Origin of the sequence: Bacillus sp. FSL R9-9497 (genome assembly GCF_038005805.1) — a bacterium.
GTDB lineage: Bacteria > Bacillota > Bacilli > Bacillales > Bacillaceae_G > Bacillus_A > Bacillus_A cereus.
Map to the genome: position 1 here is coordinate 3,312,574 of NZ_JBBOTY010000001.1, position 57,671 is coordinate 3,370,244.

A 57,671-nucleotide genomic window follows, 5' to 3' on the forward strand; every position below is an offset into this window, starting at 1 on the left:
TAAGGAAATACTAAATTACAACGTTACATACATATAGGAGGACAATATGAAACCTGAATTTTTAAAAGCTGTACATGATGCAATCGGAAATGTCGAACACATTCATATAGAAGAAAGCGGTGCTGACAGCTTACTTATTCATCATGATGATGCACAGCAGTTACAACAAGTCGCTAAAACGCTAGAAAATAATAATTTCCGCTCCGCTTTAAGAACAACTGGAAATGCTTCGTACATTGAAGTATTGAACAGATAATGAAAGTCCGGATGTATTCCGGGCTTTCTTTTTTATCGCGCTATTCACCGAGCAGTAAGACCCCCACTAATTAAAGTTTCACTTTATATCGAAATTTCAAACTCTTTCACATACACCGCTGTTCCAGCAATATCTATTTGTAACTTTTCGTTTTCTATCCCTTTCGTTACATAAACAGTTACACGACCATCTTTATTTATTTCCTGTCCTTGCTCAACGATTAAACCCAATTCATGTTCAAAATCTTTCTCTAAATACTCCGCATAATACGCCCCCATTACACCTGAAGCTGTTCCAGTCACTGGATCTTCTATCGTTCCAGCATAAGCCGATGAGAAATGACGTCCATGCATTTGTGCTAGTTCATCATAAGTTTCTAGACAAATTGGGTGAATAGAAGCGTTAGGTATTTCTTTTAATACTAATGGAAATGCAGCATTATTAGGTTTCATTCTCTCACATGCATTAAGATTTTTAATCGGTACAATTACAGTCCAATTACCAGTACTTCCATATACAATCGGTAAACTTACATCTAAATCATTTACTTCTAAACCGATACTTTGAGCTAATTCTTCTTTTGAACTAGAAAATCTTTAAAATTAGTTGTTGCTTGTCTCATCTTAATACAACTATAAAAAGAAAATTCAGTTATTTCAACTAAGAATTTCCGCATAAAAATTCACCTTTTCTCATTTCCATTAGAAAAATCTGTATTCTAAATTTAAATCTTATTATCTGAATACCCGCGGTCATTACAAAAAATAATTGCTACAAAAAAGTGCTCTTAGATATATTTAAGAACACTTTTTAGAAACACACCTCTTGTTATACCTATCATTGATTTTACAGCAACCATATTTTACAATTTGATAAATTTCTACTAATTCACTTTCCTGAGATTAAAATGTTTCTGCAATATCTATTACAATTTATTTAGAACACATACCTCATATCCAATTAACAGCAAAAAGAAAATTAAGCATAGTCTTCCATTTATACAGAAACCTTTTTTATATGACATCCTTTTTAATATATTTTTAATTTATAAGAGATGAGAAACGTTCTGTCATTTCTGTATTCTTACGAACGAATAACACATTGCATGAAAAATGATTCAAGAATAGACTAAAAAATGAATTTAGAGCTATTTCATAATAATACCTATTTATTTTATATAGCAAAATTTAAACTTTTACGTGAGAGTTTTATTAAACCTTACTCATACCATTTTAATTGTGACATATACATCTCATAATACAATCCTTTTTTCTTTATTAATTCATTATAGTTACCTTCTTCAACTATTTTCCCTTGAGCCATTACAATAATCCTATCTGCAAATTTCGTTGGACCTAGGCGGTGAGAAATTGTTATAGTTGTTTTATTTTGAGATAATTCATTAAACAGCTTAAAGACATTCAATTCAGTTACTGGATCTAACGCTGCAGTGGGCTCATCTAGAATTATTAAATCAGCATCCTTTAGAAATCCTCTTGCAATAGCAATTCTCTGCCATTCTCCTCCAGATAGTTCTTTTCCAGCGTCCATTTCCCTGGTTAAATATGTATTTAGGCCCTGTTTATAATTCCTTATTTTTTCATATAATCCTACCTTACTCAAAATATCATATAACACCTCTTCATTGTTAATTTTTGTCAAATCACCCAAACCGATATTTTCTCGTACACTGTATTTATATTTATAAAAATCTTGAAAAACAGCAGATACCTTTGCGGAATAATTAGTTTTATTTATTTCATCAATATTTTCTTCATTAATTTTAATTATTCCCTCATCAACTTCATATAATCCTAAAATACAATTTACTAGCGTAGTTTTTCCCGATCCGTTATAACCAACAATTGAAATTTTTTCTCCTTTGTTAATTTCAAGATTTATATTATCCAAAACTTTATCTTGAGTTCCTGGATAACAAAATGAAACATTTTTCAAATTTACTTTTCTAATATTCGTTAAATTACAACGCTTAATTTGCTTAGTTTCTTTTATTTCATATTCCAATATACTCATAAGGGCATTATTATATATTACTGTTTCAAAAATCGCTCCCATGTTGGCACCCATTAGTCCAAAGATGTTCTGAACCGATACTACAGCTGTCAATAATGCAACATAATCTCCAATAGACAACGTTTTTACATACATTTGCTTCACAAGTAATAATGCCACACCTAAACTAGCTACTTGTAATATAAATGAAGCAAACGATTTTGTTTTACATTCCCATAAAGCTAACTTCAAGTTTGACTTTTGAATATTTTTATATAATGTAGACCATTTCTCTATTAAAAAGACTCCTGAGTTATTTATTTTCATCTCTCTTATAGCATTTTTATTCACAAAAAGGCTATCTGTAAAATTCAATTCTCTATTTCTTACCGCTATTTTTTTATTCATCTTATAATCTTTAATCTTTAAAATAAAAATTATGATTATACCCGGTAATGTGGAAATAAATAAAGCTATAGGCAATAACCAATTAATAGCTAATAATATCCCTAAAATGCCTATTAACGAAATTATATTCTTAATTACACCTACAGCATTATTAACAACATGAATCCCATTCCCCTTTATAGACATTGTGGCTAGATTTATCGTGTCAAAAAAAACACTACTTTCATATTCTTTTAAAGGTATTTGTATTAATTTTGTTAAAATCATTTTTTTTAAAATAAAATTAACAGTTTGTGTAATTCTGGTGAATATATACGTTATAGTATTTTCCAACAACTCCGATGTAAATTTAATTATGAATAACGCTATCAATAAATATATTGCAATCGTATAATTTTCAGAACTTCCTTTCATACCACTAACAGTATCAATTATATTCTTATCTAAGAATATTAAAACTGGAGGAATAATAGCTGTGAAAATTGATAATATAAAATAAAAGATAAAACTTAAAGGATGCTCTATATATATTAATTTCAAAAAATATTTTTGTGTCTTTATAAAAGTTCAAACTGAATTATTTTTTTTCACTATACTCCCTCCTTCTCTATGGGTTTTCATACTATATACTGCATTAAATTGGATTTCCCTATATAATTTTTATCTTGTAGCTCACCTTCATTATTTACCTGTATTAAAAAAGGGAATGCATTTATCTCCAATTCATTCATAATAGTTTCTTCTTTCATAAACCTAATCTGATTTTTGTATTCATTTTTTTCAATAGACTCCAGATTATAATCCTCCTCTATTAAAATTAATCTTACATTGTTCAAATATTCTTTTTTGATAGCATCTAGTGCGTAAAATAATTTATTACATTCTTTGCAATTTAGGTCTAAGAAAATAAAAATATTTTTTGTTTCTTTTATATCATCATAAAGATTTTTTATCGCCTGATTATTTTTTTCATAGCTCAAATTCTTTATATTTTCTCCGATTCTAGGGCCTATTTTAAGTTTTTTTTTCGATTTCAATTTCATAATTACAGCTATATGCATTAGACATTGAACTACTAAAATAAGTAAGAGTGTAACTAAAATTTGTTCATTAACATCCATTGCTAATCCCTCCTTTTATAAGTTAGTAGTTCTAGTTAATAGTCAATATACTTTCTATTATTATACGAATTAAAATTAATGTTACTGTCAAAAAAATAGAAACAGTTACTATTAATACAACATGTACAACCTGGGTTCCCTGATCTAGTATTATAATCAAATTTATATTATTGAATATCACATTTACGAGTATACTTATTAAAAGTAACAAGGATTGAACCATACCTCCAAAACCTATTTTTGTTTCTATCATTTTCCCAAAGCAAAAACAAGGTTTTTGTCTTTTTTCTACAACTGCTTGAAAATTAATTAATACAAATATCAAAATTAAAATAATTGCCATAATGTTCACTATCATGCTTTCGCTTACAAATATTAATCCTCCCCCTATCAACAGTTCAATAAAAGGAAATGCTAAACTCATTGGCTTAGCAATTTTAGCAGGTATAACATCCATAGCAATAATTGATTCTGATGCCACTTTCAATCCAAACAACTTAAATAAGCCAGAAATGACCAATATAATTCCTACCGATATACAAAATATTAATGCTATAATCACAAATAGGTCCCCTCCTTCCATCAAATACATATCTTATATTTCTTTATATAAGTCTAATTTCTATACCATATGTCATTACTATGGCTACTAATATTAATATATTAATTGCTAAGTTTTTTATTGTTATTTCTTTTGGTGTATTTAGTCCGAAACATCCACAATTATTATTAAATTTTTTATTTATATTAATAATCAAAAAAATAATGTACAGTGTTTGAATAAATATCCCTATAGCTAACGATAAATCTGGATATATAGTTACAATTAGCACTATGGCTAATAATAATTCTAAACTGATTAAAAACGCAGCTATTATCTTTAATATTCTTTTATTTTTTATTATTTCGTAATCCTCCAAAGCTATATAATATAAAAAAGATTTATTTATTTTATTCATGCTACTTTTCAAAAATATCAAACCAATTGTAATGTAAGCTAATTTAATTAATATTGTATAAAGTATTTTCATATTCAATCTCGCTCAATTTGTTTTTTATTTTTTTTATAATTTCTTTATTAGTTTCTTCTCCTTGAAAATCACCAAAATTTATTACTTCTCTTACCACTGTTCCATTTTCCATATATAAGATAGTTGGAACTGTCTTAATCTTTAAAATCCCTATTAATTTCATATCAACATTTTTACTATATATATCATTTGACAAATTCACTATAGTACATTTTTCTTTTTTATTAATATAAGTTACTATATTTTTCAACAGATTAACTTCATTGATAATTCCATTCTTTTCAGTGCATATCACATATCCTTTATAATTTTTTACCTCCTTATGAAATTTAGATGCGCTTGTAATATTTTTAACAAACTTATCCTCTTTGATAATTTTGATATAAATACATACAAATAAAAAAACAAAAAAAAACCCTATAAAGTAAAGAATTACTACCATCTCCTCGCAATAAAAATTAGAGAATTATACTAAAATATTTATGTATAATTCTCTAAATGCGTTATTTATTATATTGTTTAATTTAATATATTAGCATTCATGATCCTGCGGACAACATACGGTGTCTTTACCACATGCCCATAGTATTTGTCCTTGTTGATATAACACCCTTCTTGTCGCCCAATAACCACCTGTTTTATCAAATCCAGGCATTTCTTTCCCCCAGCCACATTTACCCTTTATTACCTCTTCACTTTTTCCACAATCCACAATTGATGGTTTAACATATGTTTTCATTTATATACTCCCTCTCCAAATTTTTTATTAAATAACGCATTAGTTTCACACTAATTATAGAAATAACACGTTATTCTATAATTAGAATAATATATTATATGAAAGTAATGCGTTATTTATTTTTCACAAAAAATGTTGTAAAATTCAAAAAAATAACACTACCTACTATCCTCTATCTATTACCTGCATATGTTGGATTAACCATATTTCAATCATAAAGAGGACCCAAAAGCTTTCATGATTTTCCACACCATTTCTCCACTTATATAATTCTTCTTCCCAAAAATTTTGAGTTACCAACTTTAAACTTTCTACAATCATAGGATGCTGCATTACTTTAAAAATTACAGCCCATTTTTTTTGAATACTCTTGTATATATAAGCTAGATGAGTTGTCTTATTTTTCCTATTAACTATACTTTCTGGTAAATAATTCTCCATAGATTTTCTTAAAATATATTTTGTATTCATATTTGAGAATCTAAATTCTCCAGGTATTTTATAAATATACTCAATTAATCTCCTATCTAAAAATGGGTGTTTTATATCAACGCCTACAAACGCTCCTAATACTTTGTCCATATACAAATGTGCCTTAGCATTAGAGATTTGATAGTATAATTCTTTTTGATGGAAATATTTAATGCTTTTTAATTTTTTGCTCATATAATTATAATAATTACTATTCTTGGTTAATACATATTCTTTTGCAACATTAGGGAAGAACATATAATTTATAGAATTTTGAAATGCAGATGTATTTGTACATATAGAGTAATTAGTCATATAAGCAAAAGCTTTTCGGATTTCTCTTTTCTTCAAAAAATCACGCGTTACATGTAAAGAACCTGTCAATAAATGATCACCACCATATCCACTCAATATATTTGATGCTCCATTATGGACTGACTCCCTTAAAAGCGGATACATTAAACTAAAAGACGTGGCATTTACACTGGGTTCATATGGAAATACTTTAGTATTAGGAAAGTCCTCAAACACTAATTTATTATCACAATTTATATATTGTCCTTCTGATTTATACATGTTAAATAACTCTTCTATATATATTCTCTCGTCACATTCTTTTAGCTCATCAAACACGGCACTAACTGACGATATCTTAAATTGATTCTGTTTGGCCTCAATACTTTTGGAAAGTGCGTATAATGAAGTTGAATCCATCCCACCACTTAGCATGATTGAATTCCCCGTTTCTTTAACCAATCTGTCTTTTACAGATTTTGATAATAAATCTGTGAATTCTTCAAAATAATCTAATTGATTTTCATAAACTATAGTATCTTTTATATTTGACAAATCCCAGTACTGACGTATTTCAAAATCACCATTGCTTGTGTCTGAAATTAAATACCTTCCACTCGAAAGCCTGTTTACATCCCTATACGGAGTAATTATAGAATCTAATATTCCCTCTCTCTCAAGAAACTCCTTAAAATATCCAATATTCAAATTACTTAAATCGAAAAAGTTTTTCAGTAAAAATATATCACTAGCAAAAATATAACCCTCTTTGCGTCTTATCCAGAATAGTGTTTTTATGCCTATTTGATCTCTTACAGCATATACTTTCTTTTTACCCTGATCATATAATATAAATGAAAATTCACCTATTAAATCTTTTAAAACTTTAATTCCTTTCCTTTTATATAGATAAATAATTAATCGCTCGTTATCCATATTCATATCTAAATTGTATTTTTGGATAAGCTCTTTTTTATTATGCAACGAAATATCACCAATTATTATAATATTTTCAAATACAAACTCGTTTATTTTAATATTTTTATTACTGGCATAAACAAACTGGAAATCCTCTTTTTCCCCTTTAACCTCCATTGCTGTTTGTTTAAACTCGTTAAAAATTAAATTCTTAATACTTATTCGTTTTAAATCTATATTTTCTACAGATACAAAAGCCAAAAAATAATTCATTTTACTCACTTCCCCTTAAATCATGTGACCTTAATATAATTCTATATTTGTTCGTCTCTTCTTCAAAAAAGTTTTTATTTTTATATTGTAGCCAAGCATGAGCCTCAAAAGGGAATTTCCTTATTCCAACTACCATATCAACAGGAATTCCATATTTTCTTCTAATAATTTTATAGCCTAATAATGTTTTATGAATACAGTCAGATTTTCTCGGATACCATGCACATATGATATCTAACACATCAAAAAGTTCATTTATTTCATTTACTGTTTTTTCAAAGGATTCTTTATCATATGCTACCTTTTTGTTTGAAAAATATTTTTTTGTATACCATCCAAACATTTTGTTAAACCCCATGTAAGATAATTGCGCATCACAAATTACTAATAATAAAGATATCCTTATATATCGGTATAAATTTTTTATTTTTTTAAGCAATTTTTATTACCCCTACCTTTTTCAACTCAAAAATGAAGTTTAAAGTATCCTCTTCTACTTCTTGATATTCCGCATTGAATTCACTACAAACATATTCTATTACTTTCTTTACATCTTCACAATTAACCATTTTCTTCCAAATAACAGTCCCCATATAATCCAAAGCATAAAAATTATTCTTAACCATATTAATTAAAATCATTTCGTTATTCTCTTCATATACAAGCAAGTCTTTATTTAATAGAACTCTCAACATCCTTCTCCCCTTATACAGTACATGGTATATCACAGTATAAAATTCTCAAAAAACATTTTACATCGATGCTCCAAAATAGGAATACGAATGATATGGTATATAATAAGATTTTTTATAAAAAATACCATTTTACTCAGACTTTAAAAACAGAAACATCCAACATATGGTATATAATAACATATATTTATATAAAATACCAATTTTATTTATATTTTTAAATAATGTTAATATATATCATAAAATGTTTAATGACATATATTCATAGAAATACCAAGTTAATTATACGTTTCAAAACTTACACTAAATTTAAAAGTAACTATAACTACTATCAAATAATTCTAAATAAGCCAATTATGAATTATTCTTCACCAGATTTCTTATCAAGAAAATAAAGTTTAGAAGTAAATATTCGTTTTAAAAATTCCATAAGTCATTCCTTTAATTACTTTCTCAAAAACAACAAATGCATTCTATTTTTATACACTTAATCCAAATATACAAAAAAATATTCTAGTTAGAATTATAATAATTGTTTACATGAAAATGAAATGTTTTCTATATGCAATATTTCATTTTCATTTAAGAATAGGAAATTCACAGTTTAAAATTCTTTTTCTTCGCAAAACAACTCTTTTGCGAAAATTAACTATTTATTTACTCCTTTCCTTTCCATCACATTAATTAGACCTTGCTAATATACTCGCTAAAACATTATTTTTTTTCTAATGTACTAAATACTTCTTAAAATCATTATATTATTCATAAAAAAACCAGTCATGCTTTATACATAACTGGGTTCTCCATCGTTTCATAATTTTCTATTTCACAAGAACTACATCTCGTAATTCCCTCTTCAACACTTTTCCTAAAGCGTTTTTCGGTAACTCATCTATGAATACCACTTCTGGAATTTTGTAACTTGCTAACTTCTCCTTACAATACTGAATAATACTTTCTTCTGTTAATGTTGTTTCGCCATCCTTCACAATGTAAGCTCTTGGAACCTCTCCCCAAAAGTCATCTGGAACTCCAACTACTGCAACTTCTAAAACACCATGTATTTCATGAATAACATCTTCTACTTGATCTGGATATACGTTGTCACCACCGCGTATAATAACGTCTTTATATCTTCCCATAATATGCAGGAATCCATCATCATCTATCATGCCAGCATCGCCCATGTTAAACCAGTTATCTTTTACTACCTTCTTTGTCGCCTTTTCATTATTCCAATATCCTTTAAACATGTATGGACTTTTCACATGAATCTCTCCAACTTCATTTGTTGTTAGTTCATGTCCTGTTTCTGGGTGAACAATTTTCACCTCTACATTTTTCAAGGTCTTTCCTACAGAAGACATCTTTTCTTTTCCCATCATTGGATGCCATGAGGTTACAACCCAACCTTCTGTACTACCATAGCCTTGCACCATATATATGCCTTTTTCCATATATTTTTGAATGAGTGTTTCTGGCACTTTTGTACCACCGCTTTGTGCTACTTTAAAGGTTGAAATGTTACGTTCTTTTTTATTTAGTTCATCAAGCATGTAACTATAAACGGCTGGGAAAGCAAGCATCGTAGTAATTTTCTCTTCTTCAATCTTATCCCAAATAAGAGCAGGATTCGAATCAGCTAAGAAGATCATCGTAACGCCATGATAAATACAATTTAAAATAGAAAGCACGCCACTCATATGAAACAATGGATGCACAGATAAAAAGCGTTCACCTGCTGGAATTTCTCTTTGTCCCGCAATTTCAGCAAAATAATGATGTAAGTTTTTATGTCCAATTACACATGCTTTTGCCTGTCCAGTCGTTCCTGATGTAAACAAGTAAATGGCATCGTCTTCTTCATGAACTTCTACGTTCGGTTCTGTCGTTGGCTGTTTTTGCAACTCTAATTCAAATGAACCAAAGTCTTCTTTTGTCGTTTGAATTACATAAGGAATTTCTTTAACAGCATCAACCTTTAATAACACTTCATTAAATTCTTCATCAATAACTAACACTTTTAATTTCGCTTCTTTTACAATCGTTTCTAATTCATAAACAGTCAGCTGATGATTTAGCGGAATAAATACCGCTCCAATTTTTAAACTTGCCATCATAACGCTTGGAAATGGGTGATTATTTTTGCATAGTATTCCTATACGATCTCCTCTTTGCACACCATTATATAACAAATAATGTGCAAACTGATTTACTCGTTCATTATATTGCTGAAACGAATATCTTTTCTTCCCCCCTACAAGCGCTTCCAAATTTGGTGATTGCATTGCTCTCTTTTGTAATAATTGTCGCATCGTTCTCAAGTAAAACTCCCCTTTATATATGTTAGGTTTTTTATTTTACCAGATTAACTATTAATTTACTAAAGATTACACTTAGTGAATATAAGAAGAATATAAAATATCCATTTACTTTACAAGTAAATGGATATTTCCCATTATATATTAGAATACTTCTTGTTCATCACATATTGCACATACTCAGGTGCACTTTTATCAATCTCTTCATCACTTAGTTTATATTCTGCACCATATAAATAAAAGGAAGGTATAAATTCCATACCTGTGTATAAGCATGTAGCTTGGAATGGTTTCGTCAACTCATCCATTGTAATTCTACTATTTTCATAGTCTTTTTCTAATCCACCTATAGAAATAGCTACACCAAATTCTTTCCCCTTCACTTTATCTCCTTTAGATCCGTATGCAAATCCATATGTTAATACATCATCGAACCATTTTTTTAATAATGGTGGTGAGCTATACCAGTAAAGCGGAAATTGAAATATATATCTGTCATGTTCTACTAATAACTTTTGCTCTTCTTCAATATTAAACTCCCAATTCGGTGCCACTTTATACAATTCATGCACCGTAATTTCATCCGAATATTTCTCAAGTTCTTCAATCCATCTTTTATTAATTTTTGATTTTTCAATATCAGGATGTGCTACAATTACAAGTGTTTTCATCTTTTTTCATCCCCTTTATAAATTATTCAACCCTTTACGTATTAGTATGAATGAGTCACATATAATTGAAAAGTACGTACTTTAAAGTGCTATAGGAACCTTAAAGTACCTGTGGAGGTGTTATATGAATCAAAATGATAATTGCCCAATTGCAACAACACTCGATGTAATCGGTGGAAAATGGAAAGTTCATATTTTATGTATTTTGTCGGATGGAAAAATGCGAACAAATGAAATTAAACGAGAAATCCCAAACATTACACAAAAGGTTCTTACACAACAACTTCGGCAACTTGAAGCTGATGGGATTATCTATCGTACCGTATATCAAGAAGTTCCACCAAAGGTTGAGTACACACTAAGTGAATACGGAAAATCTTTAATGCAAATAATGGATAATCTGTTTGAATGGGGAAAAGATCATCAGATTAAAAGATTACATGACTAAAAAAGCACTATATACTTTGTTTCATCCTCTACGTTCATATTTTTTATTTCTATAAAGTTTATTTTCATCATTTTTTAGCTAACTTGTTTTCTTAGATTGATGGACGTGACCCCACATCCATCAATCTAAAAAGATACAATTAGAAAAATGAGATTTCTATAAAGTTTCGCATATAAACACTACTTCAGCCTCATTAAACGCTCGCTCTACTTTTTCTAATCTCAATTGTACGTAAGCTATAAAGAAGCACCCCTAAACCGAGAATTTTTTCATTATTAGACGCATTAGAACCTAAGGTAATAGTAGGTACATTTAAACCCATGAACCTTTCACTCCATTCTATAGGCATATAAAAAGATACTCCTTAAAAATAAAAAACGCTATTCTCTCTGTAAAATCATAGAAAAGAATAGCGCTTTTTATTTTGAAATAGAAATCATCATTTAAACTAAACATGCTAATATTGATTTTGTGCGATTGTCAGTTACCTCATAATAAATTTCTAATCCTTTCCGAGTACCTGTAACCATTTTAGCAGCTTTTAATTTAGATAAATGTTGACTAATTGTACTTTGAGGCATTTGTAAATCCCCATACATTGTTGTTACATTAGTAGGACCTTTTGCAAGCATTATTTTTACTAAAGATAGACGAACTGGATGCGCCAATACCTTTAACACCTCAGCGATTTCTTGAAACATTTCTTTTTTTTCTTTCATCTTATTTCTCCCCTTTTATATACATATTTATGTTATCCATATATATAATTCGAAGGTATATGCGTTTTTGTGTCCGTCATTGAAAAAAAATATAAAAAAACTTTAATCCGAAACTAAAGGATTAGCTTAACATAATGTCTCACCATTAATGATGAATAGGAATCTCATTATAGAAGCAGCAGTTTTTATACTACACCTCTACATTCAACTAACTAAAACCAATGAAAAAAAGAGCAGATAGTCTGCCCTTTTATGATGCCTCCTTATGTTCCGTGGAATGTTTAACACTCCCCAGTCTCTTTAGTTTATTCCACCCTACCGCTACTCCTCGAAGCGATGAGAATATAGATTTAATGACAACATAAGTCATAAATTGACGATAAATAAAACGTTGTAAAATTAACCATGCCAATGGTTTTGGGTTCTCTTCCTCTAATTTAAATGCGAACAGAGAAGCGAGAAGATCCATTAAAAAGAATACAAGATAAAATCCTAAAACTTTTAGCGGATTACTACTAAATATTCCTATAATCATTAATATATCTGCAAAAGGAGCAATGAATTGCAGCACATATTGGAATAACCACATATTAGGCAGTGCAATAAATCCTAATGTTTTATGCTTTGGATTACATAACGCTTTTCGATGTTTCCAAAGACATTGAAGTGTACCATATGACCAACGATACCGCTGTTTAATGAGACTTTTCACATCTTCAGGTGATTCCGTAAAAGCATGAGCTTTTTCTTCATATACAATTCTATGCCCTTGACGTAAAAATGTAATAGTAAGATCCGTATCTTCTGCTAACGTATCTTCGCTTAAATATCCAGATTCAACTACATTCTTTTTGCGCCACGCCCCAATAGCTCCTGGAACTACTGTAATACAATTTAACTCATCAAAAGCTCTACGTTCTAAATTAAACCCTGTAATGTACTCAACATGTTGCCAAGTAGTTAACAAATTCCGTCTATTCCCCACTTTGACATTACCTGAAACTGCAGCTACATTCTGATCTTCAAAGTGTCTAACCATTAGAGAAATGGCGTCTTGCGCAATAATAGTATCCGCATCTAAAGTGACAATTATTTCTCCTCGCGATTGTTGAAACCCTAGGTTCATTGCCGATGATTTCCCGCCGTTTTCTTTCTGAATGAAACGAACTTTAGGGTGTTTATAAAATGTTTCTTTCATTACTTTTGACGTACCATCTGTCGATCCGTCATCCACAACAATAACTTCAAATTCTCTATAATTACTATCCAAAATTGAGTGAATTGTCTTGGCTATCACCTTTTCTTCATTATATGCTGCTATGACAACACTAACAAAAGGTTGATAGGACGAATTAATATAGCGAGATAACGTTTTTCTTTTCTGCTTCCATGCAAAATAAATTAAGAATAAAAATCGAAAAATCCCTAATCCAATAGCAATATAAAAAATAGTTGTTAATATATGCTTAAAGTATCCTGCCCCTGAAAAGACAGCTTTATTGTAAAGTAAATATTGCTTCCCCTCAGAAGAAACAGGAGGCATAATTTCATCTCGTTCTTTATTCATTAAATCTGAAATTGTTACAAAACTATATCCATTTTTTTTAAGTTCTTTAATAATAATGGGAAGCGCTTCTACCGTATGGGCACGATTCCCTCCCGCATCATGGAGAAGAACAATATTTCCCTCTCCCTTATAAATGGGAGTAAGAGCACGCTTTACTAATTCATTCGTTGATGGTGTTGCCCAGTCTTCAGGATCAACTTTTTCCGCCACCATTGTATAGTTCATATTTTGTGCACGCAAAATAGGCAATATTTCATTTGATGAATCTGGGTTAGCATCGGCTTCATATGGCGGTCTAAATAAAACCGTAGAATGTCCAGTTATTTCCTGAATTAAACGTTGCGTCGTATTAAGTTCTAATTTTGTTCGTAGTAAAGACGTATCAGCGACGTTAGGATGCTTGAAAGTATGATTGCCAATTTCATGCCCTTCATCGTATATTCTTTTTACAATACTAGTATTTAGTTGCGCGTTTTCACCAAGTACAAAAAAAGCAGCTTTTATTTGATTCTCTTTTAATATATCTAAAATTTCTGGCGTATATTTCGGGTCTGGTCCATCATCAAATGTTAATACTACTTGTTTCTCATTTGGTTTTCCATATCGTTGCACTTCATATGCAGATGGTAAGGATTGATATACTTCATCTGTAATATAACCATCTTTGCCTACTTTAAAATCTCTCAATCCATTTTTTCTTTCATTCTCAATCTGTAAAATTTCACCTTGTCCAGAATAATTCACTTCATCTAAACTACTGATTTTATGTAATACATTAGGATTTTTTTGTACCTCAATAGGATTTTTTAAAACTTTCCATATTGTAGGATCTTCTGCTCCTAATCTCCATAGCGCAAACCCCTTTGCATTATTGTCCATTGCGATTTTCACTTGATTATAAAGAGTAACACCGTCTAAGAACCAAGCAGTATGTTCTTTCTCTCCTGTTTTATATCTAAAATACGGATTTCCACTCATCTTATCCCATTGAATTTTTATATTTGAATCATGAGCCATTGCCATAACTTCTGAGAAAGTCATAGACTTTGCAGCTTCTTTACTATTTACTTCCCAATCGTATCCATAGTTACCGAAAGCAACTATAAGTTTATCAGACGGAATATTCAGTTCTTTTAATGTATGTTGGAACCATTTATTTGAAGCAATTGGTCCTGGTTCCCCGGCTCCATAGTGCTCATCGTACATCATTACAATCATACGATCTATTATTTTTCCTAATGCACTATAATCAAAAGCCTTATCATTAGCTGGAACATCTTGTGTGACGAGCAAATCATGTTTATGAAAGGCCATAGTAAGTTCTTTCATAAAATTTGTTAAGTTTTCTTTATCACTTTCAGGTACGGACTCAAAGTCAATATTAATACCTGAAAACTGACTCTTTTTAACTTCGCTTACTAAATTATTAATAAATTTCGTCTTCACATCATTCGGCGAATTCAGTAACTTATGGATAAGCTCACTATCAGGGCCAGAAGCTTTTTCTGTATAGTTAGTAAGTAACGGCATAATCTTCACATGATTTTTTTTTGCTAGTTTTACAATCTCAGGTTTTATCTCACTTCTAATCGTTAAATCTTCTTTTAAATGATACCATTCTGGTACTAACGTGGTTAATGAATCGATATTTTCTTTTAAAGAAGCGGTACTATTTTCATCCCAGTTTACATAAAAACCATACACTTCTTTAGGATGTTTACTATCCTTCGGCGGATTCACCAAATTTTTATTATCCTTCGTTTCGGTATTTGGGTTAAATGCTTCCTCCTTTAACTCCTGATCACTAAGTTTTTGATTAATTGGTACAAGTTTCGTATCTTGTTGTACAGCGGTATTCATATTTGGAATTTCTGGTGTTGAAAAAATACTTTGAAAGAAAAAATAAAATACAACACTTACACTAACTATTGAGATACATATAAACCAAATAAAGGCTATGTTTCTCCTTCCTTTCGGATCATAAAAAACAGGTTTTTCTTTATCTTTCTCTTGTTGAATGTTTTTCTCCATTATATTTTTCACATACTCCTTCTTAATAAAACTATAGAATAATAAAGTGCAACTTTAATCAGTGGGGGTTTTGTTCATCCCCCACTAATCATCAGCCCTCACCAATCGGGCTGCCCAGCAAATAGCGGAATAAATCCTTTTAGCTTTGAAATGAATCTCTCACTTCAATATTCTATTGATTCTTCTTTTCATTCCCTTGCTGGTGGCCTCTATTTTCTTGTTGAGACCCCCTACCATTGTTCCCTTGCTCGTTTCCGTCATTTTCTTTCTGGGATCCTCTTCCATTGTTCCCTTGCTGATTCCCATTATTTCCTTGTTGAGGATTTCTTCCATTGTTCCCTTGCCCATTTCCATTATTCCCTTGTTGAGACCCTCTTCCATTGTTCCCTTGCCCATTTCCATTATTCCCTTGTTGAGACCCTCTTCCATTGTTCACTTGCTCATTTCCATTATTCCCTTGTTGAGACCCTCTTCCATTGTTCACTTGCTCATTTCCATTATTCCCTTGTTGAGATCCTCTTCCGTTGTTCACTTGCCCATTTCCATTATTCCCTTGTTGAGATCCTCTTCCGTTGTTCACTTGCTGATTCCCATTATTTCCTTGTTGAGCTTCTCTACTGTTATTCTCTTGTTGATTCTCTCTATTTTCTTGCTGAGATCCTCTTCCATTGTTTTCTTTTATTTGCTTGGATGGCTGTTCCTCTGTTTTCTTTTGTTCTTTCTGCTCTTGCTTTTCATATTTTTTTTCTTTTACAGGAGACAAATCCAGTGATGTATCATGAGATGACTCCGGCTGTGATTGCACCTCTTCTTCGTTTTCCACCGGATTAGACGGGGTGGCAGGAGGCGTAAGTGATTTGTTCTTCTCATTCTCTTGCTTTATATAGACACCTGTGCCAATTCCAGCTTTTCTAGCATTCTCTCTTACTTGCATTGTGCTACTTTGATATTCAACTGTAATATGTTTTAGCTCATATTCTTTCTTTAATTCTTTCATTTCCTTTTCCAAAAGTGGTTCTAGTGCCTTGTCCTTTGCAACTGCTGTTAGCATAACTTGCTTATCATTCGTTAAATACTTATCCTCTTGACTTTGCTTTATAATAGTACGTATTACTTCTTGCAATTGTTTATTTTCCCATTGCTTCAATTCTTTTAAAATACGCCTTCCATCATCATTACAAGCCTGCAAATCTATAACACGAAAATCCTTTGTTACGCTCACCTCTAAACTTGGATTTATATCAACTGAGACGTAAGCAAATACTTTTTCTTCTGGTTGGTTGTAGAAAAACAGCACTGCAAATAGAAAACAAGCAACAAGTATTGATGCAGGCTTTAAAAAGGAAGGGATCGAAAAATACGATACTTTTTGTTCTTGCTCATCAAATGAGATTTCCTCCCCGATTATGCAAGAATCCCCTTTTCTTTTACACGTAATAAACTCTCCATTTGGTGTTAAAACAACTACGCTATGCTTTTTTATATCCATCACAATTCCTTTATTCATCATGCTTTCCCCCCCTTTATATAATCAAGAATGTATGTATAGTTGTTTGCAAAGATAATACACATTGCAATGATATATTTTCTATGACGCTCCAATGTTTTGCGACTTACCCTAACACGCGGTTCAATATGTTTAAGTGGTAACTTTTTCTTTCGGAACAGCTCTTCCATCATTTCCTCTTCTTTTATAATAATTTTCACAATTTCTATTAAGTGCTCACGCGTATCACGATGCTTAGGAGATTCTTTAGCAAGCTCTGAGAATGTGATTTTAAACTCAGCTAGCACACTTTGAAAATGAAGAATTTCCTCCTTACGGTTACTATTTTCCATCTCTTTCATATACTCCGTAAGCGACACTTGCATTTCTAACATTTCCTCTTGCTCATCTTCTTTTAAAAAGACAAAGTTATGTTTAGACTCCTTACGTATATAGTCAATTACATCTCTTTTTATAAGAAGATCAGCAAACGCTAAAAAGGATTTTCCTTTTGTATAGGAATACTGTTCAATTGCTTCGTTAAACGCAAACAATCCAATGCTATATTCATCATCCTGTTCTGTAATATATCGGCGGCAGACAGATGAGATTGATTTTCTAATAAAAGGCTGATACTGTACGATAAATGCTTCTTTATCTTCTTCGTTGTTTTGTATGTTACATACGATATCTTCTATTTTCGGTTTTCTTAAGATCTTCATTACTAAACTCAACACTTGTAATCTCCCAGCCTCCTTCAAATAGCAAAATGGTCACTACACAAGTGACCATTTAACCAGATTTTCTTGGTACTTTTCTTCGGTCTTGTTTTCTTGCTGTTAGTTATATTTTTAGAGTCTAACGTTTTCTTAATGATTTTTCCTTTTCTCTCGGCACTAAAGTTAAGTTTGTATTTTTATCTACTTTCTTATTCTCTACCGTTCGTTTTGCTTATTCTTTTTCTATTTTATCTGCAATCCTTGAATAACTCTCCTCTATATAATTGGTAATTTCATCCTTTTACTTCGGATGCCCACTTAATCTAGTAATTTTATTAATACTTCTATATTCTTTCATAGTCATTTTTCTTCTATTTATTTTTTCCACTATACATATTCGGAGGAGTACAAAGTTTTATGGGGGTCAAAAAATATTTTTATAAAAAATACATATTTATTTCAAAAATAAAAACCATCAATTTGAAAAAGGGTAATCAAATTGATGGTTTTCTTATAGTATCTATTAAATTAAGTTGGATTCTCATCATATCTAAAAAAAGTACTAGCTATCCTCTGCCGCTTTTCTCCACTTTTATCTTTCTTGGTTATCATAATATGTCTTATCTGCGTATTTTCTATCATTTCCTTTTAGATAAGCTAAAATTACTTTTGGATTTTTAAATAAAGTCCAGTCTCCATATGTATCAAATCTTCTGCATGAAGTTATCATTCCATTTTTAATAGTACCGAATTTCTTATTATTTTTCTTTCCCCACTCTTTTAAACGTTTTGCGAAATCTGCATCTTCTGCCATAAGCATGTTTTCATTAAATCCATTGATTGCCATAAAGTCTTTTCTATAGCACCAAAAAATCCCTACAGATATAGCTCCGTACTTAAAAAGTAAAGGGATTATGATTAACATTGCGGAGAGAAATATTCCTAAAGATATTCTTTCAAACTTCCCATTCACCCCACCACCAATGTATTTACCTGAAGCTAAATATTTATCTACATTAGACAACATAGACTCTGTCATTATCGTATCAGCGTCTATAGTAACGATTATTTCTCCACTGGCTATTTTAGCCCCTGCATTTCGAATTTTAGATAAGTTTTTATCGTTATTTTTCAATATAATACAATTATAAGATTTTGCTATTTCCTCTGTTTTATCTGTGCAACGATTTAAAACAACTATAACTTCCGTTTGCTCTTTATATGCCTCTGATGCCTTTGCAATTGAATCTAAACATTTTCTAATGTACTTTTCTTCATTGTGTGCAGGAATTATAATAGAAAACTTCACATCTTTTTTCAAATTGACTCCTGAAGATTCCTTTGTCTCAGTCATAATATTCCCCCCTTATTTTATAAGGTAAATATCTGTTATACATAACGTATATTAAAATTCAATAAATTATATGATAGGAACTGCAGGTAAACTATTACTTGAGTATTAAAAAACAAAAACGTTATTCTTTCTAAATAAGCAAAATTACTAGAAAGAATAACGTTTTTTATTAGTTACATTAATATTTTATTCGTTGCTTTATTTCTTCAAAACGAGCATGTATAATTTTTCTGATATCTGGATGATTCTTATATAAAGTAACAGTATACATGATGGAAGATGCAAGAATAGTAGACCATATTAACCAATCTCCAGCATGAGAAAGAACTTTAATTATTTCACTCGTAAATTCTTCCTGTCCGTCATGAAATGTATAGCTGAGTAGTTACCTTATTTTTAAAAAAACATTCTGATTATTTCTTTTTCACTTCTTCTACAAATTCCCATGTCTCTCCGTTATCTTTTGATTGATAAAGTGCACTACTATCGCCATTGTAGTCTCCATCTGCCCCTTGTCCAACTAACATATTAAAAACCCCATCTTTCTCATATGGCATACTAGGTGAATCAAAAGGACTTATTGTGGACTGTGTATGATCTAATTTCACTTCATGCGGCGGATATTCTACCTTTTTGAAAGATACTCCCCCATCATCTGTACGATATAACTCTCCTTCATTACCAGAAGGCCTAATTGCTCCTAAAAACCCAAGTTTATCATTTATAAAAGTGATTCCTGATACACTACCAATCCCCCCATTAAATGGGTCTGGATTGATAACCTCCCATGTTTTCCCTTCATCACTAGTCTTGCTTAATGAATAAAAAGCGCTCCCTAATGCTTTATCTGTCATATTTAGTTTATAACCAATTTCTTTCGATAGGAAAAACTGTTCTTTTTCATTCTTTAAATCTTGTTGTTTCTTCTCTTTAAGCATATCTTCTTTTGGAGGCGTCTTTGATTTACTCCAACTTGCGTCACTTATTAAATTATATCTAGCAGGGACTAGCTCTTTCTCTTTTCCAGGGACAAATATAGATACAGTATATCCAATGATATCAGAAGATGCTTCTTTAAGACTCTGCCCCTTACCATCCTCAGTAATATTAATAATTCCCTCTGTATTGGATCCCCAATTTCTTTTCCCATAATAAATCAACCCATACTTACTTTCATTCCATTTTCTAACCGTTTGCTTAACTGGAATCGCCTTAACCGTTTTAATTAAAGGTTCTACTAATTTATCATCATTATAATCAGGCTTTGCGTATCCGTCTCGTATTATAGTAATATCTTCTGATTTCTTCTTATTATAAGAGATTAAATAAGTTTCTTCTTTCCCATCAACATTTTTCCCATAAACAAATGTATCAAACGCTGTGATTGTTCCATCTGAATGAAATGTAAGATCAAAATCAGTTGCCATATACAATTTCTTTGGCAAAGGATATTTTTTATTTATATCTTCAAAAATACCTTCTACTCCAGACTTATATATATTATTATGTTTAAGTTTAACTGACCTTTCATGTTTTAACTTTTCTATAAACCATGCCAATTTACCATTGTAATTTATTGCACTTTTATAAATCTGCATCCCATAAAATGATGTAATTGCAACAATAATGATAATAGAAATGGATCTCCATGCTATTGAATTTGTTAATTTTTTAGATTCATATTCTCTATTTTTTATCACCCGCATTGTAGTAAATGTAGTTATGGATATAAAAAGTACTATACATAATAACAAAATGTAAATATTATAATTCATTCTTCCGTACTTACAGTATAAGGCCAACTCATAGCAAAAGATCCCGTATACAATTATTAGTATTGGATTTGTTACTAATGACAGAAGTATCCTTTTTGTATTTTCTCTAAATATAGAAACCACTCCTAATTATATGAATTACTGATATTAAGTATACTTTATTGTAAAGTAACAAAAAAGCTATTTAATCTTGCCGCAAAAAATACAATAGACATATGAATATTATATTCATGTTAAGAAGGCCAACAATCCAAGATTGTTAGCCTCTACTTCCCATATTCGTATCTTTTATCACTTTACTTCCTTACAACTGGAATCCACATTTCACCAAACACTAAGCCGTTTCTTTTCCCCATCTCAACCGTCGTATTTGGTCCACCAACATAAGCAAATTCATTTGCATCTGGTAAAGCTTGACCGAAGGCGATGCCAGTCAACTTTTTACTTAACTCTTCAGCTGTTTTGTCTTCCCCTTTTACTACTAAGTATTCTCCCCTCGGAAACTGAATCACTCTAGATTCTTCTTCTATTTGTGCTTCTGTCATGACACCCGCATAATACATCATTTTGTTATTCACCGCTTCGCTCACAGAAAAAATGTATTCATTTGTCGCTAAAGCTTTTAAAGTGTCCAGCCTTCCATCCTCTTTAACAGCCGACCAAAAGTCTTCCTTTTCTTTATTTATTCCAGCAAAGTCTGTGTACTCACTCTTAATTTCAGTTCCAATACCTAACACAATAAAGCTATCTTTTTCTTCTATAGTATAATTTTTCATATACAAAACCTGCCTCTTTTTTTATTAATCAAACGATTTATCTTTTCATCTGATACGTTTATAATATCTTTAAACCATGTCAAAAAATGATACTGTTTAGGAGACCAAAATGAAAAAAGTTGAACGGATTAATACAATTATGCGATATATTAACAACCGCTCCCACTTTACAATTTCTGAAATCATACGAGAATTTAACATATCACGATCGACAGCTATTAGAGACATTAGAGAAATTGAAGCTATGGGAATGCCACTTGTCGCTGAAGTTGGGAGAACGGGTGGGTATTTTGTTATGCATAATTCTATACTGCCCGTTGTTCGCTTTACTGATAATGAAGTGAAAGCTCTTTTTATTGCCTTTATGGCTACGAGGAATCAACAACTTCCCTACCTAAAGAGTCGTCAATCTTTAGCCGAAAAACTACTAGGACTCATCTCAGAAACCCAGCAGGATGACCTTGTTCTTTTAAATCAACTCTTGCTGTTCCAAGGAACTAATCCTCATAATCCCGATCTACTTGAGCTTTCTGATCTCCCCCATCCTATGTTAGAAAAACTCATTCAAATCCTTCTTTTGGATAACCATTTATTGATTACCATTAAAGAAGATGAAAAAATTAAGTCTTATCCAATTTATCTATTACACCTTTATCAAGAAAAAAGCCATTGGATTATTGAAGGATTTGACTTAAAAGAAGAAAAGAAGTTAATGTTTCCTGTCGATGATCTCAACAATATTGAACCATACACGACGAATAAAAGGCTCAATAAGAAAAAGATTTTAGAAAAACTAAGTAAGAAGGCTGAAGCAATTAACCTTGTACTTGAACTTGGTCCCACAGCAATTGCCCAGTTCAAAAAATACCATCCTTTAAAAATTTCAATATCTTATACTAATCCTTACCAATCCACAGCCATTTTAAAAACTTTTATCAATGTTAACAATCCCGATGAAGTGACGGAAATAATAAATTGGCTGCTTTTTCTAGGGAAGGATATTACAATTAGGGAAATGCCTGAAGAAATATTAAAAGATTTACAAGAGCGATTATGTTTATATTCCCCATAAGCAGTGATTAGTTAAACCTCAAAATATTGAGTTTAAGCAATCACTACTGAACGAGGCTTCTATGAATAATACAACAAAAAAGGTATGAACTAACTTTTAGTTCATACCTTTTATATTAGAGTTTTCTATAAACACATTAAATTGCTTGTTTAAGATTTGAATGTGGATTTGGTCCATACTTATTCTCACCTTCATCACTTTCAATGATACAAAACACAAGTAGAACCGCTCCTCCAAATGGCACCAAATTTAATAGCTGCCACCATCCTGTTTTTCCACTATCATGTAATCGACGAGCTTCCACTGCCAGAGTAGGAACGATAAAAATTGTTATATATAGCAAGGTAATATTGGCTCTTAAGTAAAAGGCAGACGAAGAATAAGAGGCCAAATATATGAATGACCAAAACGTAACCTTATTAAATAAAGTAAAAATCCAGTACTCTTTTCTCGTAGCTCTCCCACTAAATTTCGCATAGTTTTTGAGAGTATATAAATACCATTTCATTTGAACCTCTCCCTTTTTCATCCCCTAAACGATTAATTTATACATTATATACCTTATAAGTATAAATATAACACATCACAACGATAACCTCTATATTTACACGGAATATTCTGTTTATTAACAAGTCATTTTAGTTAAGTGTTAACATACCATATTTCCAGGCATGTGTATTCGATTTATTATTCTCCTATTTACTTTAAAACTACTACAATTAAGCGAAGTATGAATGAATTATTAAAGCACGGAAAATCTTCCCGTGCTTTTTCAAAAAAATATATTATTCCTGATGATTTCATTCACTTACCCTAGCTGACGTTTAAATGCTTTACTAGCGAAAAAGTAAGAAATAATCATTATACCTACGCACCAAGTGAGCGCAATCCAAATATCGTTTCCAACAGTTCCTTCATATAAAAGAGCACGAATTGCATTCACGATTGAAGTTACAGGCTGATTCTCTGCAAAAGCACGAACAATTTTCGGCATCGTTTCGGTAGGAACGAAGGCCGAACTAATAAATGGAAGAAAAACTAGTGGGTACGAGTAAGCAGTCGCCCCTTCCATAGACTTTGCCGTCAGCCCTGGAATGATAGCCAACCATGTTAGCGCCAGCGTAAACATCCCAAGTATCCCAGCTAACGCGAGCCAATCTAGAATATTCGCACTGGAACGGAAACCCATTAAGAGTGCAACAAGAATAACCACCACGATAGTAAGTACATTAGCAATAAGAGCGGTTAAAACGTGAGCCCACAATATCGACGAGCGCTTAATAGGCATCGTAATGAAACGTGCCATCAGCCCACTCTTTACATCCGTAAAGAGTCGCACAGAAGTGTAAGCTACACCGGATGCGATAGCCATTAGCAAAATTCCCGGCAATAAATAATTAACGTAGTTTTCCGTTCCAGTTTTTATTGCGCCTCCAAACACGTAGACAAATAATAGCATCATCATAATCGGTGTAATCGCTACTGTAATAATTGTATCCGGGCTGCGCATAATGTTACGCATTAAACGACCTAGTAATACACCTGTTTTACTTTTCATTTACATCTCCTCCTTTTTGCCAATGATCGCAAGGAATATTTCTTCCAATGTCGGTTGCTTCTCGATATACTCCACTTTTGCCGGTGGGAACATCTCTTTTAGTTCAGCAAGAGTACCTGTCGTAATAATTTTTCCGCCATGCAAAATAGCGATACGGTCTGCCAGTTGTTCTGCTTCCTCCAAGTACTGAGTCGTAAGCAAAATAGTTGTACCACTATCAGCAAGTTCCTTGACTGTATCCCACACTTCAATTCGCGCTTCAGGATCGAGTCCAGTCGTTGGTTCGTCAAGAAAAATAACTGCTGGCGCCCCAATCAAACTCATCGCGATATCAAGCCGGCGCTTCATCCCGCCTGAATACTGATCTGCCCTTTGGTTTGCCGCATCAGTCAGGCTAAATCTTGCAAGTAGATTGTCAGCAACTTGAGCGGGATTGGAAACACCACGTAGCCTAGCTATCATTATCAAGTTTTCCCTCCCAGTCAGCATACCGTCTAAAGCTGCGAACTGCCCTGTCAAACTGATACTTTGACGTACATGATTTGGTTGACGCTGTACATCAAATCCGCAAATACTTACTTCACCGCCATCTTGCTTCATTAGCGTCGAAAGGATGTTGACCGTTGTCGTCTTTCCCGCTCCATTTGAGCCTAGCAGCGCGAAAATTTCTCCACGCTGCACCTCAAAATCTATCCCTTTTAAAACTTCCTTGTCTTTAAAGGATTTTTTCAAGCCTTTTACAGAAATCGCTGCATGACTCATACATTTTTCCTCCCTATAAAAATATTTTGCGAAGATAATTTATTTACCTCTATCTATTTAGTACCACTGATATTCTGTATCACTTAGTACTGAGCTAAAAATATAACTGAATAGCTATGATGGCAATTCATTTGTGTAACCAGCTAATCAGTCGGTATTACTTATTGCATTTATTTTTTTCTCAATTTCTTCATAATACTTTCATTCAAATCTTCACGATACTTGGAGACGTAAGTTTTAGCATTTGCCACTAGTTCGTCAGCAAAGGAAGCCACGTCATCCCCAGTAATGTCAAGCACTTGTCTTCCTTCCGCTGCACCAGCTTCAAACAAATCGATTAATTCATACTGTATGTGTAACATATCCATACCGTTACCTGCTGAGAAATTCCACATGTAGTTTTGAATTTTCTTAAATACAAACTGATAGTCCTCTGGCAGAGCCTCAACTCGTGCCATCATCATTTTGTACTCTTTTTTATCACCAATTAACTTTTTAAACATTTCTAACATCTTATTTTCCTCCTTTTTTCTAAAACCGAACAAGAAATTCCCAAAGTATCGGCCGGAACATTTTATCTTATGAACCTATTTTGACTTCAAGACGTTAATTTTTGACGATACAAAATCCCATTTTTCCCAAAACAATTCAAGCTCCTGGCGGCCTTCTTCATTTAATGAATAAAACTTACGAGGCGGTCCCATATCTGATGGTTTCTTTTCAATATTCACAAGCTTTTTCTTCTCTAATCGTACAAGGATGGTATACACCGTACCTTCCACAACTTCGGTAAACCCAAGATCATTCAGGTGGCGGGTAATCTCATAGCCATACGTTTCACGGCGACTAATGATTTCCAGTACACACCCTTCCAGTGAACCTTTCAGCATTTCAGTTAAATTTTCCATGTCCTGATCCTCCTTTACCCCCTATTCTGTCTGACTTATATTCAGTATTACAGAGTACTAAGGCGAATTTTTTACTGAGTAGTTTTTTTGAATTCATACTATTCAGTATCACTTATTACATCTACATTGTATGACTAAGTAGCGATAGATGTCAACTGATTTTCAAATTTTTTCTAAAATCCGCTATTACCTATTGTCTACTGAAAATATTTTGAGAAACAACACTACTCAGTATTGCTTATTACAAGTACATTGTATGACTAAGTAGCAATGAATGTCAACTCGATTTTTATATTTTTCTAAAATCAACTATTACCTATTCGATACAGCCTATTTTCTTTTTTTATTTTGCCCCATACCTATCCCACTAAGAAAAGAAAATACCCCAAAACAAAAATTCTACATTTTTATTTTGGGGCGCTATACTATACCAAAGTTAATGAATATGGCTAGCTCTTCTTATTAATAAGACAGATCATTTTTTGTTACGATAACATCATAGCCATATCTTCTGCTGCATTTGTAATTAGTTTTAAACCAAATGTTTCTTGTAATACATCAAGCACGCCAGGTGAAATAAATTCAGGAACCTTTGGACCGATGCGAATATCTTGAATCCCAAGACTAAATAGCCCGAGTAAAATGGCAACCGCTTTTTGTTCAAACCATGATAGCACAATACTTACTGGCAATTCATTCACTTCACATTGGAAAGCATCAGCTAATGCAGCCGCTATTTTCACTGTAGAAATGGAATTATTACACTGTCCTAAATCAATGTACCGCGGAATTTCCGTACCAGGTACAACACCGTAATCCACATCATTAAAGCGGAATTTCCCGCAAGAAGTTGTTAAAATAACCGTTTCTGGCGGAAGTGACGTTGCTAATTCACGATAATATACTCCGCCTTTTCCCGGTGCATCACAACCGGCGATAACAAAGAAACGCTTTATTTTCCCCTCTTTTACTGCATCAATAATTTCTGGGGCTAATGATAATACTGTATTATGATGAAACCCTGTTACTAACTGTTCATCCGACTCCATATGTACTTCTGGAAGTTCTAGTGCTTTTTGAATCAATGGTGTAAAATCATCATTTTCAATTTTTTGTACACCTTCTAAACCTGCAATATCATATGAAAAGAATCGATCAGAGTACGATCCTTTAATTGGCATAACACAGTTCGTTGTAGCTAATATGGCACCAGTAAATTTTTCAAAAAGGCGTCTTTGATCATACCATGCCTTACCGATGTTTCCTTTTAAATGTTTATATTTTTTCAGCTGCGGATATCCGTGTGCTGGTAGCATTTCAGAATGTGTATAAATATTAATGTCTTTTCCTTCTGTTTGCTTTAATAGTTCTTCTAGTGCAAATAAATTATGACCCGTAACTACAATTGCTTTACCTTCTACACGATTTTGTGTAATTTGTACAGGCTCTGGCACACCAAAATGATTCGTATGTGCCTCATCTAATAATTCCATCACCCGTAAAGCTGATTTCCCCACTTTCATAGCCATATCAATATGCTCTTGTTCGTTAAAGTTAGAATTTGTTAATGTCATATATAAAGCTTCTTGTGTTGTAGCATCTACAAATGCATCCGTATACCCTAGCTGAGCAGCATGTGTGCGATAAGCTGCAATTCCTTTTAGCCCAAACACAATCGTATCTTGTAAACTCGCAATCGTTTCATTCTTGCCACACACACCCATTACTTTACATCCGCCTGTTGGCGTTTGTTCACATTGATAACAAAACATATCATCCCACCCTCTCCCAATCATTCATTACACCTTAAGCATAATACCCATTGAAAAAAAGTGATGTGATTTCCATCACAATAATATATAAAGATTTGTGACAGCTCATATTGTTGACATAATATTTTTATTGACACTAAAAAACGTACATTAGTGTACACACATCTTTCAATACTTTTAAATAGCTAAATAATTAATTTGGAGAAATATATACAACGAAAAATTTTTCGAATCCCTTATACAAATAGTTGCAATTCATCGCATATGAAAATAGCATATTTTTCATTTTAAGAAACTACCATTTTTTATTAAAGTCTTTATTGTAAACCTTTTTATTTACAATACATTTACACTATCTTAACATTACTTACATTATTTATATGATATATTTATATAGAAGCTACTTAAGAAATTTCATATACATTTTATCTTTATGATCTCTTACTCTAATCAATAAAAAGATCATGTTATATTTTTATAACAGGGGTGAATTACGATGACTGAAACTTTAAAAACACTTATAATGCTTGATGCTACTTACGTTGTTATAGCAATTATGACAGTATTAGTATTTGTATACTTGGAATTAAAATCTCAGTAATATATGCTGGCGTAATCAACAGATTCAGCATTTAAATATAGTTAGAAGAAAGAGAGGAGAAAATTATTTCTCCTCTCTTTTGTATTTCTACAATTTCTTATTTTAATAAATCCAATGTATGTAAAAGTAATCCTTTGTCCCCTACTTCCCCATGACCAGGCACTACTGCATTTATATTTCTATATCGCTTCAGCACATTCTCAATCGATGTAGACCATTCATTTACATAAGCATCCGCAACGTTTCCTAAATCTTTCGCGGACGTAGATTTCACTAAACAGCCTCCAACTAAAATATTGTATTGCGGTAACCATACGACAATATTATCTTCTGTATGCCCTTTCCCTGGATAAAATGTTTCTACTTTCATATTTCCAAACTTCAAATTTGTAACGGTTTGTAAATCTCCAAGCGGTTCTTCATATCCATTTTTCTTTGCTAGTTCTGCAGTTAATGCTGTACTATGCGCTTTAATGCCTCTTTCTTTCAACGTTTTTATTCCGCCAATTCGATCAGCGTGCGCATGTGTAATAATGACATCCGTTACGCGCTTCTGAAATTTCTTTTCTACCATTTCTATTAGTTCCTTCGTTAATTTGTCATCCCAAGAAGAATCCACAAGTACTAACCCTTTAGAAGTATTAAGAACTAGACCGTTCGAAGGAACTGCTTCTCCATTAAAAGAACCTAACTCCGTATGAACCCATACATTCTTGTTTAACTGAGATATTGAAATGGTTCCCGTCTCATTTTTTATTACTGTTTTCTCTACCTTTTGTGATGCTTGTACAGAAGAAATTGTGCTAACAAATTGAATTGTTCCTAGTAAACCTACACATAATCCTACTTTTAACAACGTATTCTTTTTCATGTCATCAACCCTTTCTTTCAAGCCAAATAGTTATTACCTATATTAGACAATTCATCTCAAATGTTTGTTCCATCTTCATTTGCATACTTTTATGTAATTAACAAAAAAAGCGTACAAAATTTTGTACACTTTAAAACTTAATCTTTCATTCCATAATTCTCAAACTCTTCCTCATTCCCATAAAATACATTTAAATCAATATACTTTTCTTTTCCATTATAACCATTTAATCTTCCGCGGTTCGTGTATTGCCAAAACTTCCATTTTCTCCCATCAGATAAACTCGGTTTTGTAAGAACACTACGAATCCATATATCACATTTTGGATACGCATCCTTTATATATAAATCATACGCCTCTTGCGTTGCATACAATATTACTTTCTTACCGTAATGTTTTTCTAGCATTTCAATCATAACCGACAACTCTTTCACAACATCTTCACGCTTAGGGGGATTATCTTTTTTGTTAGCATAAAACTCAACATCAATTACGGGTGGCAATGCTTGTTTATACTTTGGAACAGTTCGTATATATTGCTCTGCTTGTGTTTCACCCTTACTATCAAAACTAAAAAAATGATACGCTCCGACGCGCATACCTGTCTTATTCGCATTCGTCCAATTTTCCGAAAAGTACTTATCTACAAAAGAGCTTCCTTCAGTAGCCTTTATAAACGCAAACTTCATATTTTGCTTTTCCAACTCTCTCCAATCTATATCTCCTTGGTATGACGCAACATCTACACCTTTTATTTCATACTTATCCGCACTTATTTGATTCGGAATAAATATGCCTTGAAAGACTAAATAAGCGAAAACACTCATTACACTAATTAAGGTAAAGACTCCTCCTATAATAAGCTTCTTTTTCATTCGTATCCCCCATCTTTACACATTAATATTCCACTTACCATTCACGTTTTTTATTAATCCTCATTTTTTCTTCAAATGCCTTCTCTAAATCAATTTCTAACTTATTTGCTAAGTCACATACATTCCAAATGACATCAAACATTTCTAAACCAATCTCTCTTTTCGCATCCTGTATTGCATCACGCTTTAATATCACTTCCGCTAATTCACCTAATTCCGCCATCGCATACATCGTACGCTCTTCAATTGTTGTATCTTGAAATCCTTTTTCTTTACTGAAATTTGATACATATCTCTGGAATTCCACAATATTCATACCTAATCTCCCCTTATCACAAATACTCTATTTTTCTATTAAACTTAAAATCAAAATTGCATTTTGTTAAATTATAACATTCAGACTATAATTTATTTATAGCCCATTAACGGAGGTGTTTGCAATGACTCTCTTCGCTTCCCCATCATTATTCATAGTGGCAATCCTTTCATTTGCACTAGCTTATTTCATTGGAGTAAAACAATACACTTGGCTCTTATCAGGATTCAATGAACGCCGCGTGCCTGATAAAGTGAAGTTATCAAAAATAGTTGGTCTTTATAATTTAGTTGCTGGGGTCATTGCCACAATCGGTAGTGTCTTCACTACTCCTAATGTCACGATCGTTATTCCTATCATTATAATTGGACACTTTATTATCGCCGCTTATGTAAATACACGCATGGTGCAGTGAAAAAGATCACCCAAATGGATGATCTTTTTTATAATTTATCAACATATTGCTTCGCTTCTAGTAAGGAAAAACCAAAAGCTTCTCTTACTCTCTTAACTGCTGTAACTTTTTTTCCTTCTTCTACAAGCTGGCGTAGTTCTTTATTAATTTCAGGTTCTCTTTCTACAATTCCCATTTCTTTCGTAATTAATTGTAATATATCTTCAATTCTCTTTAAACGTGCATCCGTTTTCTTTTCGATTCTATTTAATTTTTCAGCAATATAAATAAACCCAAAGACCGCTATCGGTATGATCATCCAAAATTCCATGACTATTCCTCCTCATTAGCTTTCATTTGTTTTATTTCACTAACTTATGTAAATTTTACCATTAAACACATTTAATGTATAATAGTAATATACAACACTGTTGATAAAACCTTTTATTTTAGGGGGATACTTATGAAAAGATTTTTTAAGACGTTACTACAATTTGTAATTCTTTCAATTGCACTACATTTATTATTTGATATCGTTGGCTGGCTTGTTTTCAATGCGCCAATTCAAAACAAACAAATCATTATTTCTTTACTAACAACCTCATGGCTAATGTACATGTACCGAGATAAATTTTTTAAAGCATTCACTTCGAATTAACTAAAAGAACTTCATCGATAAAAGATGAAGTTTTTTCTTTTTCTCTCATTCTCTCTATTAACTACTGTATAATAGAACTAATATTCTGTCTTTCATAAGAAAGGAGTCACTATGAACTTAAAAAATAACACTATATACGAGAAAATGAACCAATATTCCGTTGAAGGTTTAAGCCTTGCTGTTATACGTGATGGTAAACTAGATGAAGCAACTGCCTGCGGAACACTTGAATCTGGAACAACTAAAACTGTCACTACGAATTCCATATTTAATTCTTGTTCTATTAGTAAATTCTTCACTACAATGCTCGTACTAACGTTATCAGATCAAAAGATCGTGCATTTAGATGCAGACGTAAATGATAGACTCACATCTTGGAACATACCTACCAGTCTATTTACCTCACAGAAAAAAGTCACCCTGCGAAATTTATTAAGCCACCAATCTGGAATCATTGATCCTCCTAATAGTTTTGAGCATTATACACTTGCACAAGGGCGACCAAACATGTCTGAAATCCTTGCCGGTAAAACATCATATTGTCCAGTACCGATAGAAATAACTTATAAACCAGAAAGCGAATTTCACTACTCTGATGCAAACTTTTGTATTATTGAACTACTACTTGAAGATATAACTGGAAAACCATTCAATCTTTTACTTGAAGAATATATCTTTCATCCACTACAACTGAAAAATAGTATGCTATTCTCTACTAAAGATATAAATAAAATGGAGGCCTTTGCTTGTGGGCATAATAAAGATGGCACCGTTACAAATGAGAAGTATCCATTTTATCCATTCGCAGCCGCTTCAGGTATTTGGACAACACCAACAGACTTATCAACTTTAGTAATTGAAATCATTCATTCCTTACAAGGAAAGGGCAAACTAAAACTTTCTCAAAAATTAGTACAAGATATGATTTCTCCTCAAGGTTGCTCAAAATGGACTGGATTAGGTGTGTTTCTAGATGATTCGAATAAAGACTTACAAATGTATTCACTTGGATGGGGCGTTGGATTTCAATGTATGATGATATGCTATCCATACCGAGGTAATGGTGCTGTTATAATGACGAACGCTGACTTAGGCGTTCATCAAATGGAAGGGATTATTGGTGACGTGTTAAAAACGTTATCCTTTTAACGAAAAGAAAGAAGCTGTTCCTTCCAGCTTCTTTCTTTATATTACATTTTTGGCAACAATTTTTATATGTTCTGGTGCGATAATCTCCGTTATACTTTCTTGAAAATCTTCCTGCAACATTTCTTCCAAATGTTCTAACTGCACTTCAACATGTGTGCATTCTAAATTATGTATATTTAACAGTGCATAATGATCTTTTTTCTTAATTACTAAATATTGATTTTCCTCTGTTACAAGTACAGAACCTAATCGGACTCCTAATAAGCGTTGATCATCAAACTTCATAATTACTTCTCCTTCCCTCATATAAACGAAACTACAATGAAAATAATTACATTTATGGAAAAACACGCTTATTTAGACTATATCATAATTTACTAAAATAGAAATATCTTTTTCTGTTTCAATAAAAATCCCTATTTTTTCATATATTTCGATACAAAAAACTTTCTCAACATTAAATTTGAATTTTCAGTTTTTAATTCCATGAAAATCTATTATAATAAAGTTAATAAATGTTTGACCTCTCCTAATTCATGTACATATGGATGATCAGTAGTTATCGCTACTGATCTATTTTTTTGATTTCAGAAAGTACATACGCTGCATCCTTTCCTACACCACAAATAAGTGCGGAACCCCTTTGAGATTGCCATGGTAAACCGATATAATACAATCCTTTTACTGGACTGATTCCCTTTATATGATTAGGAAATCCTTTCTCATTCACTGCCTGTTCAATTTCAATCCAATTATAATTTTGAACAAAACCAGTTGACCATATAACGCTTTCTGCACTATAAATATCACCATTCTGAAACATAATGTTATTTCCTGATGCACTTACTACTTTTTCTTGCAGTTTGATTGCTCCATTACGAATAAGTTTCTTACCTTCAAAACCGAAAATAGGGTCCTTTCTCTTCTGAAACCATCTTCCCCTCTTTGTATTTATTTCAGCGTACAATAAACCCATTTTTTCTAGCAGATTAAAAATACTTTTTCCAAAAAGTTGTAACGGTAAAAACGTTAAAGGATGACTAATAGACACCGTAACTTCATGTGTTTTTGCAAGTTCTACTGCTATTTGCATTCCTGAATTCCCGCCACCTACTACAAGTACCTTCCCCTGTGGAATTTGCGGTGATGATTTATATTGTGATGAATGTATTTGAAAAATATGTGATGATAGATTTGCTGAAACTGAGGGAATAAATGGTTGCTGAAAACCACCTGATGCGATAATAACTTTTTTCGTTTGTAAAACTTCTGTAGGAGTATGTAATTCAAATATTTCTTTTTCTTTCTTTATTTTTAGAACTTCCGTTTGTAATTGTACCGGTAATTGAAAATGTCTTGCATATTCTTCTAAATAAGTTGCAATTTCATCTTTATATGGAAATTCATTTTTTTCACCTATTAACGCCATACCCGGCAAGCTACTGTAAGACCTTGGGGTAAAAAGCTGCAAAGAATCATATCGATTTCTCCATGAATCACCAACTTGTTTTCCTGCCTCAAGTAATAAAAAATTATACCCTTCTTGCTTCAAGTAATATCCCATTGTTAATCCAGCTTGACCCGCTCCAATAATAATTAGGTCTATCATTCTAATCCCTCCTTCTTTTACATATGAATATTTGTTCATATATTCATACGTTTCCATAATCATAACATTTTATTTTTATATAATTCAATATCTACTCAAAATAAAAAAGAGCAGTTTACCATAAAGTAAACTCCCCTTCATTCTATCTTCCCAGTCTTTAGCGCCTGTGCCCAGTCATATCTTTCTTGTTGAACAGCCAATCCAGCAGCTTCTTCCCAATTATAAGGAACTGAAATTTGTTCAATTGTCCATTCTCCCAAAACCTTTTCTATCACTACATATTTTGCATGCGGAGTTCCTGATTCCATTTTATGCATAACAGGTAACTCATCTTTGTATGCTGGAAGTCCTACACTTCCTGGATTTATAATGATCTTTCCGTTCGCAAAATAAACAACTCTAGGAATATGTGTATGACCACATACTATTATTTTTTGTTCTATATTTTGGAGTTGATCCATTATATTTTTTTCATTCTTTAATATTGCACCATTCTCATTCATCTCTTCTAACAAATACACTTCATCTGAAGTTGGCGTACCGTGACAAAATAAAATATCGTCAACAATGAATTGGAAAGGATGTTGTTTTAACCAACCTATATGATAATTTGTTAATTGATTTTGAACAAAAGTTAGTGTAGCAGATTGCTCTTGTATAGGTTCCCAAAGCATGCGATCACAATTGCCTTTAATATGTATCATCTCGCTACTCATTAATATTTCAATTGTCTCTAAAGGATCTAACGGCCCATACACACTATCTCCTAAATTTATTATCATTTCGACCTTGCGACGTGTAATATCTTTTAATACCGATTTTAAAGCGTGACTATTTCCGTGGATATCTGAAATTATAGCTATTTTCATCTTAATCCTTACTTTAATATATTATTTATAAACATCCGCAGCCAATTCCCTCAAAACTTCTACATTCACTACTTCAAAACAACCATTGTTTTTCTTGATTATATTTTTATCACAAAAAAGATTCAAAGTACGTAATAAATGCCGATAACTCGTTCCTAACAACTCCGCTATTTCCGTTAAATTCCCACTAAACACAATTCTATTTTCATGCTGAACTGCTCGTTCTCCGGCTGCTAACATGTAACTCGCAAGTCTATTTTCAAGCGGATACAATAAATTAATTGTACTGTTTTTGGAAAGTCGGTTTAATTTATGTGCCAATGATCCACAAATACATCTTAAAAATTTCGCATCATGAAATAGCTGATTTCTCACTTTTCCTAATGGTAAACCAACACAATATGAATCTGCCATCACTTGTACGTTTGAAGTGATTCTTTGAGAATGAATTAACTCCACATCTCCAAGTAACTGCAAACTATCGTAAAAACATAATAATACCGATTTCCCGTTACTTAATGTGTTAAACGCTTTCGCTTTTCCTTCAACAAAGAAATATAAATAATCTATCTCTTCATTTTCTCTACAAATAAACTCATTCTTTTTAAAAAATATAAGTTCCATATATGGCTTCATATCATGACTAAAAAATGAATCAATATTATTTTGCTTTATATACTCTGCTAATTTAATAGAATTACATACTTTCTTCATAGTTCCCCACCTTTACAGCTCATCCCCATTGTAATCAAAATTTTCTTCTTCCACTATGACATATGTCATAACAATACACAATTTCAGCATGATACAGTCATTACAAATATGAAATATAAAGGGGATATTACATTGTATAACTTTCTTTCTGTCTTTATTGGTGTGCTCATCGCCGTTATGCTTCCATTGAATGGAATTTTATCCGAGTTAATTGGGAAGTATACAGCAAGCGTTGTCATTCACCTTGTCGGTTTAATTGCAGTTATCTTCATTTTAATTATAAACAAAAATAAAATTCGTTTCGATAAAAGTATTCCACTTTTTTTATATAGCGCTGGAGCGATTGGAGTATTCACTGTTCTTTTTAACAATATAAGTTTCTCCGTCCTTGGTGCTTCTATTACGATCGCATTAAGTTTACTCGGTCAATCTATTGCTTCCATCATTATCGATCATTTCGGCTTATTAGGAATGAAAGTTGCAAAGTTTGAAAAGAAAAAACTAATTGGATTATGTTTCATCTCTTCTGGAATTATAATCATGACAATTTATTAATGGGGGCAAGAAAATGTTATATATTACGATCGCTATTTTAGCTGGTGTTTCTATCGTTGTTGCTAGAATTATTAACGCGAATTTAGCAGCGAAAATCGGAAATTGGGAAGGCACGTTTTTTAATTATATTACTGGATTATTTTTCTCTATGTTATTTTTAATTTTCAGTTCAGATTCATTGTATATTCCAATGCAGACGTTACAATCTATTCCTATTGCTGTGTACTTAGGCGGATTAGTAGGCGTTATCGTTATTTCATTATCCAACTATATTACTCCTAAAATATCAGCCTTTTATTTAACATTACTCATCTTTATCGGACAATTATTTGCGGGGACTATTATTGATTTCTTCCTGACAAATGAACTCTCAATTGGTAAAGTTATCGGTGGCATTTTCGTATTAATTGGGCTCACTTACAATTTACTCATAGATCGCCCGATAAAAACTGTGAAGCATAACCAAGTTCAACTATAATACTTTACGCTTACCTATCATATATTAATAGAAAAGCTCTTCACACGAAGTAATAGAGAGGAGAAAATCCTATTAAAAAAAGTATTTTATTGCTAGGTAGCGTATTAATTATTTGTGGAATTGTATGGTTTGTAAACTCGGGAAAATCTATTCAAGATCTCTATACTGCAAACAAACCGAAAAAGAAAGCTACTATTATTTCAAGCTCGCGAGATCCAAATGAGCCCCCTGTTTTTTTAGAAAAGCAGGAAATAAAAGATATACATGTAGAATCAATTAAAACAAAAAAGGATATCTTTCTCACAAAAACAGATGAATTAAAAACATTTATTAACAGTATGAATACCGCAAAAAAAGGCAAATTAACATTGGATGAAGAAGGATCAGATTTAATAGATTGTGATATGTGGATTACTTTCGAGGATGGAACTTATAAAAAATATTTCATATGGATAGTTGATCATCACAGCAGCGAAGTGATGATTGCTCAGCAAGATACTCCTGATGATGTAAACCTTACGTACTATCAGTTAAACGAAGATAGTTCAAAAAAAGTTTATAATTTATTTAAAAAAATTATTTAAATGAAAAAGTCATGAGCACGCGAACTCATGACTTTTTGCACTATATATACTCCGGGAACACTCTACAACTCTTTTCCTGCTCTATATCATGACCAAAGAAAACAATTGGTTTCTCTTTCGCCACAACTTCTTTTAAACGTTTAATTGAAGATAAAGCTAATTCTGGATTAAATCCTGCGAACGGCACTTCATCTTCAAAATTCTCTTTCGTGTACGATGCATCAATCGTTAATAAAACTGAACCGGATTGCTCCGTCTCAATGAATAGCGACTGATGGCCTGGAGAATGACCTGGCGTATACAATACTTGAACACCTGGTACCACTTCATAATCCCCTTCAATAATTTTGTAGTTCAAATGCGGTAATATACATTCTTTCATATATTCTTCTCTATGAAGTGCTGCCTCATATTCGGTTCGCTGCACAATAATCGGTGTATTTGTAAAAGCACCGTTTCCTCCTGCATGATCAAAATGTAAGTGAGAGCTAATAATATATAAAAGGTCGTCTGGCTCATACCCTACACGCTTTAATATATTCACGATTCTATCTTCTTCAGTCATTTTCGGTAAAATCTGTCCTTCAACAAATGTACCGTTAAAAAGCCCTTCATTATTAACTGCACTTTCTGGCATACCTGTGTCTACTAAAATAGGACCTTCTTCCGTCTCCAAAAGATAACACCACACCGGCAAGTTTAATAGTTTCCCCGGTGTTAACGCACTGTTAACAGACGAATGATCCAACATGCAACGACCTGCTGGGATGAAATAAAGTTTCTTTACTGTCATTATGTATCCACCTTTACATTTAGTTTTGGATAAAGTAATACAGTAAAAAATTCTTCTTTTTAGAAATAAACTCCTTCTAGGCTATCAGTACAGCTTGCATAAAAAAAGGGTATTTTTTTACATAGCAGTATTTCACCATCTATAATATAGAAGTAAAGGATTCTTACTTTAAATGAAACATTAACACCGATTAACGCTGAAAACTTAAAGAAAGCACATACACTACTTGAAAGCGGGCACACCATTGGGAAAATCGTATTAGAGAAATTTTAATCATGATAGCGACAGATAGTATGTGAAATTATACCAACGATTTTTCAAATATATCCATCACAAATCAAATTATATCAACAATTCGACAAGGTGTACCGATTTATCGACAAATAACAACAATAAGAAAAGGCTGTTCCAAATGAACAGCCTTTTCTTTATTTACTTGAAATCTCTTTATTATTTTGAACGTCTAACGGAGCTCGCTTTCCTATTCCAAAAGCATAGAAACTAATTGTAACGATAGCTAAGAAAATAATACCTACAACTAATGAAATACGAGTATCATCGTTAAACCACATTCCGATTAATACCATAATTAAAAAGGCAATCGTTAAATAGTTTGTAACAGGAGCAAATGGCATTTTGAACGGATGATCTTTCATCTCTGCTCCCTTTTCTTTTCTAAAATTAATTTGACTAATTAAAATGACAAACCATGGTACCATTCCAGGAAGTACACTCGCACTATATACATATACGAATAAGTTTTTCGGTGCGATGTAACTTAAAACAACACCAACCGCCAGACCGATAATTACGCCAACTGTACCAAATAAAGGCACACCATTTCCAGAAAGTTTCGTGAAATATTTCGGTGCTTGTCCATTTACACCTAACGTATAAAGCATACGACCAGCACTATAAATACCACTATTACAACCAGACATTGCTGCTGTAATAACAACGAAGTTAATTAATCCAGCTGCTGCCGTAATACCAACTTTCGCAAAAGTTGCTACGAACGGACTACCAATTGTACTTAATTGATCCCACGGATACACAGTTACAATAACGAAAATAGCACCGATGTAGAAAATTAAAATACGCCAAATTGTACTTTGAATCGCTCTTGTAAGTGTCTTCTTTGGATCCTTCGCTTCACCAGCAGTAATACCGATTAATTCCACACCTTGGTATGCACCAACTACAAGTGATAAAGCAAAGAAGAATCCTGAGAAACCACCTGTAAAGAAACCGCCATTTGACCAAAGATTAGATATGCCAATCGCTTCTCCGCCGTTACCAATTCCGAAGAAAATAAGGCCAAATCCCGCAATAATCATTAATAGAATCGTAACGATTTTAATCATCGCGAACCAAAATTCAAATTCACCAAATGACTTCACAGAAATTAAGTTAGCTGCACCAAGAATAACCATTGCAATTATACCTGGTATCCAAGCTGGTAAATCCGGGAACCAATATTGCATATACGCTCCAACCGCGATAATTTCTGACATCCCAACGATAACCCACTGGAACCAGTTACTCCACGCTGTCATATAACCAGCTAGTGGATGAATATACTTATGACCGAATGTCGCAAATGAGCCTGTACTTGGCTCCATATACAACATTTCTCCCATGGCACGCATGATGAAGAAGATGAAAATACCTGCAATTGCATAAGCAAGCATTACTGACGGACCTGTCCATTTAATTGTGCTGGCTGATCCCATAAACAAACCAACACCAATCGTTCCGCCTAAAGCAATCATTTGAATATGACGTGCTTCTAAACCTCTTTTCAATTCTTTGTTTGCCACTTCACTTCCCCCTCTTAGATGATTCATAGCCGCATTTTAACACAAGATGCTTTCCCCTAATTCCTTTCGACCCTGAAAATGATGAAGCAAACGTCATTTTACACTAGCTTTAAAGCTATCCTAAAATCGTTTTGTGCTCCTAATAAAATTCTCAGAACCTTTCATCTTCCAATATTCTATAAATCTTAAAATTACTTACCTTATATTAATTCATTAATCTGAAAAATTCAATTATTTTTTCAATAAATTATTATACATAAGTCTGATTAATTTTTAACTAAATTAACAATAAAATACATCTATTCAATATGATTCCGACATGTATATTATTACAATATAAATAAACAAGGAGATGCTATCTTCCTCGGTTTCATATCTCAAATACTTCAACCTTTATAGTTGATAACGTAATTTCCCACACATTCGATTCATATACCAATAAGAAATTTAATATATTAATAAACTACTAACTTCTTTACTCCAGCCAAATTTTGAGGCAGAAACCTTTCTGCCTCAAAACAACGGGATAAAATATAAAAGAGTCTCATTAAAAAATGAGACTCTTTTACGATTTCATATTTAAATCGATTTCGAAGTTTGCTTACCAAAGATAAACACCCTAGTAAACACTGCCATTATAACTACAATAACCAGAAAATAAAGTGGCATCACCATTAACGAGCCTGTATGCAGCTGACTCATTCCCAAAATTGTCATCGTTACAATTACATAGTAACCTAAACTAAACAATGCACCAGCTGTACCAATGACATCTTGAAAATCTACTAACGCTAAACTTAAACAATTAGGTAACGCTACTCCAATTCCTAATAGCAATATAAACATCGCTATTAAAAATACAATCATATATATTATATTTGGATTTGATCCAACTGAAGTAATAATAGATAAAGCGACTGCTCCCCCTGTCATTACAAGACAACCGATATATATAATTTTCTCTAGTTTATAAGTAGCAAGTAAACGTTTTGAAATTTTCGCTCCAACAATAGAAGCAGACGCTACAACAATTCCTAGAAAGCCATACATACTAGGCGATAACTGAAAGTATTCAATAAAGATAAACGGCGCTTCTGCATAATAGCTAAATAAAACACCATTTGCTCCTCCAATTAACAGCCCATATGTTACCACTTTTGGATTTGTAATTAACCTCTTCAAGACTGAAAATACATTTATTTTATTCGTTACTGAGCCCGTTTTTGTTTCAGGAAGAGAAACAAACGTATACAGAAAAATACCGATACTCATAACTACTAAACTTAAAAATACTATTTTAAATCCAAACATTTGATCAAGAAAGCCACCAATTAACGGTCCTATCGCTGGTGTAAAAGCAATGACTGCTGAAATTTGAGCAAACATAACATGCCTCTTATGCCCTTCTACACTTTCACGAAGAATCGTTTGCGTCACAACTGATCCTGCACTTGCTCCAAACGCTTGAATAAAACGACTTACCAATAAAACTTCAATGGAATTTGCAATAAAGCACAAGAAACTCCCAGCGCCATATACGACAATTCCAAATAACATTGCTGGGCGACGGCCAATTATATCTGATAGCCATCCAATAAAAAATACACCTAAAGCAAATCCAGCAAAATACACACTAAGCGTTAACTGCACCTCATTATTACTTACATGTAACGCCTTTGAAATATCCGGTAAAGACGGTGTGTAAATCGTTTCACTAATTTGCGGAAATGCGACAAGAACAATCATTAACAAAAGTGATGGTACTGAGACTTTTTTCATTTTTCATACCCTCCTATAACTTTGAAAATCTCAGAAATAAAAAGACTTTCCTTAGCTACGGAACAGGAGGGGCCATTATAGAAATCCGGTCATAAAACAACAAAGAAAACACCTCAATTACGTATGTTAATACTTATAGGAGGGTAATATTAACATCGATTTTTAAATATACTTTTTCAATTATATTACATATTGCGTTTCTTTTACTAGTGCTCGGCCTTGGAGGATTGTTAAAAAGATAACTTGATGCATTCACCTTTTTATGGAATAATTAGAAATAGTTTGAATTCATAAACTTAATTATTAAACGATAGACTAGCAAATTTTAATGTCACAAGCTTACAAACAGGAGGACTTTCGTAATGATTGAAATTTTAAGGACAGTATTAAATTTCCTAATTTCTCTATTCTCAGGAGAATTACCAATTGTATATTATGTATGGATTATTAGCCTATTCCTAATTCAAATAACCCAATCTACTCTAAACTATAAACTCTTTAACAAGAAAGACAATTTGAGCACTTATATATTGGAAGGATTACTTGCTTTTATTATTTTATTGTTTGGAGGAATATTAGTATCTAAGTTACTTGCTTACATAATAGACGATCCTACTATTAGTATGACGAATTTAACACATTATTTTGTTTCTCTTATCATATTAACTATATTTGTTGTAATAACCTGTGTTAAAGACTTTATAGAAACATCTATAAAGAATAAAAATATCTCTCTTTTTAGCTTTTTAGTAATTTCCTTCATAACAAGTCTACTTTCATTCAAGTTTTTATCACCTTTAATTGAAGGTTCTTTTTCTCTTTCTAAATCTTTTATAACTACTTTAATCACTCTAGTAACCGTATCCATTCCTCTATTAATTTCTTTAGAGGAAAAATATGCAGGTGAAAAGGAAACAGAAAATTTATAGCTTCCCATTTACATAAAAGAAAGAGGGAGCTCCCCCCTTTCTTTTATATCGTTCTATTTCACAAGACTAAATCATTCCTTTTAATATTAATCCTAAAACTGACATTATTATCGTGCTAATAATAATTCGCAAAATCCAAGTAGTGTTTGTACTTATTTTTTCTAATTGCTTATTGATTGTTGCTATATCTTTCTCATTAATAGTGGTACGCGTTTCTAAATTTCGAATGTCTCTCATCATTTCTTTTTGCTCCGCCTTGAGACTGTCAATTTTAGCGTAAACATCTTCCATATATTCACACCCTCTGTTCATCTTAATAGAAAAATCTATATATATTATGAGACAACCCTCTTACCTGTGAATACATTGCGTATATCCGCGTACCAAATTATTTGTACAATCTAATTGAATTACTCACATGTTTCTATTCTTCTATTTATAAATTAGCGTTAAGATACATTAAAATTTTAAAAGGAACCCCTTGTTTATTTAACAACAAACAAGGTGCAATCCAACATTCGGAAGCACCTACGATAATTTCTATTGTTTTCATATTTACAACTCCATATAATCAGTATGATTTTCTGAAGAAGCCAATTTTTGAACTGCTTAAAGTATACTAATATGAATACGAAATAGCTGTATTGATAAACTCTCTAGAACAATAAATATACTGGCTGAAACGGATCTATATCCGATATTTTTTCCAGTAACATGAATGGTTATTTCTGATAAATGCGTTTGTACATCATTGTTTTCAAAAATTTCATCCTCAACCTTTACAATATCTGCTTCACAATCTACTTCTTTAAAAGTTTTCAATAATTTTGTTTCCAATAAACTACAATCAAAGCTCTCATCTTTTATTACGGCAAATTTAACCTTCATATCGATTTCCCCATTTTTAACAAACTAAAATCACTAAATCAATATAAATATATATTATTCTATTAAATAATTCAAAATATACGCTTCTTATATGCATTATTAAAAATCAGTTCTAAAGAATTAAATAGTAGGCGTTCCACTAATCTTTCATATAATTCGTCTCTTAATTATTTTGCTCATTGCGCTTTTTTATTTTCCTCACTATTTCAACTAAACTTTCTGTAATAATACATATTTCAAATACATTATTTCCTTTCACTCATACTTTTATCATTGAGTTTTTATTCACAAATTCGTAACACATACATATGAGTTATCATGCTAAAATTAGTTTATTCACAAGAAGAAGTTCTTCTTAATAAATCAACCATTTTTAATACCCTGTTTAAAGCCTTGCCCCCCTGCAAGGTTTTTTCCTATTTAAATAGAGTAGTAGTTTTCGTTATGCCTCTCCCCCTTGTTCCTTACCCTACAAATAATACTTCATATTTATTTTAATTTTTTAGCATCCGTACTCGCTCTGTTCGAGAGCTCTTTACCAAATATTCAATCTAATGATAAGATTGACCAAATTAATATTTTCGTCCATAACTGTATCAAAAAGTACACTAAAGAAAAAATAGCACTCTCACAATTAAGTAAACGCGAGCTTTTTCTTCTATCTACTTACTATTTAAGGTTAATAGTGATATAACCAGATTTTAAAATTCGACTTAAATTCATTGATGAATGGAGAGGTTTATATGAAATTGAAAGACAAAGTAGCAATCATAACTGGTGGTGCAAGTGGAATTGGCGAATCTACTGTTCGTCTTTTTATCGAAGAAGGTGCAAAAGTAGTTATTGCTGACTTTTCTGAACGTGGAAAAGAACTATCAGATGAATTGAATGCACATGGATATAATACTTTATTTATTAAAACTGATGTAACAAAAGAGGCAGATATTAAACAGCTAATTCATGAGACAGTAAGTACATACGGTAAATTAGATATTATGTATGCCAATGCCGGCGTTGCTGATGATGCACCAGCAAACGAATTATCCTATGAAAAGTGGAAAAGGACTATTGATATTAATTTGTCTGGGGTATTCCTTTCTAATAAATATTCGATTGAACAATTCCTTAAACAAGGTACAGGTGGTGTCATCGTTAACGCTGGTTCGATTCATAGTTTTGTTTCATTACCTACCCCAACAGCATACTCCTCTGCAAAAGGTGGTGTGAAACTATTAACTCAAAATTTATGTACTGCCTACGCTAAATATGGAATACGTATTAATGCGGTGTGCCCTGGTTATATTGACACCCCTTTACTCGGTAGTGTTAATCCTGAACAAAAAGAATATTTAGCTTCACTTCATCCACAAGGCAGACTTGGAACACCAGAAGAAGTCGCTAAAGCTGTCTTATTTTTAGCAAGTGATGATGCTAGTTTTGTTAACGGTACAACACTTCTTGTTGATGGAGGCTATACTGCACGTTAATTTAAAAATTTTGAAGCCCCCCTAAGAAATATATAGTCTTCAATAAAAAAAAGCACCATCACAAGTGACGGCGCTTTTCTATGTAAGAGTAACTAGAAGATATCCTTCTAGCCTACTCCCATTTATAAGTCCAAAACTGTTCAAGTTGCAGCCATTTTAATGTTGCTGCATCTTTGTTTTTTATTTTTGCATGCGTGTCTTCAAGCATTGCTTCTGTTTGTGAACGGTGCGCACCTAATGCAGTTAATTTATGATCAAATACTTCACTAATGTTATTTACAACATCCGGTTCTCCTAATACTGCCTCACGATTTTTCGTAATCGCAACAGCATGGATAACTGGGCGCTCTTCTTTTGGCATACGTGATACAGCGCGAACGACAGCGCGGCCAAATGCATTATGATCTGGATGTACACCGTGTTCTGGATAAAATGTAATAATTCGAGATGGATTTACTTCTTGAATGATTGCTTCAATTTTATCAGCAACGAAATCAACATCTTCAAATTCTAACGTTTTATCATGGAAGCCAAGCATTCTTAAATCTTTAATACCCATCGCTTCACAAGCATCTTTCAATTCTTTCTTACGGATATGTGGAATCGTTTCACGGTTAGCGAATACGTTCTTACCCATGTTACGTCCCATTTGTCCTAGAGTACCACATGCATACGTTACAGGTACTCCTTGATCTGTTAATAAGCGAATTGTTCCTCCCGCAGCATATGCTTCATCATCTGGATGCGGAAATACAACAAGTACATGTCTCTCCATAAGTTTCCCTCCTTCTTACTTAAATGGTGTTAAGCTTAACTCAAGTGCAACTGCTAAGCGACCTAAATTATCATGTCCAGCTAGTAATAAACGCTCTTGATCGTCTACTTCCCAGTGCGTAATACCTTCAGCATATACCCAACCGTGATCCATTTTCAGACCAACTCGATATGGATTTGTTCCAGTTATCTTCCCGCGTTCAAAACGGATAATCGCATTTCGAATGAAAGCACCAACTGTCATCATCTTTTCATTTATGTGTGATGCATACGCTCCGTTTGTCGTTTCTAAATGAATATATACATCTTTATTTACAAAACGTTCAATTTCATTTTGAATAAGAGAACTATCTTTTACTATTTCCATCGGAATTCACCTCTTTAAACCATTTTACGCAAAAATAATGTAAATTGCTATCTCTATATTAGAGGACAACGCTCACTTTTCCTAATAATTTGCACTGTGTTTTTTATATTTTTTATATGATATGTAAAAAATACATTTTTTCCTTCACTTTGTTAAATAGTTTTCTTTCTTTTTTGAATTTGCTACAATATATTTTATCCCGTATTATTACAGCGAGATACATTTCGACAATTGAATACATAATTTAAAGAAGGTGACATGATTGGAACAGTCAGCACATGAAGTAGCAAATTGGCAATATTATTTTGCAATTGCCGTATTTTTAATCACGTACGGATTTATTATTTCTGAGAAATTGAATCGTGCTGTAATCGCACTATTCGGTGCTGCTATTATGATTATTTTTGGAGTTGTAGATTTACATACTGCTTTCACATCACATATTCAATGGGAAACGATTACCCTTTTAATTGGGATGATGATTCTCGTACATATTACGAGTCAATCAGGCGTCTTTGAATTTGTGGCCATTAAAGCGGCAAAAGCAGCTGGTGGAAAACCGATTCGCATTTTATTATTACTATCCCTATTAACTGCTGTCGGATCAGCATTTTTGGACAATGTAACGACTGTTTTATTAATCGTTCCTGTTACATTATCCATTACACGTATTTTAAAAGTAAATCCTGTGCCTTATTTGATTTCAGAAGTGCTGTTTTCAAATATAGGCGGAACAGCAACATTAATCGGTGATCCACCTAATATTATGATTGGATCAGCAAACAAGCATTTAGACTTTAACGCCTTTTTACTTAACTTAGCTCCAATCGTAATTATTATTTCTATCGTGACACTTGGCATTATTTACTTCATGTATCGTAACAAACTAAAAACAACACCTGAACAAATCGAAAAACTAATGGCATTAAACGAAAAAGATTACATTAAAGATCAAAGCCTCCTTTTAAAATCTATTTCGATTTTAGGACTAACTATTTTAGGCTTCGTACTTCATTCGATTATTCATGTAGACGCTGCTGTTATCGCGATGACAGGCGCTACACTTCTTATGTTAATCGGCGTGAAAGAACATGATATTGAAGATGTATTTGCCCATGTTGAATGGGTAACCATTTTCTTCTTCGCCGGATTATTTGTTCTCGTTGGCGGGTTAATTGATATCGGACTTATCTCTTCACTTGCAAGAGAAGTAATCGACGTAACAAATGGTGACATCGGATTCGCAGCTATACTTATTTTATGGGTATCTGGCATCGCATCTGCGACAATCGACAACATCCCATTTGTCGCAACGATGATTCCTCTTATTCAAGACTTAGCTACAGGACTCGGACTATCTGTCGATTCTCCGCAAATCGAAGTACTATGGTGGGCGTTATCTCTTGGAGCTTGCTTAGGAGGAAATGGAACACTAATCGGTGCATCTGCAAACGTAGTCGTTGCTGGTATTGCAAAACGTGAAGGACATGGCTTCTCTTATATGGACTTCTTAAAAATTGGTTTACCATTAACTATTGTTGCACTCTTGTTATCACATGCTTATATATATTTACGTTATTTAATGTAAAAGTTGTATTGCATGAAATTATATCGTCAAATACAAAAGGTTTGCAGCATTCGTGCTGCAAACCTTTTTTCATCACCAAAATATACCGATAATTGCTAAACCACCTAAAATCATACCACCAATTTGTCCGACAATTGTTGGTGATAATTGAACACCTTTTCTCACTTCAACAACTGGTCTTTCGTGCCTTAGTTGCTGCACTTCACTTTGAAGTTGGTGCACACTTCCGTGTAACTCTTTAATAAGTTCTTTTAATTCGGCGACCTCTTCATTTACTGGTTTTGCCTTTTCTAAATTCATTTTGCATGACTCCTTATAAATTCAATCAACACACTGTAAATTTTCGCCAATTACCATTATATCTCCTGCATACTACATATATAATTTCGAATGTACTTTCTAACCTTGCAGCTCTATCCATTCATCCCGCAATATCCCCATAATCATACGGTCAAAACACTTCCCATCTCTTTGAACCGCTTCTCTCATACAGCCTTCCATTTGAAAACCCATCTTTTTATACAATGCAATGGCAGGTTTATTATACGAAATAACATCGAGACCGATGCGGTGTAAATTCAATTCATAGAAAGCATATTTTAAGATAAGATAGATCGCTTCTCTTCCATATCCCTTCCCCCTATCATTCGCATCTCCTATACCAATAGCTAATAAACCCGTTCTGTTATTCCACTCTATGCCATGAATTGCAACAAAACCAATTAAGCGATCATCTTGAACTGTCCTTAACATGAAAGAAACACTATTCGATCTTCGTCCCTTTAATAGCCCATCACTCGCTATTTCCTGTAAAGATTCCGGGAATGCTACATCTGTATCAACATTTCTTAAATACTCACTATCTTCCTGCCACATAGCCATTACTTCAGCATCTGCTTCTCTCATAACTGATAATTTAATCGTTTTGTTTTGAAAAAGATTCATTGTCATTTCAAACTCCCCTTTATTAAATAATGGGGATAATTATTCTAGCCTATTTATCCCCTATTTCCATAAACTGCTTTATAAACGGGATACTTACAATAAGTGCTGACATCGGCACATCTCCTCTGCATTAAATTAAATTTATTGTATATTTTTTTATTTATTCTAACAATAAAAAAGACCCTCAAAATTCAGAGGATCTTCCTAACATCGAATCGATATTATTTCGTAAACATTTTCTCCGCTTCATCCATTGCCATTTTGTTACCTAAAGCAGAATAGTCTAGCCATGGTTGGTCATTAATAATGTATATGTGCTTTTCTTTAACAGCTTTTAAGTCTTTCCAAATTGGTGTTTCTTGAAGTTGTTTAAATGCAGCTTTTGCCTTATCGTCTCTATTTACAACAACGAAAATAGCATCTGCATCAAAGTCAGGTAATACTTCTTGTGAAATGACTTCGAAAGGGCGGTTTCCATCAATTTTCTCTACACCATTTGCAGGCTGTAACCCTAAGTCTTGGAATAAAATTGGTCCCATCGGTCTTTTCGTACTAAATACACGCAATTCTTTTGCAGTAACGCGAATTGCCATTACTTTTTCGTTATTACCTAGCTCTTTATCTATTAAACCTTTTACTCGTTTTGATTGCTCTTCGTAATCTTGAATATATTTATCTGCTTCTTTCTCACGGTTTACAAGTTTACCAACTTGTTTTAAATGATCTCTCCACGTACCTTCATCTAAATTGAAAGAATGTGTTTTTGCAATTTTTTCGTATTTCGCTACATCTTTACCAGCATATTTTTCATCAACATAAATGTCAGTTGGCTTTAATTGAAGTAACGCTTCCATATTCGGATCTGTTACAACACCAAGCTTCTTCGTATCTTTCAACTTCTCTTTAGCGTGCGGTAAGAAATCTTTTAAATCTCCACCAATAACAGAACCTACTGGTGTAATTCCTAATGCAAGTAAATCATTCGTTAAATGAATAGACATTGAAGCAATTTTTGGGTCATTACTTTTTTCCGTTTTTTTCGTTGCCTCTTCATTAGCTTTCGTTTGACCACATGCTGCTAATACTAAAATACACATCATGCTAAATAAAATAGTAAGTTTCTTTTTCATATGTTCTCCTCTTTGAAGTATTTATTTTGTTTTTGTAAGTAAATAAAGAAAATACGGTGCTCCTAAAGCTGCCACTACTACACCAGCTGGAATAGAGTTTGGCTCAAATATAGAACGACCTATCGTATCTGCTAGCACTAAAATAATCATTCCGATAATGCCAGCTAAAGGAAGAAAGTGTTGATATGTAGTACCTACTAACTTCCTTGCGATATGCGGAGCAACTAAACCGATAAAACCAATTCCTCCTGCCATCGATACACTTGCGCAAGATAATCCAACCGCTGTAGCTAAAAGTAATAACCGTTCTTTTTGAACAGAAACACCAAGTCCTGCTGCTACACTATCACCTAGTGACAATGCATTTAACGTTTTAGATTTTAGCCATGCATACGGGGTTAGTATGAAAATCCAAGGTAATAATGCAAGGACATGAATCCAATCCCTTCCCCACACGTTACCAACTAACCATCTGGAAGCGAATGTATATGTCTCATCATTTAACTTGAGAGAGAAAAATAACGAAATCGCACTAAATCCAGCTGAAACAGCAATACCAACGAGAATAAGTCTAATGGGAAGTAAACCATTTGACCGATCACTCGCAAGTATAATAATTAAAAATGCAGCTAGTATTCCCCCACCAAATGTAAATAACGGTATTAAAATCGATGCATTCTCATTAAAAGAATGAAAGAAAGTAACAAATATAATTAGCCCGAAAGATGCACCTGAATGCAATCCTAAAATACCAGGGTCTGCAAGTGCGTTACGTGATAATCCTTGTAAAATCGCACCGGAAATCCCAAGGCCAATACCAGCTAACATTGTGATTATAATTCTTGGCATACGATAATCGTATAGCACGGTTGCACTTTCAAAATCACCATAACCGAAAAGCGTTTGAATTACTTTGAGCGGTGCAATACTAAGTGTCCCTGTATTTAAGCTAAGTAAAATAACAGCGATACCAATACAACCGAATATTGTAGTTACAGTAATGGCTCTTTTTTTATCTGTGTTAATAAGACCCCTCACTTATAGCTCCCTCCCAACTTTACGTGCTATATAGAGGAAGAACGGAACTCCAACAAGAGCTACCATAATTCCTATCGCAAGTTCTTTAGGAGGGTTTACTGCTCTTGCTCCTAGGTCAGCTAAAACTAATAACATAGCACCTAATAATGCTGACATAGGAATAATGAGTCGATAATTAACACCAACTAATTTTCTAGCAATATGCGGAATAACGAGTCCTACAAATCCGATAGAACCAACAGCTGAAACAGATACACCTGCAAGAATGACTACTATAATCATCCCTAGTATTCTCGTTCGGTTCGTTTTCACTCCTAAATTTGTAGCAACATCATCTCCCATTGATATGAGTGAAATAGATCTCCCTAGCATTGTCGCAAAAATAATCGTTATAAGAATAATAGGGACTAAAAATTTCAAGTGTTCCCACTTAACCCCTGCAACACCACCAGCATACCAAAACGCTAAATCTTGGCTTAAATCATAATAAATCGCAACACCTGAACTTAATGAATGTAAAAGCGCTGCCATAACCGCTCCAGCAATCGTTAACCTCATTGGTGTTAACCCGCCTGATGTTGCTGATCCAATAACAAAAATAAGTACTGTACTTAAAACAGCTCCAATAAAGGAAACAATCATTAAATAGGAATACGGCATATGTGGGAAAAAAGCAAAACTAAGTGCTACTACAAACATCGCACCTGCATTTATTCCGAGTACACCTGCATCAGCTAAAGGATTTCGTGTTACACCTTGCATAACAGCACCAGCAACCGCAAAAGCTGCCCCTACAACTGCTGCACCAATTACTCTCGGGAGCCTTAATTCATAAATAATTTGGTGCTGTGTTAGTTTCGGATTGTAATCCAAAACCGCTGCCCACACCGTTTGTAAATGAATATCTTTTGCACCAAATGAAATGGCTAAAAATATAGATCCAATTAAACATAAAATTGTTAAGCTCATGAAACATATGAACTTAATATGTATCCAGCGGTTATTACCAGCATGTACAGTAGACTTATGTAACATGTTTCATTTCATCCTTTATATTCAGTTGTTTTTTATAATTATTTTTTATTTGTAATTATTATTGATAATAATTATCATTTTCATTTAGATATTATATCGCCACTTTTTTTAAATAGCAAACTATTTTTTAACTTCGCTAAATATTAAAATGTTTATTTCAATTCCCTTCCAAAACTTACAAATACACGCAAAATAGACTACTAGCTTATTTTTAAAAGTGTAGTATACTTAATCATTATTTCGAGTTTTCAAATAAAAATACCGAAGGTGACCCAATGTTATATATAAAACAACTACTACACTTCACTTACGAGCAAGCATTATCTTGCTTATTCCCAGTCGTTATTTTCTTAACACTAGCCCTTTCAAAAATCGTTTCTATCCCAGGGTTATATCACTATGATTTCATACTCATTGCATGTCTTCTTATGCAGTGGATTATGTACAAGACTGGACTTGAGACGAAAGACGAAAGACGAATTAAAAGTAATTACTGTCTTTCACCTCATCGGCCTTTTACTAGAAATATATAAAGTTCATTTTGGTTCATGGAGTTATCCTGAAGAGGCGTATTCAAAGATTTTTGGAGTTCCACTTTACAGCGGCTTTATGTACGCAAGTGTCGCAAGTTACATATGCCAAGCGTGGAGAAGGTTGCATTTAAAAATGCATCATTGGCCGAAAGCTATTTTTGCCGTGCCGTTAGGAGCTATGATTTACTTCAATTTTTTCACACACCACTTTACATACGATTTTAGATGGATATTAACTTTACTACTATTCCTTGTTTTCTCTCGCACATTTGTACAATTTTCATTACAAGGCGTTACATATACAATGCCACTCGTTCTCTCCTTTTTCCTTATCGGATTCTTCATTTGGATTGCAGAGAACATCGCAACATTTTTCAGTGCATGGCAATATCCAAATCAACGGGAAGCATGGAACCTCGTTCACTTAAGCAAAATTAGCCCATGGTTTTTACTCGTTGTTATTAGCATTATGATTGTTACGCAACTCAAACATTTGAAGCAATCAAAAAGATAATGCTAATTATGTAAAAACAGTTAGCCCATCAATCATTAGAGAGTGATGGGCTTTTTTTAGTAATATTTTTTAAAACGTCCTTATCAAAGAATTTATAATTTACAAGAGTATAAGCAGTTGCACATTATGAACTACTACTAGCAGAAGATGTTGCTGCAGATGAAGCGGCAATCGTTGCCATCATGGCTGCCTGTTGTGCTTGTATGAGGACTTCTATCATTGTTTGTAAACCTGTGTTAGTAGCTTTACTTTCCTCACCTTTCTGACTTACGAACAGTTGAATAGCAATAAGAATATTTGTATCTGTATGCCAACGGAACAATTTATCCCCCTGCAATTTTTCAATAAATGCTCTAATAGAATGAATCTCTTTTTCTCCGTCCTCGAGTAACGCTAGTAGCCCGATAGCTGGGTAATGCATCTGTTTTACTTTTACCTTTTCTTGCTTTAACAAATTCCATATATTTGTACATTTTGCAACTAATAGTTCTTCCCTGACATCCTTCTTTAGTGAAAGAATATGACTCAAAAATTGAAGATCATTCCCTTTACGCAAACCAGCTGTCGCTAGTTTCTGATAAAGACGTTCCACTCGGTCCATAAGTGTTTCTACATGCTCTGATTGTCCTGCTAATAAAACTGCGAGCGGATAATCATTTGTACTTGTCAGAAAGAGGTGATCCTTTTTCATGCGTTTATATACTTGCATCGAACGCTGAATGTGCGCGCCATGCTGTTCATTTTCTTCTGTTAAAAGCACAGCTGCTGCGAGATAAGTAAATATACTCCGGCTAAAGCCACCAGTGACCAATTGTTCATATAAATCTAAAAACGTCCGAAAAGCTTCCTTGTAATCTGTAAAGTGAATATCTAATGTTGCGGCCACTACAAAACGATGATAAGACTTTAAGTATGAAAACATCCCTACCTCATTCTTAATATAACTACTAATTTCTAAAAAACGTTCGAGATTAAACAATTTATCACTACCTGCATACATAGCAGCAATCATCATTCCTGTTCGAGAATCACTCGTTTTCCATTTTAGTTCTCCCTTTAACTGTACATATGTATGTTTATATTGCTCTAACTTTTGCTCTAATGTAATCATAGTATTCACCCCTATTTCTAGTTCTTCTCTATCATTATACTTATATTCCATATTTAGGAATACTACAATTAATAATCACAACCTAAAAAATTATAAAATTCTCTAATCCTTCAAGAAGTTATACAAAAAAGGTAGATAATAATTTATCTACCTTTTTTGTATATATTATTTAACATTACAACTGTATTGCTTGTTATATGCAATTAAGACTAAAGAGCTTTAATAATACGTTCCATCGCCTTCATTTGCCCAATATGATCTGCTTCATGATAAAGCATCATACCGTAAAGCTCACCAACAGTTTCCAATCCTAAAAACGGCTCTGGTAGTTTATCTTCAAATGCTTCTGCTGGCATTTCGTTAATACGCTTTGCTTGTTCTTTTAATTGAGTCGTTAACACTTCTAATGATGGTCCTTCTGTTTTCCATTTAGATGGTCTTGATCCATATCCAAACATACCTGGATATTCAGTTGGTAATTGTTTGAATTCTTTTCCAAACATGAAAACTTCTGCTGCTGTTAACACGTGACCAATATGCCAACGAATTGTATTGTTAAAACCCTCTGGCTGCATATCTGCAATTTTATCATCTAGCGTCTCCATAAATTTAAGTAATGCCCCGCGCGTTATTTCAAATTGTTTTAAGCCAACTAGTCTATTCACTTTATCGTTCTCCTTCTTGATGTACAATTTATTATGAACTAAGAATGTTCAATTCATTAAAGTTTTACCTTGTTTAATCTATCAGAAATAAATAAGAAATACATCTAATATGCTTATTAAAAATAATAAAAAGGTTCCCTCCTCGTAAATATAGAATTACTTACTATGTAAATAAAAGAGGAGTGTACTTACATGTTACATATTTTAAAACAACAATATAATCTTATTAGCTCTACAAGAGAAACTCTATTTTCATTTTTGGAAGAAATCCCACTAGAAAAATTACATAGCACTGTTCCGAATTTCGGGAGCGGTAGCATTATAAAGACACATATTCATGTAGCCGATTGCTATCGATACTGGCTTGGATCATTTGCATTCAAGCAAAAACGAGCAAATTTTTCATTCGCTAATGATGATGAAATTGAGCATGCAGATGTTGAGAAAGTCCGTGATAGATTTAAGTTAGTAGATGAGACTGTACAACGTTTTTTAGATGAATACAATGACCGTTGGCTCGAAAATATAGCAAATGAAGTAAAGTGGCAAAAAGAGCTTTGGAGTACAACTCCGCTATGGCTTTTAACTCATACGGAGACTCATGAGTTTCACCATAAAGGACAAATTGTATCAATGGCTAGGCACCTTGGATATACTCCTCCTGATACAGACCTTAGTTAATTCAATGGTCCATGATTACTAAAAAAATTAGACTGAATGCAAATCGAGCATGTTTTGAAATCCAATCAAAACATGCTCTTAAAATATTCTATCTTACATTCTCCATTTCCTCATCAATACCAAATAGTCTCCGCATAATTATATGCATCACTATTCGGAATTGCATGTTTCCCCTGCGCTTGTGCTTTTCTTGGATCTAAATCATATACCATTGGTGTATAGCATGATGTTTGCCCTTTATTTACAACACCATTTCCTCCAGCACTTCCGCAAGTGTATGCCTTTCCATCTGTTTTTCTAACAATCCTTGCATCAGCTTCATTATTATAAACTGCCAGGCGAGTTACAGTAACTTTTGCCCATGCTGTCTTACACGTCGTGCTAAATTTTAATTCCACATAAGAGTTTGAATCAATCCACTTCTTTTCTTTCGTTACTGCGGATTGATTACAGCTATTATAATAAGGACTTTTTCCATCATATGAATGGTCTTCCGCGTATGCTTTATCATTATTGGTCGTACTAAACACACTAGTTACGATGAGCAATGCCAGACAAAGACATGCGCTTACCTTTTTAAAAAGCTTCATAGAATTCCACTCCTTTATTAATAACGTGCTGTTTTCCCGTAACCATTATTAATCGTCACCGCTTCGGCATCAGCTGTATAACCAAAATCAGCAGTTAAATCAAACACCATTCCTGTATACGTACTCGTTTGTCCTGTTTTAATTGCTCCATTGCCACTATTAGAGTCTACTGATTTTTGGAATACACCATTTTTATATTTATTAATAACAGCGTAAGCATATACCCCTCCAGAAACAGAAGGAGCTGGTTGATCTAAAACAAGCTTAGACCATGCTGCATGACATTTATTACTGTAACGTAAATACACTGTCCCTACTTTTTTACTACCCTCATAAACTGCTGTAGACTTTGCATTAAATCCATCTGCATCACACGTTGTACTTCCCCCGTATACTTTCGTTGTTGCTGGATTTTTCCCGTCATAATAACTACTTAAATCAGTAGCTGCAAATGTACTTCCTTGAAAACTAAATAATACACCTATACTTGCCGCACTTAACACGCATACTTTCATTAACTTTTTAAACATTTTAAATTCCCCCTCAAAATGATTATGTATACTAAACACAACCTATACTGCTGTGTCAGCCCTCCTTCCATGCTTCCTAGAGGCATCTTACAGAAACGAATTAACGTTGTAAATTCCCTTATGATTATTGGAATATACGAAGAACTTTACTTATCCTTGTAAGAAAAAAAGTTGAGAAATACACATTTTATAGCATCCTTTATTTAAAACATAAAAGAACCGATACTTGTTACATGCAAGCATCGGTTCTTTATACAAAATTGCCATTTTTTCTTTTATATAAAATAAATATTTCTCCACTTAATCCGTTGTAAAAAACTCCCTCGTTACATCAATAAATTGCTGCAGTGGCGCTGTCATCCATTTATCTTTATGCCAAGCAATTTGTGTATAAATCGGTGAGATTGCACTTTCTACATGTAACTCTTCTATCGTCCCTTCTCGTATATCTTTTTCTACTACTATCGCTGGTAAAACAGCTATTCCTAAATCTGCAATAACACATTGTTTAATTGCCTCTACACTAACGAACTCAATTTTATTTGCTGGATACACATCTTCTGTACGAAGTAGCTCTTCAAATAAAGTCCGGTACGAGCACCCTAGCTCTGTTAGCAACAACGTCTCACTTTCTAAATCTTTTGTA

62 protein-coding genes and 5 pseudogenes (1 of these 67 running past the window's edge) are annotated in these 57,671 nt (G+C 32.9%); 15 read left to right on the forward strand and 52 right to left on the reverse strand.

The window, feature by feature from the left end:
- The first annotated feature begins 46 nt into the window (after positions 1-46).
- Complete coding sequence (locus tag MKY21_RS17045; RefSeq protein ID WP_000801654.1) at positions 47-256, forward strand: hypothetical protein; 210 nt, start codon at positions 47-49, stop codon at positions 254-256.
- Positions 257-339: 83 nt separating this feature from the next.
- On the opposite strand, the pseudogene MKY21_RS17050 reads toward MKY21_RS17045, so the two are convergent.
- The 12 genes and pseudogenes from MKY21_RS17050 to MKY21_RS17105 all read right to left on the reverse strand — a co-directional run.
- Positions 340-884: pseudogene (locus MKY21_RS17050) on the reverse strand (PhzF family phenazine biosynthesis isomerase); the annotation flags it as partial.
- Positions 885-1,474: 590 nt separating this feature from the next.
- Positions 1,475-3,217: an ABC transporter ATP-binding protein gene (locus MKY21_RS17055; protein WP_341076972.1), complete on the reverse strand. Its 1,743-nt coding sequence runs from the start codon at positions 3,215-3,217 to the stop codon at positions 1,475-1,477.
- Between the two features lie 77 nt (positions 3,218-3,294).
- The gene (locus tag MKY21_RS17060; RefSeq protein ID WP_144575019.1) at positions 3,295-3,798 is read right to left on the reverse strand and encodes a hypothetical protein; all 504 of its coding nucleotides are present in this window, start codon (positions 3,796-3,798) and stop codon (positions 3,295-3,297) included.
- Between the two features lie 31 nt (positions 3,799-3,829).
- Positions 3,830-4,360 (reverse strand): MauE/DoxX family redox-associated membrane protein, encoded by a 531-nt coding sequence (locus MKY21_RS17065; protein ID WP_223259169.1) that lies wholly within the window; start codon positions 4,358-4,360, stop codon positions 3,830-3,832.
- Between the two features lie 43 nt (positions 4,361-4,403).
- Positions 4,404-4,829 (reverse strand): MauE/DoxX family redox-associated membrane protein, encoded by a 426-nt coding sequence (locus MKY21_RS17070; RefSeq protein WP_144575022.1) that lies wholly within the window; start codon positions 4,827-4,829, stop codon positions 4,404-4,406.
- Positions 4,801-5,271: a hypothetical protein gene (locus tag MKY21_RS17075; protein WP_144575026.1), complete on the reverse strand. Its 471-nt coding sequence runs from the start codon at positions 5,269-5,271 to the stop codon at positions 4,801-4,803. Before MKY21_RS17075 ends, MKY21_RS17070 begins: the two co-directional genes overlap by 29 nt.
- A 90-nt stretch (positions 5,272-5,361) precedes the next feature.
- A complete protein-coding gene (locus MKY21_RS17080) occupies positions 5,362-5,568 on the reverse strand; it encodes a hypothetical protein (RefSeq protein ID WP_098508610.1) in 207 nt (68 codons plus the stop codon).
- 165 nt (positions 5,569-5,733) lie between these two features.
- Positions 5,734-7,524, reverse strand: coding sequence for an asparagine synthase-related protein (locus MKY21_RS17085; protein WP_144575029.1), 1,791 nt, complete (start codon positions 7,522-7,524; stop codon positions 5,734-5,736).
- A gap of 1 nt (position 7,525) precedes the next feature.
- Positions 7,526-7,867 carry a lasso peptide biosynthesis B2 protein gene (locus MKY21_RS17090; protein WP_260989034.1) on the reverse strand — a complete coding sequence of 114 codons (342 nt, stop codon included), beginning with the start codon at positions 7,865-7,867 and terminating at the stop codon, positions 7,526-7,528.
- An 88-nt stretch (positions 7,868-7,955) separates the two neighbouring features.
- Positions 7,956-8,219, reverse strand: a complete 264-nt coding sequence (locus MKY21_RS17095; protein ID WP_306702604.1) for a PqqD family protein — start codon at positions 8,217-8,219, stop codon at positions 7,956-7,958.
- 818 nt (positions 8,220-9,037) lie between these two features.
- Positions 9,038-10,531, reverse strand: a complete 1,494-nt coding sequence (locus tag MKY21_RS17100; RefSeq protein ID WP_341077937.1) for a class I adenylate-forming enzyme family protein — start codon at positions 10,529-10,531, stop codon at positions 9,038-9,040.
- 143 nt (positions 10,532-10,674) lie between these two features.
- Positions 10,675-11,208 (reverse strand): NAD(P)H-dependent oxidoreductase, encoded by a 534-nt coding sequence (locus MKY21_RS17105; RefSeq protein ID WP_000855232.1) that lies wholly within the window; start codon positions 11,206-11,208, stop codon positions 10,675-10,677.
- Positions 11,209-11,332: 124 nt separating this feature from the next.
- On the opposite strand from MKY21_RS17105, the gene MKY21_RS17110 reads away from it, so the two are divergent.
- Positions 11,333-11,656 carry a winged helix-turn-helix transcriptional regulator gene (locus tag MKY21_RS17110; RefSeq protein ID WP_001072981.1) on the forward strand — a complete coding sequence of 108 codons (324 nt, stop codon included), beginning with the start codon at positions 11,333-11,335 and terminating at the stop codon, positions 11,654-11,656.
- Between the two features lie 193 nt (positions 11,657-11,849).
- Here the strand turns inward: MKY21_RS17110 and MKY21_RS17115 are convergent, their stop codons facing one another.
- The 9 genes and pseudogenes from MKY21_RS17115 to MKY21_RS17155 all read right to left on the reverse strand — a co-directional run bounded on the left by MKY21_RS17115 (position 11,850) and on the right by MKY21_RS17155 (position 22,083).
- On the reverse strand, positions 11,850-12,005 hold the full coding sequence (locus tag MKY21_RS17115) for a hypothetical protein (RefSeq protein WP_001121202.1): 156 nt from the start codon (positions 12,003-12,005) through the stop codon (positions 11,850-11,852).
- Between the two features lie 94 nt (positions 12,006-12,099).
- Entirely contained in the window at positions 12,100-12,375 is a 276-nt protein-coding gene (locus tag MKY21_RS17120; RefSeq protein WP_000660066.1) for an ArsR/SmtB family transcription factor, read from the reverse strand.
- Positions 12,376-12,625: 250 nt separating this feature from the next.
- Positions 12,626-15,973: a glycosyltransferase gene (locus tag MKY21_RS17125; RefSeq protein ID WP_341077939.1), complete on the reverse strand. Its 3,348-nt coding sequence runs from the start codon at positions 15,971-15,973 to the stop codon at positions 12,626-12,628.
- Positions 15,974-16,145: 172 nt separating this feature from the next.
- Entirely contained in the window at positions 16,146-17,483 is a 1,338-nt protein-coding gene (locus MKY21_RS17130; RefSeq protein WP_341076982.1) for an anti-sigma factor domain-containing protein, read from the reverse strand.
- A pseudogene (gene sigI / locus MKY21_RS17135) lies at positions 17,473-18,196 on the reverse strand (RNA polymerase sigma factor SigI). The gene MKY21_RS17130 and the pseudogene sigI overlap by 11 nt, the downstream one beginning before the upstream one ends.
- Before the next feature lie 574 nt (positions 18,197-18,770).
- Positions 18,771-19,532 carry a glycosyltransferase gene (locus MKY21_RS17140; RefSeq protein WP_000140916.1) on the reverse strand — a complete coding sequence of 254 codons (762 nt, stop codon included), beginning with the start codon at positions 19,530-19,532 and terminating at the stop codon, positions 18,771-18,773.
- Between the two features lie 178 nt (positions 19,533-19,710).
- Positions 19,711-19,905, reverse strand: a pseudogene (locus MKY21_RS17145) (hypothetical protein); the annotation flags it as partial.
- A gap of 40 nt (positions 19,906-19,945) precedes the next feature.
- Entirely contained in the window at positions 19,946-21,430 is a 1,485-nt protein-coding gene (locus MKY21_RS17150) for a WD40/YVTN/BNR-like repeat-containing protein (RefSeq protein ID WP_080119278.1), read from the reverse strand.
- Between the two features lie 173 nt (positions 21,431-21,603).
- Positions 21,604-22,083, reverse strand: a complete 480-nt coding sequence (locus tag MKY21_RS17155) for a GyrI-like domain-containing protein (protein WP_033694178.1) — start codon at positions 22,081-22,083, stop codon at positions 21,604-21,606.
- A gap of 109 nt (positions 22,084-22,192) precedes the next feature.
- On the opposite strand from MKY21_RS17155, the gene MKY21_RS17160 reads away from it, so the two are divergent.
- Positions 22,193-23,155: a helix-turn-helix transcriptional regulator gene (locus MKY21_RS17160; RefSeq protein ID WP_098617207.1), complete on the forward strand. Its 963-nt coding sequence runs from the start codon at positions 22,193-22,195 to the stop codon at positions 23,153-23,155.
- A gap of 136 nt (positions 23,156-23,291) precedes the next feature.
- On the opposite strand, the gene MKY21_RS17165 is transcribed toward MKY21_RS17160, so the two are convergent.
- From MKY21_RS17165 to MKY21_RS17205, 9 genes are all read right to left on the reverse strand, one after another.
- Positions 23,292-23,663: a DUF805 domain-containing protein gene (locus MKY21_RS17165; RefSeq protein ID WP_000872433.1), complete on the reverse strand. Its 372-nt coding sequence runs from the start codon at positions 23,661-23,663 to the stop codon at positions 23,292-23,294.
- A gap of 300 nt (positions 23,664-23,963) precedes the next feature.
- Positions 23,964-24,713: an ABC transporter permease gene (locus MKY21_RS17170; RefSeq protein WP_341076987.1), complete on the reverse strand. Its 750-nt coding sequence runs from the start codon at positions 24,711-24,713 to the stop codon at positions 23,964-23,966.
- On the reverse strand, positions 24,714-25,475 hold the full coding sequence (locus tag MKY21_RS17175) for an ABC transporter ATP-binding protein (RefSeq protein WP_000017470.1): 762 nt from the start codon (positions 25,473-25,475) through the stop codon (positions 24,714-24,716).
- A 170-nt stretch (positions 25,476-25,645) separates the two neighbouring features.
- Entirely contained in the window at positions 25,646-25,987 is a 342-nt protein-coding gene (locus MKY21_RS17180) for a DUF1048 domain-containing protein (RefSeq protein ID WP_000891986.1), read from the reverse strand.
- Between the two features lie 75 nt (positions 25,988-26,062).
- A complete protein-coding gene (locus MKY21_RS17185) occupies positions 26,063-26,383 on the reverse strand; it encodes a PadR family transcriptional regulator (protein ID WP_000429487.1) in 321 nt (106 codons plus the stop codon).
- A gap of 485 nt (positions 26,384-26,868) precedes the next feature.
- Positions 26,869-28,155 (reverse strand): hydroxylamine reductase, encoded by a 1,287-nt coding sequence (hcp, locus tag MKY21_RS17190; protein ID WP_061663930.1) that lies wholly within the window; start codon positions 28,153-28,155, stop codon positions 26,869-26,871.
- Between the two features lie 698 nt (positions 28,156-28,853).
- The gene (gene bla2, locus MKY21_RS17195; protein ID WP_000742468.1) at positions 28,854-29,627 is read right to left on the reverse strand and encodes a BcII family subclass B1 metallo-beta-lactamase; all 774 of its coding nucleotides are present in this window, start codon (positions 29,625-29,627) and stop codon (positions 28,854-28,856) included.
- A 137-nt stretch (positions 29,628-29,764) separates the two neighbouring features.
- Complete coding sequence (locus tag MKY21_RS17200; protein ID WP_061663918.1) at positions 29,765-30,502, reverse strand: glycoside hydrolase family 25 protein; 738 nt, start codon at positions 30,500-30,502, stop codon at positions 29,765-29,767.
- Between the two features lie 34 nt (positions 30,503-30,536).
- On the reverse strand, positions 30,537-30,818 hold the full coding sequence (locus tag MKY21_RS17205) for a MazG nucleotide pyrophosphohydrolase domain-containing protein (protein WP_001028137.1): 282 nt from the start codon (positions 30,816-30,818) through the stop codon (positions 30,537-30,539).
- A gap of 124 nt (positions 30,819-30,942) precedes the next feature.
- On the opposite strand from MKY21_RS17205, the gene MKY21_RS17210 reads away from it, so the two are divergent.
- A complete protein-coding gene (locus MKY21_RS17210) occupies positions 30,943-31,233 on the forward strand; it encodes a DUF3784 domain-containing protein (protein ID WP_000171769.1) in 291 nt (96 codons plus the stop codon).
- A 28-nt stretch (positions 31,234-31,261) separates the two neighbouring features.
- Here MKY21_RS17210 and MKY21_RS17215 read toward each other — a convergent pair whose 3' ends face one another.
- Positions 31,262-31,543 (reverse strand): hypothetical protein, encoded by a 282-nt coding sequence (locus MKY21_RS17215; RefSeq protein WP_086391379.1) that lies wholly within the window; start codon positions 31,541-31,543, stop codon positions 31,262-31,264.
- Between the two features lie 132 nt (positions 31,544-31,675).
- Here MKY21_RS17215 and MKY21_RS17220 point away from each other — a divergent pair, with 132 nt between their 5' ends.
- Both MKY21_RS17220 and MKY21_RS17225 read left to right on the forward strand, forming a co-directional pair.
- A complete protein-coding gene (locus MKY21_RS17220; protein ID WP_086391378.1) occupies positions 31,676-31,870 on the forward strand; it encodes a hypothetical protein in 195 nt (64 codons plus the stop codon).
- Between the two features lie 111 nt (positions 31,871-31,981).
- Positions 31,982-33,019 (forward strand): serine hydrolase domain-containing protein, encoded by a 1,038-nt coding sequence (locus MKY21_RS17225; protein ID WP_137074698.1) that lies wholly within the window; start codon positions 31,982-31,984, stop codon positions 33,017-33,019.
- Positions 33,020-33,055: 36 nt separating this feature from the next.
- Here MKY21_RS17225 and MKY21_RS17230 read toward each other — a convergent pair whose 3' ends face one another.
- The 4 genes from MKY21_RS17230 to yeiL form a co-directional block, all read right to left on the reverse strand.
- The gene (locus tag MKY21_RS17230; RefSeq protein WP_086391376.1) at positions 33,056-33,304 is read right to left on the reverse strand and encodes a hypothetical protein; all 249 of its coding nucleotides are present in this window, start codon (positions 33,302-33,304) and stop codon (positions 33,056-33,058) included.
- Between the two features lie 280 nt (positions 33,305-33,584).
- Positions 33,585-34,628, reverse strand: coding sequence for a flavin-containing monooxygenase (locus tag MKY21_RS17235; RefSeq protein WP_000566229.1), 1,044 nt, complete (start codon positions 34,626-34,628; stop codon positions 33,585-33,587).
- A gap of 137 nt (positions 34,629-34,765) precedes the next feature.
- The gene (locus MKY21_RS17240; RefSeq protein ID WP_137074696.1) at positions 34,766-35,497 is read right to left on the reverse strand and encodes a metallophosphoesterase family protein; all 732 of its coding nucleotides are present in this window, start codon (positions 35,495-35,497) and stop codon (positions 34,766-34,768) included.
- Between the two features lie 21 nt (positions 35,498-35,518).
- Positions 35,519-36,211, reverse strand: a complete 693-nt coding sequence (gene yeiL, locus MKY21_RS17245; protein WP_000754826.1) for a transcriptional regulator YeiL — start codon at positions 36,209-36,211, stop codon at positions 35,519-35,521.
- Between the two features lie 108 nt (positions 36,212-36,319).
- Here yeiL and MKY21_RS17250 point away from each other — a divergent pair, with 108 nt between their 5' ends.
- The 3 genes from MKY21_RS17250 to MKY21_RS17260 all read left to right on the forward strand — a co-directional run bounded on the left by MKY21_RS17250 (position 36,320) and on the right by MKY21_RS17260 (position 37,828).
- Positions 36,320-36,766: a DMT family transporter gene (locus MKY21_RS17250; protein ID WP_002005482.1), complete on the forward strand. Its 447-nt coding sequence runs from the start codon at positions 36,320-36,322 to the stop codon at positions 36,764-36,766.
- A 13-nt stretch (positions 36,767-36,779) separates the two neighbouring features.
- The gene (locus MKY21_RS17255; RefSeq protein ID WP_000965802.1) at positions 36,780-37,244 is read left to right on the forward strand and encodes a DMT family transporter; all 465 of its coding nucleotides are present in this window, start codon (positions 36,780-36,782) and stop codon (positions 37,242-37,244) included.
- An 89-nt stretch (positions 37,245-37,333) separates the two neighbouring features.
- Entirely contained in the window at positions 37,334-37,828 is a 495-nt protein-coding gene (locus MKY21_RS17260; protein ID WP_061663920.1) for a hypothetical protein, read from the forward strand.
- 40 nt (positions 37,829-37,868) lie between these two features.
- Here MKY21_RS17260 and aiiA read toward each other — a convergent pair whose 3' ends face one another.
- Positions 37,869-38,621, reverse strand: a complete 753-nt coding sequence (aiiA, locus tag MKY21_RS17265) for a quorum-quenching N-acyl homoserine lactonase AiiA (protein ID WP_074595573.1) — start codon at positions 38,619-38,621, stop codon at positions 37,869-37,871.
- 165 nt (positions 38,622-38,786) lie between these two features.
- Here aiiA and MKY21_RS17270 point away from each other — a divergent pair.
- Positions 38,787-38,894: pseudogene (locus tag MKY21_RS17270) on the forward strand (zinc-binding alcohol dehydrogenase family protein); the annotation flags it as partial.
- Positions 38,895-39,049: 155 nt separating this feature from the next.
- Here the strand turns inward: MKY21_RS17270 and MKY21_RS17275 are convergent.
- Both MKY21_RS17275 and MKY21_RS17280 read right to left on the reverse strand, forming a co-directional pair.
- The gene (locus MKY21_RS17275; protein WP_001284404.1) at positions 39,050-40,441 is read right to left on the reverse strand and encodes an amino acid permease; all 1,392 of its coding nucleotides are present in this window, start codon (positions 40,439-40,441) and stop codon (positions 39,050-39,052) included.
- 579 nt (positions 40,442-41,020) lie between these two features.
- Entirely contained in the window at positions 41,021-42,220 is a 1,200-nt protein-coding gene (locus MKY21_RS17280) for a multidrug effflux MFS transporter (RefSeq protein WP_341076999.1), read from the reverse strand.
- Positions 42,221-42,582: 362 nt separating this feature from the next.
- Between MKY21_RS17280 and MKY21_RS17285 the strand changes: the two genes are divergently transcribed.
- Positions 42,583-43,149: a DUF5823 family protein gene (locus MKY21_RS17285; protein ID WP_000570032.1), complete on the forward strand. Its 567-nt coding sequence runs from the start codon at positions 42,583-42,585 to the stop codon at positions 43,147-43,149.
- Positions 43,150-43,215: 66 nt separating this feature from the next.
- On the opposite strand, the gene MKY21_RS17290 is transcribed toward MKY21_RS17285, so the two are convergent.
- Together MKY21_RS17290 and MKY21_RS17295 are read right to left on the reverse strand one after the other, a co-directional pair.
- Positions 43,216-43,440, reverse strand: a complete 225-nt coding sequence (locus tag MKY21_RS17290) for a hemolysin XhlA family protein (RefSeq protein ID WP_000390471.1) — start codon at positions 43,438-43,440, stop codon at positions 43,216-43,218.
- A 318-nt stretch (positions 43,441-43,758) separates the two neighbouring features.
- On the reverse strand, positions 43,759-44,037 hold the full coding sequence (locus MKY21_RS17295) for a hypothetical protein (RefSeq protein WP_000865018.1): 279 nt from the start codon (positions 44,035-44,037) through the stop codon (positions 43,759-43,761).
- A gap of 743 nt (positions 44,038-44,780) precedes the next feature.
- On the opposite strand from MKY21_RS17295, the gene MKY21_RS17300 reads away from it, so the two are divergent.
- Complete coding sequence (locus MKY21_RS17300; protein WP_000768020.1) at positions 44,781-45,524, forward strand: SDR family NAD(P)-dependent oxidoreductase; 744 nt, start codon at positions 44,781-44,783, stop codon at positions 45,522-45,524.
- A gap of 112 nt (positions 45,525-45,636) precedes the next feature.
- Here MKY21_RS17300 and bshB2 read toward each other — a convergent pair whose 3' ends face one another.
- Both bshB2 and MKY21_RS17310 read right to left on the reverse strand, forming a co-directional pair.
- The gene (bshB2, locus tag MKY21_RS17305) at positions 45,637-46,299 is read right to left on the reverse strand and encodes a bacillithiol biosynthesis deacetylase BshB2 (RefSeq protein ID WP_000439483.1); all 663 of its coding nucleotides are present in this window, start codon (positions 46,297-46,299) and stop codon (positions 45,637-45,639) included.
- A gap of 15 nt (positions 46,300-46,314) precedes the next feature.
- Positions 46,315-46,665, reverse strand: a complete 351-nt coding sequence (locus tag MKY21_RS17310; RefSeq protein WP_000407045.1) for a YojF family protein — start codon at positions 46,663-46,665, stop codon at positions 46,315-46,317.
- A 262-nt stretch (positions 46,666-46,927) separates the two neighbouring features.
- Here MKY21_RS17310 and MKY21_RS17315 point away from each other — a divergent pair, with 262 nt between their 5' ends.
- Entirely contained in the window at positions 46,928-48,253 is a 1,326-nt protein-coding gene (locus MKY21_RS17315; RefSeq protein ID WP_000437992.1) for an ArsB/NhaD family transporter, read from the forward strand.
- A 72-nt stretch (positions 48,254-48,325) separates the two neighbouring features.
- On the opposite strand, the gene MKY21_RS17320 is transcribed toward MKY21_RS17315, so the two are convergent.
- The 5 genes from MKY21_RS17320 to MKY21_RS17340 form a co-directional block, all read right to left on the reverse strand.
- Positions 48,326-48,553, reverse strand: a complete 228-nt coding sequence (locus MKY21_RS17320; RefSeq protein WP_001047304.1) for a hypothetical protein — start codon at positions 48,551-48,553, stop codon at positions 48,326-48,328.
- Positions 48,554-48,652: 99 nt separating this feature from the next.
- Positions 48,653-49,204 carry a GNAT family N-acetyltransferase gene (locus MKY21_RS17325; RefSeq protein WP_000178487.1) on the reverse strand — a complete coding sequence of 184 codons (552 nt, stop codon included), beginning with the start codon at positions 49,202-49,204 and terminating at the stop codon, positions 48,653-48,655.
- 215 nt (positions 49,205-49,419) lie between these two features.
- Positions 49,420-50,328, reverse strand: coding sequence for an iron-hydroxamate ABC transporter substrate-binding protein (locus tag MKY21_RS17330; protein WP_061139050.1), 909 nt, complete (start codon positions 50,326-50,328; stop codon positions 49,420-49,422).
- Between the two features lie 21 nt (positions 50,329-50,349).
- Positions 50,350-51,366 (reverse strand): FecCD family ABC transporter permease, encoded by a 1,017-nt coding sequence (locus MKY21_RS17335; RefSeq protein WP_341077003.1) that lies wholly within the window; start codon positions 51,364-51,366, stop codon positions 50,350-50,352.
- Positions 51,367-52,401 carry a FecCD family ABC transporter permease gene (locus MKY21_RS17340; protein WP_000902720.1) on the reverse strand — a complete coding sequence of 345 codons (1,035 nt, stop codon included), beginning with the start codon at positions 52,399-52,401 and terminating at the stop codon, positions 51,367-51,369.
- A 275-nt stretch (positions 52,402-52,676) separates the two neighbouring features.
- Here MKY21_RS17340 and MKY21_RS17345 point away from each other — a divergent pair.
- Positions 52,677-53,448: pseudogene (locus tag MKY21_RS17345) on the forward strand (DUF817 domain-containing protein).
- 124 nt (positions 53,449-53,572) lie between these two features.
- Here MKY21_RS17345 and MKY21_RS17350 read toward each other — a convergent pair.
- Positions 53,573-54,610 carry a DUF4003 domain-containing protein gene (locus MKY21_RS17350; protein ID WP_016118384.1) on the reverse strand — a complete coding sequence of 346 codons (1,038 nt, stop codon included), beginning with the start codon at positions 54,608-54,610 and terminating at the stop codon, positions 53,573-53,575.
- 158 nt (positions 54,611-54,768) lie between these two features.
- Positions 54,769-55,245, reverse strand: coding sequence for a DinB family protein (locus MKY21_RS17355; protein ID WP_170964303.1), 477 nt, complete (start codon positions 55,243-55,245; stop codon positions 54,769-54,771).
- A gap of 171 nt (positions 55,246-55,416) precedes the next feature.
- On the opposite strand from MKY21_RS17355, the gene MKY21_RS17360 reads away from it, so the two are divergent.
- Entirely contained in the window at positions 55,417-55,905 is a 489-nt protein-coding gene (locus MKY21_RS17360) for a DinB family protein (RefSeq protein WP_016118386.1), read from the forward strand.
- Between the two features lie 113 nt (positions 55,906-56,018).
- Here MKY21_RS17360 and MKY21_RS17365 read toward each other — a convergent pair whose 3' ends face one another.
- The 3 genes from MKY21_RS17365 to MKY21_RS17375 all read right to left on the reverse strand — a co-directional run.
- Complete coding sequence (locus tag MKY21_RS17365) at positions 56,019-56,495, reverse strand: DUF2690 domain-containing protein (protein ID WP_000765223.1); 477 nt, start codon at positions 56,493-56,495, stop codon at positions 56,019-56,021.
- A 17-nt stretch (positions 56,496-56,512) separates the two neighbouring features.
- Complete coding sequence (locus tag MKY21_RS17370; RefSeq protein ID WP_000473735.1) at positions 56,513-57,025, reverse strand: DUF2690 domain-containing protein; 513 nt, start codon at positions 57,023-57,025, stop codon at positions 56,513-56,515.
- A 300-nt stretch (positions 57,026-57,325) separates the two neighbouring features.
- Positions 57,326-57,671, reverse strand: the 3' end of a protein-coding gene (locus MKY21_RS17375) for a LysR family transcriptional regulator (RefSeq protein WP_044795229.1). Its footprint extends 548 nt past the window's final position; the window shows 346 of its 894 coding nt (coding positions 549-894); the start codon falls outside the window, past its right edge — the gene reads right to left on this strand; the stop codon is at positions 57,326-57,328.

Coding starts and splice junctions, on each gene's coding strand:
- aiiA (WP_074595573.1), bottom strand. CDS start 38,621: ATGACAGTAAAGAAACTTTATTTCATCCCAGCAGGTCGTTGCATGTTG.
- MKY21_RS17070 (WP_144575022.1), bottom strand. CDS start 4,829: ATGAAAATACTTTATACAATATTAATTAAATTAGCTTACATTACAATT.
- MKY21_RS17100 (WP_341077937.1), bottom strand. CDS start 10,531: ATGCGACAATTATTACAAAAGAGAGCAATGCAATCACCAAATTTGGAA.
- MKY21_RS17060 (WP_144575019.1), bottom strand. CDS start 3,798: ATGGATGTTAATGAACAAATTTTAGTTACACTCTTACTTATTTTAGTA.
- MKY21_RS17175 (WP_000017470.1), bottom strand. CDS start 25,475: ATGAGTCATGCAGCGATTTCTGTAAAAGGCTTGAAAAAATCCTTTAAA.
- MKY21_RS17080 (WP_098508610.1), bottom strand. CDS start 5,568: ATGAAAACATATGTTAAACCATCAATTGTGGATTGTGGAAAAAGTGAA.
- MKY21_RS17155 (WP_033694178.1), bottom strand. CDS start 22,083: ATGAAAAATTATACTATAGAAGAAAAAGATAGCTTTATTGTGTTAGGT.
- MKY21_RS17210 (WP_000171769.1), top strand. CDS start 30,943: ATGACTCTCTTCGCTTCCCCATCATTATTCATAGTGGCAATCCTTTCA.
- MKY21_RS17330 (WP_061139050.1), bottom strand. CDS start 50,328: ATGAAAAAGAAACTTACTATTTTATTTAGCATGATGTGTATTTTAGTA.
- MKY21_RS17140 (WP_000140916.1), bottom strand. CDS start 19,532: ATGACTGAGACAAAGGAATCTTCAGGAGTCAATTTGAAAAAAGATGTG.
- MKY21_RS17350 (WP_016118384.1), bottom strand. CDS start 54,610: ATGGAATATAAGTATAATGATAGAGAAGAACTAGAAATAGGGGTGAAT.
- MKY21_RS17200 (WP_061663918.1), bottom strand. CDS start 30,502: ATGAAAAAGAAGCTTATTATAGGAGGAGTCTTTACCTTAATTAGTGTA.
- bla2 (WP_000742468.1), bottom strand. CDS start 29,627: ATGAAAAAGAATACGTTGTTAAAAGTAGGATTATGTGTAGGTTTACTA.
- MKY21_RS17120 (WP_000660066.1), bottom strand. CDS start 12,375: ATGAAAGAAAAAAAAGAAATGTTTCAAGAAATCGCTGAGGTGTTAAAG.
- yeiL (WP_000754826.1), bottom strand. CDS start 36,211: ATGAAGAAAGTATGTAATTCTATTAAATTAGCAGAGTATATAAAGCAA.
- MKY21_RS17170 (WP_341076987.1), bottom strand. CDS start 24,713: ATGAAAAGTAAAACAGGTGTATTACTAGGTCGTTTAATGCGTAACATT.
- MKY21_RS17240 (WP_137074696.1), bottom strand. CDS start 35,497: ATGAAAATAGCTATAATTTCAGATATCCACGGAAATAGTCACGCTTTA.
- MKY21_RS17310 (WP_000407045.1), bottom strand. CDS start 46,665: ATGGAAATAGTAAAAGATAGTTCTCTTATTCAAAATGAAATTGAACGT.
- MKY21_RS17340 (WP_000902720.1), bottom strand. CDS start 52,401: ATGTTACATAAGTCTACTGTACATGCTGGTAATAACCGCTGGATACAT.
- MKY21_RS17215 (WP_086391379.1), bottom strand. CDS start 31,543: ATGGAATTTTGGATGATCATACCGATAGCGGTCTTTGGGTTTATTTAT.
- MKY21_RS17205 (WP_001028137.1), bottom strand. CDS start 30,818: ATGAATATTGTGGAATTCCAGAGATATGTATCAAATTTCAGTAAAGAA.
- MKY21_RS17220 (WP_086391378.1), top strand. CDS start 31,676: ATGAAAAGATTTTTTAAGACGTTACTACAATTTGTAATTCTTTCAATT.
- MKY21_RS17115 (WP_001121202.1), bottom strand. CDS start 12,005: ATGCCTATAGAATGGAGTGAAAGGTTCATGGGTTTAAATGTACCTACT.
- MKY21_RS17110 (WP_001072981.1), top strand. CDS start 11,333: ATGAATCAAAATGATAATTGCCCAATTGCAACAACACTCGATGTAATC.
- MKY21_RS17360 (WP_016118386.1), top strand. CDS start 55,417: ATGTTACATATTTTAAAACAACAATATAATCTTATTAGCTCTACAAGA.
- MKY21_RS17280 (WP_341076999.1), bottom strand. CDS start 42,220: ATGAAAAAAGTCTCAGTACCATCACTTTTGTTAATGATTGTTCTTGTC.
- MKY21_RS17045 (WP_000801654.1), top strand. CDS start 47: ATGAAACCTGAATTTTTAAAAGCTGTACATGATGCAATCGGAAATGTC.
- MKY21_RS17250 (WP_002005482.1), top strand. CDS start 36,320: ATGAAATATAAAGGGGATATTACATTGTATAACTTTCTTTCTGTCTTT.
- MKY21_RS17365 (WP_000765223.1), bottom strand. CDS start 56,495: ATGAAGCTTTTTAAAAAGGTAAGCGCATGTCTTTGTCTGGCATTGCTC.
- MKY21_RS17095 (WP_306702604.1), bottom strand. CDS start 8,219: ATGTTGAGAGTTCTATTAAATAAAGACTTGCTTGTATATGAAGAGAAT.
- MKY21_RS17105 (WP_000855232.1), bottom strand. CDS start 11,208: ATGAAAACACTTGTAATTGTAGCACATCCTGATATTGAAAAATCAAAA.
- MKY21_RS17130 (WP_341076982.1), bottom strand. CDS start 17,483: ATGATGAATAAAGGAATTGTGATGGATATAAAAAAGCATAGCGTAGTT.
- MKY21_RS17125 (WP_341077939.1), bottom strand. CDS start 15,973: ATGGAGAAAAACATTCAACAAGAGAAAGATAAAGAAAAACCTGTTTTT.
- MKY21_RS17235 (WP_000566229.1), bottom strand. CDS start 34,628: ATGATAGACCTAATTATTATTGGAGCGGGTCAAGCTGGATTAACAATG.
- MKY21_RS17320 (WP_001047304.1), bottom strand. CDS start 48,553: ATGAATTTAGAAAAGGCAAAACCAGTAAATGAAGAGGTCGCCGAATTA.
- MKY21_RS17225 (WP_137074698.1), top strand. CDS start 31,982: ATGAACTTAAAAAATAACACTATATACGAGAAAATGAACCAATATTCC.
- MKY21_RS17165 (WP_000872433.1), bottom strand. CDS start 23,663: ATGAAATGGTATTTATATACTCTCAAAAACTATGCGAAATTTAGTGGG.
- hcp (WP_061663930.1), bottom strand. CDS start 28,155: ATGTTTTGTTATCAATGTGAACAAACGCCAACAGGCGGATGTAAAGTA.
- MKY21_RS17230 (WP_086391376.1), bottom strand. CDS start 33,304: ATGAAGTTTGATGATCAACGCTTATTAGGAGTCCGATTAGGTTCTGTA.
- MKY21_RS17290 (WP_000390471.1), bottom strand. CDS start 43,440: ATGGAAGATGTTTACGCTAAAATTGACAGTCTCAAGGCGGAGCAAAAA.
- MKY21_RS17185 (WP_000429487.1), bottom strand. CDS start 26,383: ATGGAAAATTTAACTGAAATGCTGAAAGGTTCACTGGAAGGGTGTGTA.
- MKY21_RS17255 (WP_000965802.1), top strand. CDS start 36,780: ATGTTATATATTACGATCGCTATTTTAGCTGGTGTTTCTATCGTTGTT.
- MKY21_RS17370 (WP_000473735.1), bottom strand. CDS start 57,025: ATGTTTAAAAAGTTAATGAAAGTATGCGTGTTAAGTGCGGCAAGTATA.
- MKY21_RS17295 (WP_000865018.1), bottom strand. CDS start 44,037: ATGAAGGTTAAATTTGCCGTAATAAAAGATGAGAGCTTTGATTGTAGT.
- MKY21_RS17300 (WP_000768020.1), top strand. CDS start 44,781: ATGAAATTGAAAGACAAAGTAGCAATCATAACTGGTGGTGCAAGTGGA.
- MKY21_RS17325 (WP_000178487.1), bottom strand. CDS start 49,204: ATGACAATGAATCTTTTTCAAAACAAAACGATTAAATTATCAGTTATG.
- MKY21_RS17085 (WP_144575029.1), bottom strand. CDS start 7,524: ATGAATTATTTTTTGGCTTTTGTATCTGTAGAAAATATAGATTTAAAA.
- MKY21_RS17090 (WP_260989034.1), bottom strand. CDS start 7,867: ATGTTTGGATGGTATACAAAAAAATATTTTTCAAACAAAAAGGTAGCA.
- MKY21_RS17180 (WP_000891986.1), bottom strand. CDS start 25,987: ATGTTAGAAATGTTTAAAAAGTTAATTGGTGATAAAAAAGAGTACAAA.
- MKY21_RS17075 (WP_144575026.1), bottom strand. CDS start 5,271: ATGGTAGTAATTCTTTACTTTATAGGGTTTTTTTTTGTTTTTTTATTT.
- MKY21_RS17160 (WP_098617207.1), top strand. CDS start 22,193: ATGAAAAAAGTTGAACGGATTAATACAATTATGCGATATATTAACAAC.
- MKY21_RS17285 (WP_000570032.1), top strand. CDS start 42,583: ATGATTGAAATTTTAAGGACAGTATTAAATTTCCTAATTTCTCTATTC.
- bshB2 (WP_000439483.1), bottom strand. CDS start 46,299: ATGGAGAGACATGTACTTGTTGTATTTCCGCATCCAGATGATGAAGCA.